Origin of the sequence: Burkholderia sp. AU30280, assembly GCF_020420125.1 — a bacterium.
GTDB lineage: Bacteria > Pseudomonadota > Gammaproteobacteria > Burkholderiales > Burkholderiaceae > Burkholderia.
On record NZ_JAIZRY010000002.1, the window covers coordinates 228,082 to 285,752 of the forward strand.

Below are 57,671 nucleotides of genomic sequence, written 5' to 3' on the forward strand. Positions count from 1 at the left end.
TTAAGCGCGATGAATTACAAGATCTCGACCGAACCGGGCGCGAAGCTGCGCATCGACAAATGGCTGTGGGCGGCGCGGTTCTTCAAGACGCGCTCGCTCGCGACCGATGCGGTCGACAAGGGGCACGTGAAGATCGGCGGCGCGGCAGTCAAGCCGGCGAAGGAAGTACGCGTGGGCGACGAAGTCGAGATTGCGATCGACGGCATCGTCTGGCACATTGCCGTGCTTGGTGTGTGCGACGTGCGCGGGCCGGCGAGCGTCGCGCAGACGCTTTACGAGGAAACGGAAGCGGGGCGGGCCGCGCGGCTCGCCGAACTGGAGCGGCGTCGCACGTATCGCGAGCCGGCAGCCGAATTGCACGGCCGGCCGACGAAGCGCGACCGGCGCATCATCGACAGATTTTCTGGTGGGAGCTGAACATCTGGTCGAACGTCGCCCGCGCGCTCCCGTATTCGGTCGTGCGGTCGGTAACGGCTCCCGACAGGCAGATGGTGGTGGTGCCGGCAATGAGTACCAGCGCGACCACCGATATCGCAAAGGTCAGTTTCACGGTACTCCCCTCGAGAAGACGGGTGAAAGCGGCGCCAGGTGAATGTCAGGCGGCGGTCAGCTAGGGGTAAACACGCTTTTCCTACGCTTGAGTGCAGTGTAATGCAGTGGGCCTGTGCCAAGCTAGTACCCGCCAGGTAAGCGTTGTTACAGCCCGTTTCGCCTGATCTGGCGGACTATGCGGGCGATGCCCCGGCGTGACGCGCGGTTGTTTCGCCGCATTGGAGAATGCCGGCGAATCACCCCCTTGAAATCGTCGTAATCACCCTTATTTGCACCAGCAATGTGCGGTGCCGCCGGATATACGGTCCGGCGGTTGCCGATTTGGCTTTAACCTCTAATCGACTTTCAGCGACATGGAAAACACGCAAGAGAACCCGGCACCCCAATCGGCCGAAGATATCGGCAGCGAGAAGCAGGCGGCGCAAGGCGCTGCCCCCGCCGCTGAAGCAGCCGACGCGGCGCTCGCGGAGGCTCAAGCCAAGGTCGCCGAGCTGCAGGAGAGCTACCTGCGGGCGAAGGCCGAAACCGAGAACGTCCGCCGCCGCGCGCAGGACGACGTCTCGAAGGCGCACAAGTTCGCGATCGAGAGCTTCGCGGAGCACCTGCTGCCCGTGCTGGACAGCCTGGAAGCGGCCGTCAACGATACGTCCGGCGACATCGCGAAGGTGCGCGAAGGCGTCGAACTGACGCTGCGCCAGCTGACGAGCGCGCTCGAGAAGGGCCGCGTCGTCGCGATCAACCCGGTCGGCGAGAAGTTCGATCCGCACCAGCACCAGGCGATTTCGATGGTGCCGGCCGAGCAGGAGCCGAACACCGTCGTCACGGTGCTGCAAAAGGGCTACACGATCGCCGACCGCGTGCTGCGTCCGGCGCTCGTCACCGTCGCGCAGCCGAAGTAAGGCCGTCGCGATGCTGCCTGCCGGCGTCGATCCGGCCGCGTTCGACGCGTTCGACATGCGGGCACTGGACGCCGGCGCGTTCGACGCGGCGATCGACGGCGCGGGCGATGCGCTCGCGGTGGTGTTCTTCTGGGGCGTCGACTGCTTCAACTGCGAGATCGCGAAGAAGGCGATGCTCGCCCAGCCCGACGCGATCCGCGCGCTGGACTTGAAGTGGTTCCATTGCAACGTGTACGAACACCACCAGCTGGGCCGCCGCTTCGGGCTGCACGGCGTGCCGACGTGGTTCTTTTTCCACCGCGGCAAGCGGCTGGGCCGCGCGACGGGCTGGCATGGCCTCGCGCAGTTCCAGGCAGCGGTGTCGGCGGCACGCGCGAAAATCGCCGCGACAGGTGGCGATCCGCTAGCCGGCAGCGATTGAAAAAATTTAATATCCGCATCGCTCGTCGGGTCTTGAAAACGGATCGGACGGACGCATTTCGGGAACAGAGTTGAATTCTGGCGCGCGAAACCGCCCCAAAACGCGGGGTTTTGCGCAGCAAACAAGCATTTCTGGAGATTAGGAAAAATGGGAAAGATCATCGGTATTGACCTCGGCACCACGAACTCGTGCGTCGCCATCATGGAAGGCAACCAGGTCAAGGTCATCGAGAACTCGGAAGGCGCGCGCACCACGCCGTCGATCATCGCCTACATGGACGACAACGAAGTGCTGGTCGGCGCGCCGGCCAAGCGTCAGTCGGTGACCAACCCGAAGAACACGCTGTTCGCGGTGAAGCGCCTGATCGGCCGCCGCTTCGAAGAGAAGGAAGTCCAGAAGGACATCGGCCTGATGCCGTACACCATCATCAAGGCCGACAACGGCGATGCATGGGTCGAGGCACACGGCGAAAAGCTCGCGCCGCCGCAGGTTTCGGCGGAAGTGCTGCGCAAGATGAAGAAGACGGCCGAAGACTACCTCGGCGAGCCGGTCACGGAAGCCGTGATCACGGTGCCGGCGTACTTCAACGACAGCCAGCGCCAGGCAACCAAGGACGCCGGCCGTATCGCGGGCCTCGAAGTCAAGCGGATCATCAACGAGCCGACCGCAGCCGCGCTCGCGTTCGGCCTCGACAAGGCCGAGAAGGGCGACCGCAAGATCGCCGTGTATGACCTCGGCGGCGGTACGTTCGACGTGTCGATCATCGAAATCGCGGACGTCGACGGCGAAATGCAGTTCGAAGTGCTGTCGACCAACGGCGACACGTTCCTCGGCGGCGAAGACTTCGACCAGCGCATCATCGATTACATCATCGGCGAGTTCAAGAAGGAGCAGGGCGTCGACCTGTCGAAGGACGTGCTCGCACTGCAGCGCCTGAAGGAAGCCGCTGAAAAGGCGAAGATCGAGCTGTCGTCGAGCCAGCAGACCGAAATCAACCTGCCGTACATCACGGCGGACGCGTCGGGCCCGAAGCACTTGAACCTGAAGATCACCCGCGCGAAGCTGGAAGCGCTGGTGGAGGATCTCGTCGAGCGCACGATCGAACCGTGCCGCATCGCGATCAAGGACGCAGGCGTCAAGGTGTCGGACATCGACGACGTGATCCTGGTTGGCGGCCAGACGCGCATGCCGAAGGTGCTGGAGAAGGTGAAGGAATTCTTCGGCAAGGATCCGCGCCGTGACGTGAACCCGGACGAAGCCGTCGCAGTCGGCGCGGCGATCCAGGGCCAGGTCCTGTCGGGCGACCGCAAGGACGTGCTGCTGCTCGACGTGACCCCGCTGTCGCTCGGCATCGAGACGCTCGGCGGCGTGATGACGAAGATGATCAGCAAGAACACGACGATCCCGACGAAGCACGCCCAGGTGTACTCGACGGCGGACGACAACCAGGGCGCCGTGACGATCAAGGTGTTCCAGGGCGAACGCGAAATGGCGGCAGGCAACAAGCTGCTCGGCGAGTTCAACCTCGAAGGCATCCCGCCGGCACCGCGCGGCGTGCCGCAGATCGAAGTGACCTTCGACATCGACGCGAACGGCATCCTGCACGTCGGCGCGAAGGACAAGGCGACCGGCAAGGAAAACAAGATCACGATCAAGGCCAACTCGGGTCTGTCCGAGGCTGAAATCGACCAGATGATCAAGGACGCGGAAGCGAACGCAGCGGAAGACCACAAGCTGCGCGAGCTGGCCGATTCGCGCAACCAGGGCGACGCGCTGGTCCACAGCACGAAGAAGGCGCTGACCGAGTACGGCGACAAGCTGGACGCGGGCGAGAAGGAAGCGATCGAAGCGTCGCTGAAGTCGCTCGAGGACGTGCTGAAGGATACGTTGGCCGACAAGGCTGCGATCGACGCGAAGGTCGAGGAGCTCGGCAAGGTTTCGCAGAAGCTCGGCGAAAAGATGTATGCCGACATGCAGGCCCAGCAGGCGGGTGCGGCCGGCGCAGCGGGTGCGGCGGAAGGCGCGGCCCACGCGGGCGGTGCGCAACAGGCTGCCGACGATGTCGTCGACGCCGAGTTCAAGGAAGTGAAGAAGGACTAAGCCGGGTTGCCCCGGTGCCGCACGCCGCGCGCGCAACACGCGCGCGGCGCGGCTGACGGGTTGGCTGACAAGCGGTCTGTCTTTCCTTCCGGATAGCCGGATCGACTCCACGCCTGGCGGGCTTCGCGGCCCTCCGGGCACATTTGTTTTTTGGCGGGTGCTGCACGCGCCGTCCGCGGACGGGCGCAGCGCCAGACGAGTCGAGAGACTTTACTGCGAGCGAAAGGAGCCGCCGCGCGCATGTGGTGCGGACGGCACAGTGAATCGATATGGCGAAACGGGATTACTACGAGGTTCTGGGCGTCGCGAAGAATGCGAGCGACGACGAAATCAAGAAGGCGTATCGCAAGCTTGCGATGAAGTATCACCCTGACCGCAATCCGGACAGCAAGGATGCGGAAGAGCATTTCAAGGAGGCGAAGGAAGCCTATGAAATGCTGTCGGACAGCCAGAAGCGGGCCGCGTACGACCAGTACGGCCACGCGGGCGTCGATCCGAACATGGGCGGTGCGGGGGCACAGGGCTTCGGCGGCTTCGCGGACGCATTCGGCGACATCTTCGGCGACATCTTCGGCCAGGCAGCAGGCGGCGCCGCGCGCGGCGGCCGCGGCGGCCCGCAGGTGTATCGCGGTGCCGACCTGCGCTACAGCATGGAAATCACGCTCGAGCAGGCCGCACACGGCTACGACACGCAGATCCGCGTGCCGAGCTGGGTGTCGTGCGAGGTGTGCCACGGGTCGGGCGCGAAACCCGGCACGAAGCCGGAAACCTGCCCGACCTGTCACGGCCAGGGCACGGTGCGCATGTCGCAGGGCTTCTTCAGCATCCAGCAGACCTGTCCGAAGTGCCATGGCACGGGCACCTACATCCCCGAGCCGTGCGTGCATTGCCACGGGTCGGGCAAGGTGAAGGAAACCAAGACGCTCGAAGTGAAGATCCCGGCCGGGATCGACGACGGGATGCGGATCCGCTCGGCCGGCAACGGCGAGCCGGGCATCAACGGCGGGCCGCCGGGCGACCTGTACGTCGAGATCCACATCAAGCCGCACGCGGTGTTCGAGCGCGACGGCGACGATCTCCACTGCCAGATGCCGATCCCGTTCACGACCGCCGCGCTCGGCGGCGAGATCGAGGTGCCGACGCTGGCCGGCCGCGCGTCGTTCCCGGTGCCGGAAGGCACGCAGTCGGGCAAGACGTTCCGACTGCGCGGCAAGGGCATCAAGGGGCTGCGTTCGAGCATCGCGGGCGATCTGTACGTCCACGTGCAGGTCGAGACGCCGGTGAAGCTGACCGACAACCAGCGCGACCTGCTCAAGCAGTTCGAGAAGTCGCTGGCCGAGGGCGGCGCGCGTCACAGCCCGCAGAGCAAGAGCTGGTTCGACCGTGTGAAGAGCTTCTTCGAGTAACTCGAGTAACAGCATGACTGAAGGCAACGAGAGCGCGTCGTTCGCGCTCTTGGACGATTGCGACTCGACCGCGCTCGCGCGGTCGAGTCGTTTGTATTCGGGGTTCGTGCGCGAACGTGTGTGCACGGATCCAGCCCGGCTCGACGAGGTCGACGCGGCCGTGGCGCAGGATCTGCGCGACGGGCTGCATGCGGTCGTCGTCGGCGATTACGAATTCGGGCGCAACCTGCAACGAGCGCAGCCGGGCCATGCCCCGCTGCGCTTTTTGCTGTATGCGCGCTGCGAGCGCCTGTCGCGCGATGAAGTCGACGCGTGGCTCGCGCAGCAGGACGGCGGCGGTACGCCGTCGATCGCGGGCGTTGCGCATGTCGAGAAGAGCGTGTCGCGCGATGCGTTCGACGCGGCGATCGCCGCGGTGCACGACGCGCTGCGCGCGGGCGATTCGTATCAGGTCAACTACACATACCGGCTGAACTTCGACGTGTTCGGCACGCCGCTCGCGCTTTACCGGCGGTTGCGTGCACGCCAGCCCGTGCGCTACGGCGCGCTGATCGCGTTGCCCGATGGCACGTGGGTCGTATCGTGCTCGCCCGAACTGTTCGTCGAGAAGCACGCGGACGTGCTGCGCGCGCGGCCGATGAAGGGCACGGCACCGCGCTCGGCCGACCCTCGCGACGATGCGGCGGCGGCCACGTTCCTCGCAAACGATCCGAAGAACCGCGCGGAAAACGTGATGATCGTCGATCTGCTGCGCAACGACGTGTCGCGGATCGCGCGCACCGGGACGGTCCGCGTGCCGGCGCTGTTCTCCGTCGAGCCGTATGCGTCGGTGTGGCAGATGACGTCGACGGTCGAGGCCGGCTGGCGCGACGGGACGACGTTCGCGCAGATGCTGCGTGCGCTGTTTCCGTGCGGATCGATCACGGGCGCGCCGAAGCACAAGACAATGCAGCTGATCGATGCGATCGAGTCGACGCCGCGCGGGCTCTATACGGGCGTGATCGGCTGGCTTGACGCTGCGAAGCAACGCGAGGATTCCGACGCGCCTGGTGATCGCCCGGCAGGTTGTGGTGATTTCTGCCTGTCGGTCGCGATTCGTACGCTGACGCTCGACGCAGCCGGCGAAGGCGTTGAACGCGAAGATATGGCCGGAGCCGATACCGAAGCACGCAATCCGGCCACGGCCATCACCGGCCGGCGCCGCGGCACGATGGGCGTCGGCGCGGGCATCGTGCTCGACAGCGTCGCGGCCGACGAATATGCGGAGTGCGAATTGAAAGCGCGATTCCTGACGGATGCCGATCCCGGCTTCCAGCTGTTCGAAACGACCGCCGCCACGCGTGCGGACGGCATCCGGCATCTCGATCGCCATCTCGCGCGGCTGCAGCGTAGCGCGGATGCGTTCGGCTTCCGCTTCGACGCCGATGCGTTGCGTCGCGACATCGACGCGCGCTGCGCGGCGCTCGACGGCGACGGCGCGTACCGGATGAAGCTCGCGCTCGCGAAGGACGGCACGGTCGAGATCGTCGCGGCGCCGCTCAAGCCGCTGCCGGCGGGGCCGGTCGGCGTGCTGCTGGCGTCCGCGCACGGCTTCGCGCCGACGCGTGCGGGCGATGCGCTGCTTTTGCACAAGACGACGCGCCGCGCCGAGTACGATCGTGCGTGGCAGGCGGCCGAGGCGCTCGGCGGCTTCGACATGCTGTTCGTCAACGAACGCGGCGAGGTGACGGAAGGCGGGCGCTCGAACCTGTTCGTGAAGCTCGACGGCCAGTGGGTGACGCCGCCGCTGGCATGCGGCGTATTGCCGGGCGTGATGCGCGGCGTGCTGCTCGACGATCGTGCATTCGGCGCGACGGAGCGAATCGTGACCCGCGACGATCTTGCGCGCGCGCAGGCGCTGCTGCTGACCAACGCGCTGCGGGGAGCGATCGACGCGGTGTTGAAGTGACGTAGCACGTGACGAAGCGACGGCTCGGACACCGCGCTCGCGCCGGTGTCGAGAAGTCGTGCGCCGATGCGGCGTGCCAACAAAAAGCGCGGCGCCCTTTGCGGGGCGCCGCGCTTTTTCGCATTCGGGGCCGGCGAACCGGCAGCCGGCGCTGCGTCAGAACGAATGTTCCGGGCCGGGGAACGTGCTGTCCTTCACCGCGCTCACGTAGGCCTCGACGGCTGCCTGGATATTCGGCTGCCCCTGCATGAAATCCTTCACGAAACGCGGCCGCTTGCCGGGGAAGATGCCGAGCATGTCGTGCAGCACCAGCACCTGGCCTGAGCAGTCGACGCCCGCGCCGATACCGATCGTCGGAATCTTCAGCATGTGCGTGACTTCGGATGCGACGAGCGTCGGCACCGCTTCGAGCACGACGAGCTGCGCGCCCGCGTCCTCGACCGCGCGCGCGTCGCGCAGCAATTGCGCGGCGCCGGCTTCGGTCTTGCCCTGCACCTTGAAGCCGCCGAACGCGTGCACCGATTGCGGCGTGAGGCCCACGTGCGCACACACGGGCACCGCGCGCTCGACGAGGAAGCGGATCGTCTCGGCGAGCCATTCGCCGCCTTCGAGTTTGACCATCTGTGCACCGGCGCGCATCAGCTTGACGCTGCTTGCGAACGCCTCGGCCGGCGTGCCGTACGTGCCGAACGGCAGATCGGCGACGACGAGCGCGCGCGGCTGCGCGCGGGCCACACAGGCGGTGTGATATGCGATGTCGTCGAGCGACACGGGCAGCGTGGTGGTGTGGCCCTGCAGCACGTTGCCGAGCGAATCGCCGATCAGCAGCACGTCGGTGCCCGCGCGATCGAGCAATGCCGAAAAGCTCGCGTCGTAGCACGTGAGCATCGCGATCTTCTCGCCGGCGTCGCGCATTGCCTGCAGCTTGGGCACCGTGACGGCAGGCCGGCTCGATTCCTGGAGATAGGTCATGGGTAAATCCGGTTCGATGAATGAGGAACGGCAGGCGCGGCGCGTCAGCGCGCCGTTTCGCCCTTGACGAAGAATTCCTTGCGGCCGCGCATCGTCTCGATGCGCTCGACCAGCAGAGCGAGATCTTCGGGGGAATCCAGCGGGTTCAGGTGTTCCGCGGCGACCGTCAGCACCGGCGTGCGGTCGTAGTGGTAGAAGAATTCGTTGTACGCGTCGACGAGCGAGCGCAGGTACGCATCGCTGATCTGCAGCTCCATCGGCAGCCCGCGCTTCTGGATGCGCGAGAACAGCACTTCCGGGCTCGCCTGCAGGTAGACGACGAGGTCGGGCGACGGCGCCTGCGGCACGTCCACGTGCGTCGCGACCGAGCGATAGAGCTGCCACTCGTCTTCCGGCAGGTTCAGCCGCGCGAAGATGTCGTTCTTCTGCGGCATGAAATCGGCGATCACCGGGCGGCCCGTTTCGAGCGCACCGATCAGCTCGCGCGCCTGTTGCGCGCGCTGCAGCGCGAACGACAGCTGCACGGGCAGCGCGTAGCGCGCGGTGTCACGATAGAAGCGTTCGAGGAACGGGTTGTCCTGCGGGCGTTCGAGCAGCGTCTGCATCGACCAGCGTTCCGCGAGCAGGCGCGCAAGCGTCGTCTTGCCGACGCCGATCGGGCCTTCGATCACGAGATAGCGGTGCGGGGCGCGCAGGTCGGGCGCGGTGACGGTGAGGGGAGTCGGGGTCATCGGCAGCGGTTCTTGTCGGCGTCTTCGCTGGCAGCGAGCGCCTTCTGCATCAGGCACTGGCAGGTCTGCACCTTCTCGACACGCTGATCCGCGACGGCGGCGAGAAAGGCGTCGGCCCGGCCGCGCGCGGGGATGTCGAGCGCCGGCTCGATCTCGACGAGCGGCACGAGCGCGAACGCACGGTCGGTGAGGCGCGGGTGCGGGACGATCAGGTCGGGCTCGTCGATCGAATCGGCGCCGAACAGCAGGATGTCGAGGTCGAGCGTGCGCGGTGCATTGCGATACGGGCGTTCGCGCCCGAAGTGATGTTCGATCTTCTGGCAGAGCGCGAGCAGTTCGCGGGCCGACAGCGTCGTGTCGAGCTTGACGACACAGTTGTAGTAGTCGTCGCCGCCCGCTTCGAAAGGCGCCGTGCGATACAGGCTCGATTTGCCGAGGATCGAGATGGTGCGCTGCTGCGCGAGGCACACCACCGCGTCCTTCAGGGTCTGGCGCGCATCGCCGAGATTCGCCCCCAGTCCGATATATGCAACCGTCATGGCATCACTTCCTACGTCGTTCGCCGGCGTGTGCGTCAGTCGTCGGAACCGCCCGAGGTGTCCGATGCCTGCTCGACGGCACCTTCACCCGGCTTGCGGTTTCGCACGCCGCCGCGGCGGCGCCGCTTGCGGGGCGATTTTTCCTTCGAGCCGCCCTGCGTGAGCAATGCCTCGCGAGCGGCCGCGTCGCCTTCGATGAAATCCGTCCACCACTGTCCGACTTCCGCATCGAGCTCGCCGGATTCGCAGCGTAACAGGAGGAAATCATACCCCGCTCTAAACCTTTGGTGTTCCAGCAGCCGCATCGCGCTGCGGCCCGAGCGTTTCTCGAGGCGCAGCTGCAGGCCCCAGATCTCGCGCATGTCGGCCGAATAGCGCTTGTGGATCGCGAGTTTCTCGGTCTGCATGTCGAGCACGTCGTCCATCGCGCGATGGAGCGCCGGCACCGGGATTTCGCCTTCGGCCGTGTATTGCTCGAAGCGCTGGCGCATGTCGTGCCACAGCAGCGTCGCGAACAGGAAGCCCGGCGAGACCGGCTTGCCGGCGCGCACGCGCGCATCGGTGTTGTTCAGCGCGAGCGTGATGAACTTCTCGCCTTGCGGCTGTTCGAGCACGACGTCGAGCAGCGGCAGCAGCCCGTGGTGCAGGCCTTCCTTGCGCAGCCGCTGCAGGCATGCGAGCGCGTGGCCCGACAGCAACAGCTTCAGCATTTCGTCGAACAGGCGCGCGGCCGGCACGTTGTTGATCAGGTCGGCGAGCGCGTTGATCGGTTCGCGAGTATGCGGCTCGATCTCGAAGCCGAGCTTTGCCGCAAAGCGCACGACGCGCAGCATTCGCACCGGATCCTCGCGGAAGCGCGTGGCCGGATCGCCGATCATCCGCAGCAGGCGGGCGCGCACGTCGGCCATCCCGTCGTGGTAGTCGAGCACCGTCTGCGTCGACGGGTCGTAGTACATCGCGTTGATCGTGAAGTCGCGGCGCGCGGCGTCTTCGTGCTGATCGCCCCACACGTTGTCGCGCAGCACGCGGCCGCTCGCGTCGACCGCGTGCGTGCGGCGATCGAGTTCGTCGCGCTTCAGGCGCCTCGGCGGCTCGGCCGACGCGGCGACCTCGGGCGGCGCATCGACCAGCGCGCGGAACGTCGACACCTCGATCAGCTCCTGGCCGAACTGCACGTGGACGATCTGGAAGCGGCGGCCGATCAGGCGCGCGCGGCGGAACAGGCGCTGCACCTCGGTCGGCGTCGCGTCGGTCGCGACGTCGAAGTCCTTCGGCGCGATGCCGAGCAGCAGGTCGCGAACCGCGCCGCCGACGATGAACGCGCGAAAGCCTGCCTGCTGCAGCGTGTCGGTCACGCGCACGGCATTCCTCGAGATCAGCGACGGATCGATCTGGTGCACGCTGGCCGGCACGACGGTCGGCTCATGGTTGCTGCGCGGTTTCTTCGCGCCGCCGCCGCGGGCGCCTTTTGCGGTGCGCGGGGCAGCAGGGGCCGCTTCGTCGGCCGTAGCCGCTTCAGTGGGCGTTTGCTGGGCTTCGTCCTGGCCGAGCAGCTTGCGAATGAATTTTTTGATCACGACGTTCAGAATAAATCGAGGATACGCCAGCCGCGGGTGCTTGCATGCGCACGCAGCGTGTCGTCAGGGTTGGTCGCGATCGGGTCGGTGACTTTCTCGAGCAGCGGGATGTCGTTGTGCGAGTCGCTGTAGAAGTAGCTGTGCGCGAAATCGTCCCAGTGCTTGCCGAGCGACGCGAGCCATGCTTCGGTCCGCACGATCTTGCCTTCCCGATAGCTCGGCGTGCCGGTCGGCCGGCCCGTGTACGGCGAATCGGGATGCCCGTCGGTCGTTTCGACCTCGCACGCGATCAGCGTATCGACGCCGAACGCGGTCGCGATCGGGCGCGTGATGAATTCGTTGGTTGCCGTCACGACGCAGCACAGGTCGCCCGCGTCGAGATGCTTGCGCACGAGTTCGAGCGCGGCGGGTGTCATGGCGGGCCGGATCACCTCGTGCATGTACTGCTCGTGCCATTGCGCGAGCTGCGCGCGTGAATACTTCGCGAGCGGCGTGAGCATCGCCGTGAGGTACGCGTGGATGTCGAGCTTGCCGGCCTTGTAGTCGGCGAAGAACTGATCGTTCTGACGCGAGAAGCTTTCCGCGTCGACGATGCCGAGTTTCACCATGAAGCGGCCCCATTCGTGGTCGCTATCGGTCGGAATCAGCGTGTGATCGAGGTCAAAGAGTGCCAGATTAGTCATGGAGGGGCATTTTACTCGAAGCGGTTCGGGCCCGTGCCCGGTGGTGTGATGTCATCGCCGGGACGCGCGAGCATCCGGCGCAGCAGCGGCAGCGTGACGGCGCGTTTCTGCTCGAGCGAAAAGCGGTCGAGCGCGTCGAGCAGCGCCATCAGGCTCGGCATGTCGCGGCGGAAATGGGTCAGCAGGTAGGCGGCGATGTCGTCGGTGAGCGCGATCCCGCGCTCCTTCGCCGCGAGCTTGAGCACGGCGATCTTGCCGGCGTCGGACGGCGGCGACAGGTGGAACACGAGCCCCCAGCCGAGGCGCGTGCGGAGATCCTCGCGCACGTCGAGCGCGAGCGGCGCCGCGGGGCCCGCCGCGACGAACGCGCTCGACGGGTGCGCGCGCACTTCGTTGAACAGGTTGAACAGCGCGACCTGCTGTGTGTCGCTCATCCTGTCGCAGTCGTCGATCGCGTAGATGCCGATGCGCGGGTCGAACGTGAACGCGCCGAGCGGGCTCTGCGGCGTCAGGTAGCGCGCATAGCCGTACGACGCGTCGCTCACGAGCGCCTGCAGCAGATGGGTGCGGCCGCAGCCGGGCTCGCCCCAGATGTAGAACGACCGATCCGGCACGGGGCCCGCCGCGAGGGCGAGGTCGAGCTTCTGCAGGCGCGAGATGAGCTCGTCGTTCTCCTCGTTCATGATGAAGTTGTCGAACGTGGCGGGCGGCGGCGTGCCGAGATCGAGCGTCAGTTGACGGGACACAACAGTCACAATGCGGGTCGGTTGAAAATACGCGTGCCGTACGCCGGGCACGCGCCGGGAACTGCGTCTTCACGGGCTTCACGCGCGATCGCACGCACGACGCCACGCCGGTTTCGGCGCGTCTCGCTCGGCGATGAAAACGGGGACGTGTTGACCAAGATGCAATCCCTGACGATTCGGTGCTGGGAATTCCGGCCAACGGGCCGGCTTCGGGTAAAATCGCATTTTACCGACCTTCTCGCATTCCCCCATGAATCCTCCGAAATCCGCTCCCGACGCTCAGGGTCTGTCCTATCGTGACGCAGGCGTCGACATCGACGCAGGCGACGCGCTCATCGACAAGATCAAGCCTTTTGCGAAGAAAACCCTGCGCGACGGCGTACTCGGCGGCATCGGCGGGTTCGGCGCGCTGTTCGAAGTGCCGAAGAAGTATAAGGAACCCGTACTCGTGTCGGGCACCGACGGCGTCGGCACCAAGCTCAAGCTGGCGTTTCATCTGAACAAACACGACACCGTCGGCCAGGATCTCGTCGCGATGAGCGTGAACGACATCCTCGTGCAGGGCGCCGAGCCGCTGTTCTTCCTCGACTACTTCGCGTGCGGCAAGCTCGACGTCGACACCGCTGCAACGGTCGTCAAGGGCATCGCGCAGGGTTGTGAACTGTCGGGCTGCGCGCTGATCGGCGGCGAAACGGCCGAAATGCCGGGCATGTACCCGGACGGCGAATACGACCTGGCCGGCTTCGCGGTTGGCGCGGTCGAGAAGAGCAAGATCATCGACGGCAGCACGATCGCCGAAGGCGACGTGGTGCTGGGCCTCGCGTCGAGCGGCATCCACTCGAACGGCTTCTCGCTCGTGCGCAAGATCATCGAGCGCGCGAACCCCGACCTGTCGGCCGATTTCCACGGCCGCTCGCTGGCCGACGCGCTGATGGCGCCGACCCGCATCTACGTGAAGCCGCTGCTCGCGCTGATGCAGAAGCTGTCGGTGAAGGGCATGGCGCACATCACGGGCGGCGGTCTCGTCGAGAACATTCCGCGCGTGCTGCGCGAAGGCCTCACCGCCGAGCTCGACCAGAACGCGTGGCCGCTGCCGCCGCTGTTCAAGTGGCTGCAGGAGCACGGCGGTGTCGCCGATGCGGAAATGCACCGCGTGTTCAACTGCGGCATCGGCATGGCCGTGATCGTTTCGGCGGCCGATGCCGACGCAGCGATCGCCGACCTGACCGCCGCCGGCGAACAGGTGTGGAAGATCGGCACCGTGCGTGCGACCCGCGAAGGCGAGGCGCAGACGGTCGTGGTCTGACGCACTGCCTGCAGCAGACGCAGCAAGGAAAGCCGCCCGGAGTCGATCCGGGCGGTTTTTTTGGTTCTTCGCCGATTTTCGTGAATGTCGCTGTCCAACCCACGCCTACCTTTCGAGTCAGCTTGGAAGCGGCGGCAGCTCCCAAATGCGCACCTGTCATGCGATGACCAGAGATGCACTTACGTCTCCGTGGAGTTGACGAGCCTCCGACGCGTGAGTTACGGTACTGACATGCAACGCGATCTGATTTCCTTCTTGACCGCCATCACAACCACGATCATCGGCAACGGTGGGTCGTCCAGGATGAGCGCGCGGTAATCTCCGCAGTTGCATACTTTCAAGGGCCCCGCCGGCAAAAGACGGGGCCTTTCGCGTTTACGGCTGATCGTCTTTCGTCGGTATCACATTAGGACGGAGTGGTCATGAGCGAAGTCAATCATTACAGCCGAAATAGCGAACTCGAGGTGATGCTTGTTATCTCGATTCAAACGCTTCCCGGGAAACGCCACGAGCAAATCGCCGCTTATGAAAAGTTGGCACCGGTTGTGCGTGCGGAACACGGCTGTCTCCAGTACGACCTTCATGCTGTTGTCGGTGACGACAATCGCTTTGTCTTGATCGAGCGCTGGGCATCGACGGAGGCGTTGGCGGCGCACGACGTGACGCGTCACATGATTGCCGCCGATGCACATAGCCCGAGCTTCAGAGCGGCACCCGCACAGGTTTTCAAACTTGCGCCCAATAGCCTGGCGTAGTCGATCTGGCAACGCGGATCGCGATCGGGGCTGGCCCAATTGACGAAGTGGCGGGGCGTCTGTCGCCGCATGGCTTTCCTGACGAACGTTCGACGCCATTGGTGGGTAGTCTGCTGGCACGCGACGCGGCCATCTTCGGTGGCGAGTGTCCGCATCGGCTGACGACTCATTCGATATTTCTCTGTCGCGAATGTCCGTTGTCGATCTTCCGCAAGGCCGCTGGCAGTTCGTGCGCGATGCGAATCTCGTGACGCTCGCGCACTGAGCGTGGCGAGGTGCGTAACGGCACTCGCCGCCGCTCAGGCGGACGGCCGCGGTGCGGCTGCCGCACGCGCACCGGCCAGCAACGGCGGCACGAGCAGATAGAGCAGTGCGGCGGCAGCCCACACGAGCCCCGGCCACGTCGCGCGTGTCGCCGCATAGGTCGCGGTGACGACCAGCGGCCCCGCGACGCCGATCAGGCTCGCCACGCTCGCGAGCGCGCCTTGCAGTTCGCCCTGGCGCGCGTCGTCGACCTGCCGCGCGAGCATCGCCTGCAGGGCCGGCAGCGTCATGCCGCCCGCCGCGAACAGCGGCAGCAGCGCGAACGGCACCCACGCGGCGGTCGCGAACGCAATCGCGGCAAGCCCGAGCGCGTCGCCCGCGAGGCCCAGCGCCAGCGCGCGGCGCTCGCCGAGCCGCGCGATCAGGGGCCCGATCGCGAATGCCTGCGCGAGCGCATGGCACGCGCCGTAGCCCGCCAGCGACAGCCCCGCGATCGGCGTCGACCAGCCGAAATGCTCCTGGCCGTACAGGATCCACAGCGTCGCGGGTGCCTGCGACACCAGCGCCACGATCACGTAAATGCCGATCAGCGGCACGAGCGCCGGTGCGCCGCTCAGCCGGCGCAGGCCGGCGAACGGGTTGAGCGCGCCGACCGCATGGCCTTCGCGGGCCGAACGTGGCCGCGATTCCGGCAGCGCGCGCCAGACGAGCGCGAGGTTGAGCGCGTTGAGCGCGGCGGCCGCGACGAACGGCGCGCGCACATGCAGCGCGCCGAGCAGGCCGCCGATCAACGGGCCCGCGATGAAGCCGATGCCCATCATCGCGCCAAGCTGGCCGAAGCGTCGTGCGCGATCGGGTTCGGCGGTGACATCGGTGACATAGGCAGTCGCGACCGCGACGTTCGCACCGGTGATGCCCGCGATCAGCCGCCCCGCGTAAAGCCAGGCGAGTGTCGGCGCGAGCGCCATCAGCAGGTAGTCGAGCGCGGCGCCCGCGAGCGATACGAGCAGGACGGGCCGGCGGCCGAAGCGGTCGCTCAGCGCACCGAGCAGCGGTGCACACAGGAACTGCGCGAACGCGTACAGCGCGAGCAATATCCCGTAATGGGTGTCGGTGCTGCCTGCATCGGCGAGCGCGCGTAGCAACCCGGGCAGGATCGGCATCACGATCCCGACGCCGATCGCGTCGAGCAGGACCGTGGCCAGGATGGCAATCAGGGACGGATTCAAGAGGGAAACTCTATCGGTGATAGAGTGACGATTATTCCACAGCTTCCCTATCGGTGATAGAGATGAAGGACACAGGGGCGCGGCTGACGCGCGACACGGTATTGCGCGCGGCGCTCGACCTGCTCGACGAAGTCGGCATCGACGGGCTGTCGACGCGGCGGCTCGCCGAGCGGCTCGGCGTGCAGTCGCCGACGCTTTACTGGCATTTCCGGAACAAGGGCGAACTGCTCGATGCGATGGCCGAGGCGATCATGCTCGAGCGTCACGACGCGTCGCTGCCGCGTCCGGGTGAAGCGTGGGATGCGTGGCTTTTGGACAACGCGCGCAGTTTCCGCCGGGCGCTGCTGGCCTATCGCGACGGCGCACGCCTGCATGCCGGTACGCGGCCGCGCGCGCTGCATTTCGGCTCGATCGAACGCAAGGTCGCGCTGCTCGGCGACGCGGGTTTCGCGCCGGACGAGGCGGTCGACGTGATGTATGCGCTGGGCCGCTTCGTGGTTGGATGGGTGCTGGAAGAACAGGCGGAGCCGGACGGCGAAGCCGATGCGCCGCTGCCGGACGCCGCCGAGTATCCGCTGCTCGCGAAGGGCTGGGCCGCGCTGCGCACGCGCGGCGGCGACGAAGCGTTCGAGCGCGGCGTCGCATTGATCGTCGATGGCGCCCGTGCGCGCCTGGCGGCGCGCGGGCGCGGCTGACGCGGTCAGCCCGGCGGGCTGCCGTCGAGCACGCGTTCGAGCGCGTCGAGTGCGCGGGCCGTCGAGTCCGGCGCGATGCAGTCGACGACGATCCGCTCCGGCATCGCGCGCAGCCAGGTGATCTGGCGCTTGCAGAGCTGGCGCGTCGCGAAGATGCCCTTGTCGCGCATCGTCCGGTAGTCGGTGTCGCCGTCGAGGAATTCCCACGCCTGCCGGTAGCCGACGCAGCGCATCGACGGCAGGTCGGGATGGAGGTCCTCGCGACGGCGCAGCCGCTCGACTTCGTCGATGAAGCCTGCGTCGAGCATCGCGTCGAAGCGCTGCGCGATCCGTTTGTGCAATACCGCGCGATCCGACGGTTCGAGCGCGACCGGCACGAAGCGGTAAGCGGCGGCCGCATCGTCCGTGCGCCGCGGCGCGGCGAGCAGCACCGACATCGGCTGCCCGCTCAGCATGAACACTTCGAGCGCACGCTGGATCCGCTGCGAATCGTTCGGCGCGAGCCGCGCTGCCGTGTCGGGATCGACTTGCGCGAGCCGCGCGTGCAGCGCCGGCCAGCCGTCGCGCTCGGCTTCGGCATCGAGTGTCGCGCGCACGTCCGGATCGGCGCCCGGCAGGTCGTTGAGCCCTTGCGTCAGCGCCTTGTAGTACAGCATCGTGCCGCCCGCGAGCAGCGGCGTGCGGCCGCGCGCGGCGATCTCGCCGATCAGGCGCAGCGTGTCCGCGCGGAAGCTCGCGGCCGAATACGCGTCGGCCGGATCGATGATGTCGATCAGGTGATGCGGCACGCTCGCGCGTTCTTCGCGCGACGGCTTCGCGGTGCCGATATCCATGTCGCGGTAGACGAGCGCCGAATCGACGCTGACGATCTCGATCGGGCGGCGCGCGGCGAGTGCCAGCGCCGCGGCCGTCTTGCCCGAGGCGGTGGGGCCGAGCAGGCAGGCGATCGTCGTCGGGCTGGCGTGCGGTGCCGCGCTCATTGGCCGCGCATGAAGAGGCGGTCGAGATCGTTCAGCGTGAGCTGATACCACGTCGGCCGGCCGTGATTGCACTGATCCGCGCGTTCGGTCGCTTCCATCTGCCGCAGCAGCGCGTTCATCTCGTCGAGCGTCAGGCGCCGGTTCGCGCGCACCGCGTGGTGACAGGCGAGCGTGCCGAGCAGTTCGTGCTGGCGCTCGGTGAGCACACGCGAGCCGCCGAATGCATGCAGGTCGGCGAGCACCGCGCGCGCGAGCGACTGCAGGTCGGCATCCTTCAGCAGCGCCGGCACCGCGCGGATCGCGAGCGTCGTCGGCGACAGTACCGCCAGGTCGAAGCCGAGCGATTCGAGCGTGTCGCGTTCCTCCTCGACCGTGCCGATCTCGACCGGCGTGGCCGTCATCGAGATCGGCAGCAGCAGCGCCTGCACGGCGACCGAGCGGTCGGCAAGCGCGTTCTTGAACTGCTCGTACAGGATCCGCTCGTGCGCCGCGTGCATGTCGACGATCACGAGCCCGTGCGCGTTCTGCGCGAGCACGTAAATGCCGTGGATCTGGCCCAGCGCGAAGCCGAGCGGCTGCTCGTCGTGCGCGGTGGCGGCGATCGGCGATACGGTGAAGCCGGGCAGCGGTGCGAGCGGCGTGTCGGCCGAATCGCGCGCGATGGTCGTCGTGCCGTCCGGTGTGCCGGCGCCCGTGTCCTTGCGGCCGAACAACGCGTCATAGAGCGCGAGCGGCTGTGCGACGGGCAGCGTGCCCTGGGTCATCCGCGCCTGGCGCATCCAGGTGTTGCCCGACGAGGAGGACGACGGCGCCGAGAAGCCGCTGCCGCCGATAGCGTTACCCGGCTGGCTCTGGCCGAGCGGTGTATCCAGGAACGATGCGGGCCCGCGCGGCGCCGGCGACAGTTGCGCGGCATGGCCGCCCGCGGTGGTTTCCGGCGACGCGCCCGCGTGGCGTGCCAGCGCGCGCTGGACCGCATGGAACACGTACTGGTGGATCGAGCGCGAATCGCGGAAGCGCACCTCGATCTTCGACGGGTGCACGTTCACGTCGACGGCTTCGGGCGGCAGGTCGAGGAACAGCACATACGACGGGTAGCGGTCGCCGTGCAACACGTCCTCGTAGGCCGCGCGCACCGCGTGCGTCAGCAGCTTGTCGCGCACGAAGCGGCCGTTGACGAAGAAGTATTGCTGGTCGGCGCGACCGCGACTCGCGGTCGGCAGGCCTGCGCAGCCGTAGACCGCAAGCGGGCCGGCCTGCTCGTCGAGCGGCAGGTGCGCGGTCGCGAAGCTGTCGCCGAGGATCTTCGCGACGCGCTGTGCGGGCTCGGTCGCATTCCAGTGCTCGACCGCCTTGCCGTTGTGCAGCACCGAGATCGCGACGTCCGGCCGCGCGAGCGCTGCGCGGCGAATCATTTCCAGGCAGTGGCCGAACTCGGTCTGCTCGCTCTTCAGGAACTTGCGCCGCGCGGGCGTGTTGAAGTACAGCTCGCGCACCTCGATCGTCGTGCCGGTCGCGCCGGCGGCGGGCGACAGCACGCCCGTCTGCGCCTCGATCTTCATCGCATGCGCGGCATCGGCCGTCCGGCTCGTGATCGACATCTCGGCAACCGACGCGATCGACGCGAGCGCTTCGCCGCGAAAACCCAGCGTGGCGACCGCCTCGAGCTCCTCGAGCGAGCGGATCTTGCTGGTGGCATGGCGCATCAGCGCGAGCGCGAGCTCGTCCGGCGGAATCCCGCAGCCGTCGTCGGTGATCGAGATGCGCTTCACGCCGCCTTCTTCCAGCACGATGCGCAGCGTGCTGGCGCCGGCGTCCATCGCGTTCTCGAGCAGTTCCTTGACGACCGACGCCGGGCGTTCGACGACCTCGCCGGCGGCGATCTGGCTGATCAGCTGGTCGGGCAGGGGTTGGATCGCGCGCAGCGGGCGCGGGGCAGGGGCGGGCGCGGCGCCCGCGGCCGTTTCGGTGATATCGGACATGGCCGAATTATAGCGAGGCGGCGAACGCATGCCGGGGCGACCGGCGGTTACGTTTTTTCACGGAGCCTTAAGGTAGTTTCGGTATCATGGGTTCGTAACACGCCCGGCCTTGACCGGCGGGCGCTTCCGCCATATTTGGCCGTTCCGGCCCTTTCGCCTTCGAGGAATCGCATTTGGATACGCTGCTTCATTTCGTCAATCTTGTCCTGCATATCGACGCATTCCTCGGCGATTTCATCCGGCAGTACGGCGCATGGGTCTATCTCGTGCTGTTCCTGATCGTGTTCTGCGAGACGGGGCTCGTCGTGTTCCCGTTCCTGCCCGGCGATTCGCTGCTGTTCATCGGCGGCGCGTTCGCGGCGACGGGCGAGATGAATGTCGGCTTGCTGATCGCGCTGCTGCTCGTCGCGGCGATTACCGGCAACACGGTCAATTACATGATCGGCCGCTGGGTCGGCCCGAAGGTGTTCAACACCCATATCCCGGTGCTCGAGCGCTTCCTCGATCGCGCCGCGCTGCAGAAGACCCACTCGTTCTACGATAGGCACGGCGGCAAGACGATCGTGCTCGCGCGCTTCATCCCGGTCGTGCGGACGTTCGCGCCGTTCGTCGCGGGGGCTTCGTCGATGAGCGTCGCGCGCTTCCAGCTCTTCAACGTGATCGGTGCGCTGGTGTGGGTGCTGCTGCTCGTGCTGCTCGGCTATTTCTTCGGCAATATCCCGTTCATCCGCCAGTACCTGAACGTGATCGTGCTGGCCGGGATCGGTGCGGCGGTCGTGCCGGTCGCGCTGGGCGCGGTGTGGAAGCTCGTGCGCGGGCGGCAGTCGGATAATGCGCAGAAGACGGGCGGGCGTTGAGCGGGAGCGCTTTCGTTACTTCCCGGTGCAATAAAAAAGCGTGGCAATTTGAATTGCCACGCTTTTTTTTCGTCCGGCGCTGTCGTTACGCGTTGCGATGCGAGATCGGGGTTTCGGGCGTCGGGTATTGGGCGTCGCGGAACGTCTCGATGATCACGCGGTTGGTGTCGCAGTACACCTGCCAGTAGTTTTCGGGTGCCGTGGACGGGCGCACGAACAGCAGCGGGCCTTCCGGCGTGAACTGCAGCACGCCGACGTCCGGCGCCGGGGTGGCCAGCACGTTCGGGATCTGCTGAATCGACGACTTCAGGCGGTTGATTGCGTCGACCGCATCGACGCCGTTCGCGATCTTCGCGGTCAGGTCGACGCGACGATGCGACGTTGCGCTGTAGTTGGCGATGTTGTCCGAGAAGATCTTGTTGTTGCCGACGATCGTCACGATGTTGTCGGGCGTGATGATCGTCGTGCCGAACAGGCCGAGCTCCTTGACCGTGCCCGTGACGCCGCCTGCGTTGATCACGTCGCCGATCTTGAACGGACGCAGCACCTGCATGAACACGCCTGCGGCGAAATGCGCGAGCAGGCCGCCCCAGGCGGTACCGATCGCGAGGCCGAGGCCGGCGAGCAGGGCAGCGAACGAGGTCGTCTGCACGCCGAAGATCTGCAGGATCGCGAGGATCAGCAGGACCGTCAGCAGCACGCTGACGACGGAGGTCAGGTAGTCGGTCAGTGTCGGGTCGACCTTGCCGCTGCGGCGCACGACCTTGCCGAGCAGGCGCGTGGCGATGCGGATTGCCCAGCGGCCGACGAACCACAACACGATCGCGGCGAGGAGGTTGAGGCCGAAGTCGAGGCCGCGGGTCATCAGGAATTGCTGGGCTGTGGCGAGATCGATCATGCGTTCTCCGAAGTCAAGAGTAGAAAGGGCGGCGCATGCACCGGGTGGGTGGCGCTTTTATAACCTGACCTGTGCGGGGCGGGCAACCTGCCTGACATTGCTTGACGTAATGAAAAACGGGCAGGACGCGTGTGCGTGCTGCCCGTGGCGGGTGCCGGTCTCGTGCAAGTGACATCTGAACCGGTTCGAATAGAAGGTGCGTGGCGATTCCGTGAGTGACCATATCGTCAGGCAGCGGATGTACCGATCGTCGTTAGCGCATCGTTCGATCGCGAAAATATTGCCGCCCCTGCCACCCGGCATAACGTATCGCGTTGCGCGTCCAGCGCATCGCCTTGACGAGTGGGCGGGCGCGGTTTCCGCGTATTTTCTCGAGCGGCCGAGCTGCATTCGGCGCGAGTTGCCGGGCGATTGCTTCGGGCGTCGTGAACAGCGAGAGCTGCCAGTCCCAATAAATGGCGTAACGGAGCAGCACCCCCGCAGTCAGCATGTCGAGCGACAGTCGGCGTTCGCGCCACGGCTGTTCCAGCGCATCGTGCGTCAGTCCCCAGCCAGCATAAAAGGGCAGGCCATAGGTATGGACTTCCTTCCCGCGCATCAAGGCGTCGAAGCCGGCGAGCGACGAGAGCGTATGCAGCTCGTCCGTCACGTCGATCAGCGAAATGAGATCCGCGTCCGCGTCGACGATGTCAGCGAGGTGTTCTGCGTCGACGAGCCCGGCGCGATTGCCGGACAGTACGTCCGGATGCGGCTTGTAAATGATGAATGCGTCCGGCCGGCGGGCACGCACTTCCTTCAACAATGCTTCCGATGTAGCTATCGTGCCTGTTCCCAGGCGGATCGACGCGTCGTCCGCAACCTGGCCGGCGACGAGTACGACACGCTTGTCCTGGGGGATGCGCCATGTCGGCGCTTGGCGGCCGAGATTGTATTTCGTGAGCCCGAGCCGCACGATTTCCTGCCTAAGTGCTGCCGCGCGCCGCAATTCCGCTTCGTCGAACGTGGTCTGGTTGAGGATGACGGTCAGGTCGCTCGGACGACTCGCGTCGAAATACAGGCCACGGCGGTCGATGACCTGGCTGCACGGCGGCGACATGTCGGAACCGAGTCCTGTCGAATGGATGAAGCCGTCTTCGATCCGGACATGGGCGACGCCGGTTGGCAGGCCGTCGGCCGATCGTCCACCCCATATCGCCGCGAGTTCTTCTGCGTGGGTGTCGCGCGGATCCGCGATCCAGCGCAACGTACCACCTCCCGCCGACAGGTAGGGCGTGGCGTAAGGCCGCTTCCACCATTGGAAGCGCACGCCGGCAACCCGACCGAGATCCCTGTATCGGTCGGCGACGGCGTGTTGCAGCTCGATGCAGTCAAGTGCGGTATCGATCGTGCCTTGTGTGCCGTGTGTCGGGTCGAGGTAGTGTGCGAGCTGCAGGAAAGCGGCATCAAATAATGCGAAAACGGAGGGGCGCGCACGGCGCTCCGGCATGGCGGTGTGGTCCCGCGTCAATCCCCAGCCTGCGTAGTAGGGGGTGCCGAATACGTGAACCGGTACGCCGGCCAGAAGCGCCGCCATCCCCTCGGAAGCTCCCACGACATGGACGGCGTCGGCATGCCGAAGTACGTCCCGCAAGGAATGCGCGACGTCGAGAATCCTTGCATTCCCATGCAGCTGGGTTTTCGTCGAAAGCCAGTTGCCAGCACCCGCATCGGCGGAGCGCAAGATCCATAGGTCTGCATCGGGGTGCACAGCACACGCCGCATCCGCCATCACAGCGAAATTCCGTTGGCGCAGCGCTGCCCGTGTGCAGATGTCGGTATGCGACGTTTCTCGTTCGTCGATCAGCACAATGCGCTTGCCACCACCGGATTCGTGCCATGTATCCGGCAATTCGGCTATCTGATGGCGAACGTGCAACGCGTCGCTGTCGAGCACGCGGTGTATCAGAGCGTGGCATCGTTCGTCCGCCTCGGTGACGTGAGAGGCCTCGAGCATGCGTCCGAGTGCGGCGACCAGCCCACCGCGCCCAACCAGATCCGTCGGAACGCAGAACCACGAAAGAGGTGGCGCTTGCGTTGCGTGCCGGACGAAGACGGGACCGGGGCATACGGGGTACACGGTGCGTCCGATCGATGCAGAAGTCCGGGCAAGCGCGACACCAAGCCACGAATCGATCCACACGCATGGCGACTTTCCGGTCAGCCAGCCGATCATGCGCTTGCCGCGTGCGATTGCACTTGCGTCGAATGACCGGAATTCGGACGTCATCGAGTGCTCAGTGGGTGCCGGAATCATTTACCGGAGCGAATCGAGGAAACCATCGATACGATCGAAGTGCTCGGCCCAGGTCGGTGCTCGAAAGCCCCCGATCCGCGTGAGCTGATTCGCACGCTCGCTGCTGTCCGGGCGAGCGTACTCGCGAATCCGTGCAAGCCATCCCGGTCCGTCGAGCGGGTCGAGATAATCGGGAATGTCCGACGCGATCTCGTGAAAGACCGGCAAGTCACTGGCGAGCACCGGCACGCCCAACATTAGTGCTTCGACGAGCGGCATGCCGTAGCCTTCGGCGAACGACGGAAAGACGAGCGCTCGTGCGTGCTGCAACCATGCATGCAGTCGTTCGTCGCTGCAATCCGATTCTTCGATGACTGCTCCGCGAATCGTTGCGCAGCGCTCCAGCATGTCGACGACGTTCTCGCATTCCCAGCCGCGCCGGCCGATGACCACGAGCTTGGGAGCGGTTTCCCCCATCTGTTCGACCAGGCGCCGCCAGACGTGCAGGATGAACCAGTGGTTCTTGCGCGGCTCGATCGTGCTGAGCATCACGAAGTAGGGGGCATCGATCGGAGCCGGGCTCGGCGGATGCGGTTCCACGGCGGGTGCGAGCGGAGCGACGACGACCGGCGGGAGCGGTAGCGAGGCCCGCCGGGCTTCGTTCGCCAGTTCGTCGTAGGTCGCCTGTGAATTGCTGATCAGGCCGCTCGCATGTCGGAGTGCTGTATGGATACGGGTACGATGCGATGCGTCCACACCAGGGCGGCAATACTCCGCGTGGGTTAGCGGAATGAGATCGTGGACCATGAAGACCGAGTGCGCGTTGCGTTGCGCCATCGCCCGATAGTAGCGGGTGAACTCCATCCCGTTGTGACTTGTATGCAACAAAATTGCACGATCGAATTTCGTCGATTGAAGCCGGTTTAGCAACGCGGAAGCAATTATTCTGCGCAGTGCCCATCGGTCGCGATCGGACGACAGCAGCAGCGAGAACATCTTCTGCGAGTCTTTTTCCGTTAAAACGACGGAAAAACCCCGTTCACTCAGGACTGCGCGTGCACGGTCCCCATATCGACGGATGTAAGCCAGTCCAACTCTGTCTACCCCGGTGGGGATCAGGCCGTCATAAAATCGGGTGGCAAGACGAGTGACGTCTAGAAGTATATTTGTCACGCAGGTGAAATTTGGTTGTGCGTGCGGAAATGAAGAATGTTTCTGTTTGCCCAAGCCTGATGGCTCATGCAACAATTCCGCCGGGTAATTCTATGGCATCTCGCATGGCGGGACAATTCGCGCGTGTGCGTCTGTTGGTCAGCACGAATGCGGGGCATGCCAAACAATTGAAGCTTGATGTCAGATTTACCGATTCGTTCGTGCCCCTGCGCGCGGCAGCAATGAACTTTTGAGATCGCCCCTGTTTGTGCTAGACCGGCTCGCTCTTTAGCGGGCTAAGGATTCGGCTGAGCGTAAGCCAGGGTAGATGGACGGCGAAAAACCGAGGGAGCTCCAAGGGCGTCTATCGGCATTTCGGATGCGCCATACCGGTAAATTCTCCGGTACATCTTACATTGTGCGGTAAAATCCGGCGGCCTTTGAATGACTGGATTGTTAAATGCAGAGCTTAAATCGCAGTGTTTGGTTGGCTGCTGCCATCGGCGGCACCATTGGGTTGGCTGCGTGTGGAGCCATTCCCACGTCGGGGCCGAGTCGTTCCGAGATTAATGCCAGCGGTGCCGGCACAAATCAGGTCAGTACGCAAGGAATCCAGGTCGTCGATGTGACGGATCAGGTGGCGCGGCAACTCTATGCCGGCCGCAAAAGTGCGGATTTTGCTGCTGCACTAGGCGACAACTCGGCATTCCAGCAACAGTTGGGCGTGGGTGACGTGGTCGAGGTGTCGATCTGGGAGGCGCCGCCTGCGACTTTGTTTGGTGGTGGCACGAGTGATGCCGCGACGCCCAGCGGTGTCCCGACTGGCGCGCGGCTGACCAAGTTGCCGACGCAAGTGATCGACGGCAACGGCAACATCCATGTACCGTTTGTTGGTGCGATCAAGGCAACGGGCCGTTCGCCAAGCCAGCTGCAAGCCTATATCGCAGCGCGTCTCAAGAATATCGCGCATGACCCGCAGGTTCTGGTGCAACTGGCGCGGAACGAAACCTCGTATGTCACCGTGGTGGGAGACGTATCGAGCAGCACGCGCATGCAACTGAGTGCGCGTGGCGAGCGCGTGCTCGACGCGCTCGCCGCAGCCGGCGGCACAAAGCAGCCGATCAACAAGACCATGATTCAGGTGACGCGTGGCGAAACCGTCGCGTTGGAGCCGCTCGAAACGGTGATCCGTGACCCGCGCCAGAATGTACCGCTGAAGGCAGGTGACGTTGTCACAGCATTGTTTCAGCCCTACAGCTTTACTGCGTTTGGTGCGACGGGCAAGAACGAGGAAATCAATTTCGAGGCGCAGGGTATTACGCTGGCGCAGGCGTTGGCGCGGGCGGGTGGTCTACAAGACTCGCGCTCAGACGCACAGGGCGTATTTATTTTCCGGCTGGAAGATCAGCAGGCGCTCAAGTGGCCCAACCAACCGGTGCGAACGACGGCAAACGGCAAAGTCCCGGTTATCTATCACATCAATTTGAAAGACCCGGATTCGTTCTTCGTGGCGCAGAGTTTCATGATGGACAACAAGGATGTCCTTTACGTATCTAATGCGCCGGTGGCAGAACTGCAAAAAGTGCTGAACCTGGTGTTCTCCGTAGCCTACCCGATCGTGTCTGGTGTACAGACGTTCAAATAATTATGAAATTCCTGAAGCGCATTAATCGTTTATTTTTGATAACGGTTGTCATACCTACCGGCATTGCGATTATCTATTTCGGAATTATTGCTAGTGATGAGTATACGTCTGTCAGTAGCTTTTTGATTCGCAGCCCGCAACAGACTAATGCTTCCGGGTTGGGTGGTTTGTTGAAGGGCGTTGGTGGGTTTTCTCAGCCGGAAGGAAGTGCGTATACGGTTCAGAAGTACATTCTCTCTCGTGATGCAATGATGGTGTTGGATCGCGAGCAGAAAATAAAATCGAAGTTTCAGAGTTCTTCGATCGATTTAATTAATAGATTTTCTGCATTTGGTTTGAATGATAGCCTCGAAGAGTTTTATCTTTATTATGGTAAGAAAATCGTTGAGGCAAAGGTTGATACTGATTCGCCGATTGTGACGCTGAATACCAATGCGTATGATGCGCATCTTGCCTGGAGTATGAATAAGCGTCTGCTGGAGTTGGGTGAGCGGATCGTCAATCAAATGAATGCCCGAGCCAGGGCGGATCTGATTAATACTGCTCAGCATGATGTCGACGTTGCGAAAGAAAACGACCGTATCGCTACATTGGCATTGGCGCGTTATCGGAATAACGCGGGTGTTATCGACCCCGAACGCCAGTCCAACATTCCATTGCAGCAGGTTGGAAAGCTTCAGGACGATCTAATTGCCACCCGTGTGCAGATTGCCCAGATGGAGAGGTTGTCGCCGGCCAACCCGGGGCTGCCGACTCTGCGCGATCGCGCCAAGTTGCTGCAACAAGCGATCGATCAGGTGAGTCAGCACGTTGCCGGTTCTCCGGGCGGCTCGTTGGCCAGCAAGGCTGCAGAGTTTCAGCGCCTGACGCTGGAGAAGGACGTTGCCGACAAGATTCTTGCGGGCGCAATAACGTTGTTGGATCAGGCACGTGTCGAGGCCGAGCGTAAGCAACTCTACCTTGAGCGCATTGCTGAACCGAGTCTGCCTGACTATGCGATGAGCCCTCGCCGTGGGCGAGCCATCCTCGCTACTTTCCTGCTTGGTTTGATTTTGTGGGGCGTATTGACCATCGTTATCGGTGGAGTGAAAGAGCACTATGACCGCTGATTACCGTCCTCCGACGTTCCGGGAGCAATTGGGCATCCAGGTCAGGGTCGTCTGGGCGCTCATCATGCGCGAGATGATCACCCGCTTTGGTCGAGAGGGGCTTGGTGTATTGTGGATAATGGCCGAGCCGGCGATGTTTGTGGTCGGAGTGATGGTCATCTTCAGTAATACGGAAACGTCGGCCAAGTATCCGGTTGCGGAATACCTGGCGGTCAGTTATCCGACTCTACTGTTTTGGCGCAATGCGACGAATCGAGTGATCAAGGCGATCGACTTCAATCGTGCGTTGTTGCACTATAAACCGATTCTCCCGATGGATATACTGTACTCGCGAATTATTCTCGAGTTCGCGGGTGCCACGGCGTCGTTTCTTGTTTTATTTGTCGTATTGATTGTAATTGGTATCTGCCAGATTCCAGCTGATCCGCTTACGATGATATTGGGATATTTCCTGGTATTATGGTTTTCGTTTGATTTTGTTTTAATTATGGCTGCATTGTCTGAGCTGAGTGAGTCGATCGAGCGGATTTCACACGTAATTCTCTATCTGATGATGCCTGTGTCGGGGGTTTTTATACCTACGTACGTTTTGCCTCCGCGGCTAGCTGAGATGATGACGTATTTTCCGCTGATTGATGCGGTCGAGTATTTCCATCATGGATATTACGGAGACCGCATGCCCACGCTCTACTACATTGATTACACGGTGTTCGCGTTGTCATTTTTCACTTTGTTTGCACTTTCACTTGTTCATTACGCCATTCGGCGAGTGCAGCTAAACTGAGGTCGAATGTGATTGAGCTTCGGAATGTATGCAAGCGCTATCCGATTCATCACGGTCGATCGCACCGGGAGATACTCAAGGGTATCAACCTGCGCGTTCGGTCGGGGGAGCGATGGGGTATCCTCGGACGCAACGGTGCGGGGAAATCGACACTGATTCGCATTATTAGTGGCGCGGACCGTCCACATTCCGGCGAGGTCATCAAGACCATGTCGGTGTCTTGGCCCCTGGCATTCGGCGGCACCTTTCAAGGCAGTCTGACCGGCAAAGACAACGTGCGTCTGGTTTCTCGCGTATACAACATCGACTATCGCAAGGCTCTCAGGCTCGTCGAAGATTTTGCGGAACTTGGGCCCTATCTCGACGAACCGGTCAAATCATATTCTTCTGGTATGACATCGCGCCTGGCATTCGCGATCTCTATGTCGATTGAATTTGATTGCTTTTTGATCGACGAAGGGATGGCTGTCGGTGATCATCGTTTTTATCAGAAGTGTAATGTCGAGTTGTTCGAGAAGAGGGGTGACCGCGCCATGATCATTGTTGCGCACCAAACGGAACTGATTCGTAATCACTGCAGCCACGCCGCAGTCCTGGAGGGGGGCGTGCTCACGGTTTGCGATACGGTCGAAGATGCGATTCGAATTTACGAATCCCTTTGAGCCGTAAATGAAATGCCTGCCTTCAATTTCCGAGGCCCAATAAATATTACAAATAAGACGGTGAATGGGCGTTTAGTAAACTTAACTACTGTGAAAAATAATGTACACGCTTTGTGATTTCATCATAGAGAAAGCTGACGTGCTTCGCCAGGAAGTCGGTACGATTCTGGTTTCGCACGCTTTGACGGGGGAAGCGCGGCAACAGGCGCATGGTTTCACGGCATTGTCGCGAGATGGGCAAGGGCGCTCGTTTCAGAAAATACAGGATCTGGCACTCGACGGGAGTTCTGAACCCGATCGACGCATTTCGTCTAATCTGGCGGCGGTTGTCGGTGCCGATTTTGAGGCTTGGGGGGAACTACGAGTCCTGATGCAGCGGCTCGGTGCCGGCGAAAGCGGTAGCGTCGTTGTTCTGGTGCCGGCAGGACAGGATGCGATGTCTCAGGCCAGCCTTTCGCAGTTTGTCGCCGAATGCGCCATCCGAACGCAGGCATTTGGCTTCTCTGGCGAAGTCCGTATCGCCTCGCAGTGCGACGGAGCAGAACTTGGCGCGGTCGCTCTGAAGCGGTTGCGTCCTTCAACATCGCTCGGCAAGGTTCTTGAAAGTCTCTCGCCTGGCGACGATGGACGGGTTGCTGTTCTGTCGTTGGACGCTCGCGCGTCAGGTATGGGTCGCAGCACGCCGCGTGAACCATTGTTCACAGTCCTTACGCGCACCCAAGGCTCGCGCATGGAGACCTTGAGCGAGGTGTTCCTGTGTCTTTCCGCACAGACTGTCGATGATTTCGAGCACCTTGTCGTCGCGCACAACGCGGTACCCGAGGCGGTAAGCGAGATTCGTGGATTGATTGATAGTCAGTCGGCATCGATGCGCGAACGTATTCGATTCGAAGAAGTGATCGGCGGCACCCGGACTACACCGCTTAATGCAGGGTTCGGGATGGCGCGAGGCAAATATGTCATCATCCTGGACGACGATGATATCGTGTTTGCGAACTGGTTGGAAACGTTCCGAGCGATCGCACGTGAAATGCCGGGTGCGCTGCTGAGGGCGACTGCCGTGCGACAGGAGTTCACGTGGGCTTATGTTGAAGGCAAGCGAGCAGCCCGGGCGATCAGTGCAATGCACCGGGATTATGCATCGCAGTTCGATTATTTTGAACATCTGGAGGAGAGCCAGACGCCTCCGGTTTCAATTGCCTTTCCGCGCAACGTGTTTGCAAACTACGGCTTGCGCTTCGACGAAATGCTCACGACGACTGAGGACTGGGACTTCATCATGCGTTGCGCTTCGCGAGTCGGCGTGGGTAGTTCCGAAGAGATCACCTGTATATATCGGTGGTGGAGCGAAGCGGAGAGTTCCCGAACCTTGCATTCCAAGTCGGAATGGGTTGATAACCATACCCGTATCCAGGACAAGATTGACGCTGAGATCAATCTTATGGAAGCCGGTAGCATGCGCAAATTCCGCGAGATCTCGGAAAAGATGGACGAGTATCTGCGCTGGGCGAACAAGATGCATCACGACTTGATCGATCTTCAACTGGCTACGAATTCGAACGATGTCGAAGAAATCAAGCAGAAGATCGCGGCCATCTCCGATAACGTCCAGCATGAGATCGGGGTTATGTCGGGCGATAGTTCGCCCGAGGTGCTGTATTCGCCGCCGCAGCAAGATCTTTTGCCGCCACCGCGGGTGCCGTTCTGGAAAAAGGTGCTCTCGGGGTCCCGTGCGATGGCGCAGATGCGTGCCAGTCAGCGTCGCAAGATCATCGAGACCTCCGGTATTTTCGACGCAAACTGGTATCTCTCGACCTATCTTGATGTTGCCGAGCAAAAGGTGGATCCGCTCGCGCATTTTATTCAGTTCGGTAGTCGGGAGTTGCGTAGTCCATCGGCACAATTCAATGCGCGTAGTTATTACGTAGAAAACGCAGACGTACGTGATCAAAAGATCGAGCCGGTTTTTCACTTCCTGCTGTTCGGTAAGCGAGAGGGACGGCGTCATCAGGAGCACGTTTGAGGTAGGGTGTTCATGCTTATTTTTTATTGCGATATACCAACAACTGATTATCTAGGGGCTCGATGGATTTATGGTGTGAAAACACGCTTGCTACGACTCTTATCGATGATCGTCGTTGTGTGGAAATCGCAATGGACGTACAGGAAGTGGTGGACTTTGCGCGATAAAAACGTGAGCACGATCTAATTTTCTTTGGCGTACAGAAATGCTCGCCTCGATATCACCTTGTAACGGAAGATGAGGGGGCTGTTCGGGATCCGGATTTTGCGCTGCTGACTCGGATCTTTTTTGGCAACTATGCTCGAGTTTCGCAGGAAGAACTCCGGCGCAAATAAATGTACGGGCAGCGCGACATCCGTGCCCGCGTGTCATTGAAGGAGCAGGAGTACATGAAAGTATTGATTACGGGTGGTGCTGGTTTTATCGGCGCGGCGCTCGCACAGGAATTGGTGGAGCGGCATAATGCGCAGGTTGTCTCGGTAGACAACCTGCTTCCCCAGGTACATGAAGACGGCGTGCTCCTGAAGCGCTATCCGGCAACTGCGAAGCTTGTGCGCGGTGATGTGCGCAACGGGGAGCTTCTGGATTGCGTGCTGCATGATTTGCAGCCCGATTATGTCGTTCACTTTGCCGCGGAGACCGGGACCGCGCAGTCGATGACGCATTCCAGCCGTCACGCGAGTGTCAACGGTGTGGGCACGACTGAATTGCTGGATTCGCTTCGCCGCGTGCAGTGCCGCCCGCGGCGCATTTTGCTGTCATCTAGCCGCGCTATTTATGGCGAAGGGGCATGGCAGACGGAAGATGGCAATCTTTTCTATCCGGGTATCCGCAGCCGTGGCCAGCTTTCGTCGGGCAACTGGGATTTCTGCGGGGCGGACGGCAAGCCGGCTGTTGCGATGCTGCACAATGCTGCCACCGTGCTGCCAAATCCCACCAGCATTTACGGTGCGACGAAGCTGGTTCAGGAGCATTTGCTTAAGGCGTGGTGCGCGGCGAATGAGATTCCGTATCATATTCTGCGCTTTCAGAATGTCTATGGCATCGGTCAGTCGCCGTCAAATCCATATACGGGCATCATCAATATTTTTCATCGAATCGCTCGACGTAAGGAAGTTATTCCTGTTTACGAGGACGGTGAGATTGGCCGCGATTTTGTGTGGATCAGTGATGTTGTCGATGCTTGCCTTGCCGCGCTGCTTGACCAGAGCGCAGGCTGCGGAACTTACGACGTGGGGAGTGGCGAGGCAACGACCGTAGCGCAGGCCGCGGCCGTCGTTGCGGCGCTTCACGGTGCTCCGAGCCCTCGTGTCACGGGTCAGTTCCGCGAAGGGGATGTTCGTTGGGCTGTTGCCGACGTCAGTGCACTCAAGGCAGATCTTGGTGTGGTGCCGAAAGTCTCGTTCGAGGAGGGGGCTGCGCGTGTCGGAGAGTGGCTTTTCGACGGAACGCAAGCCTAAAGCTATCAGTCGTTGACAGCACAAACATCAGGTAATCCGATGACCCCGATCAAAATTCAAGTCCAAAGCATTCTTTTCAATAACGAACCTACGGATATCAAGCGTGCTCTTGAGGCGATCAATAGGGCAGCGCACATTCTCCGCGCCAAGCGTGATGTCGTCGTTGATGTTGCGTATGGTGACTGTTCTCCGGGGCAGGCTTGCCTGTCCCCGGACGACATCCGGCAGATGGGGGCTATGCTTACGTGCGGCGTCTTTCACTACACGTATTTCAATGCCAATCTCGGGTCGGCGGAAGGACATAACAGACTGGCAGCAGGCGTCAAGGATGGATACCTGCTTATCCAGAACCCCGATGTGATCGGTGAGCCTAGCTATCTGATCCATTTGCTCGAGGCTTTCGACGATCCTGATTGCGGAATGTCCGAAGCTCGCCAGTTGCCGATCGAGCACCCGAAGGACTACGACTCGAAGACAGGGAGCACGTCGTGGGCAACCACGGCTTGTGCGCTGATTCCGGTTGACCTTTTTGTCAGGGTTTCCGGGTTCGATTCGAAGGTGTTTTTCCTGTATTGCGATGATGTCGATTTTTCATGGCGCGTTCGTCTGGCGGATCACAAGGTCGTCTTTCAGCCAGCTGCGGTTGTTTTCCACGACAAACGTCTAAAGAAAGACGGATCATGGAATCCGTCGAATGCCGAGCGCTATTATTCGATCGAAGCGGCTTTGCTAATGGCGCACAAATATTCTCGTCCGCAACGAGTGGAGGAAATTCTCCAGATGTGCGACCATCTTTCGTCTGATGATGTATTTTCAAAGGCGGCAGCGCGTTTTCGCGAATTGCGGCAGGATGGCAAGTTGCCGCAAGAACTCGATCGAGAGCATCGCGTTTCCGAGTTTTACGGGGATGATTACGCTCGTCACCGATTTGTTATCTGACCGCGTTCAATATTCGACCGGGACCGATCGTAGGCACAGTCAGCTCGAAGTGTCGGTTGGTCCGTCCGGTGTCGTTTGGGCGACAAGCAGTGTTGCTCCGGAATAAGGATTTGTCGATCGATGATTGAACCAGTCGAGATGTCCGACAAGAAGCGGTCTGGTGTTTGGGATCGTGTCATTCGCGTATTTTTCGATCATCTTGACGCAAGGCGCAGTTCTCCGGGAAGTTGCGCTGCAGTATGCCCTGTACTGTCGAGGGCGGGGAGAGCGGCCAACGAGGTGGTTCAATGGCTTCGCGCGATGTATTCTCCGGATTTATTTTCGCAAGGTCCTGCACGCGCTTAGTTCGGGCTGCCGATAGTCTTAACCTTATAAAGGTAGTTGCAAATGTTGCTTATTACAGGTGGAGCTGGCTTCATCGGTGGAAACTTTGTTCTCGACTGGCTTACCGGCTCCGATGAACCTGTCGTCAACCTCGACAAACTGACTTATGCGGGGAATTTGGACACGCTGAAGTCGCTGGACGGTGATTCGCGACATCATTTTGTGCGCGGTGACATCGGCGATCGTGAGCTTGTTTCGAAGTTGCTCTCGGAATACCGGCCGCGTGCGGTGGTCAATTTCGCTGCAGAGTCGCACGTCGACCGATCAATTCACGGTCCGGGTGAATTCATTCAGACGAACGTCGTCGGTACGTTCAATCTTCTCGAATCGGTCCGTGCCTACTGGTCCGCCCTCGCTGAAGAAGAGCGCCGCTCATTTCGCTTCCTGCATGTCTCCACCGACGAAGTGTTCGGCACACTTGATGTTAATGATCCGCCGTTCGCCGAAACCAGCGCATACGAGCCGAACAGTCCGTATTCGGCGAGCAAGGCGGCATCGGATCATCTTGTACGCGCTTGGCACCATACGTATGGGTTGCCGGTGGTGACCACCAATTGCTCGAACAATTATGGTCCGTATCATTTTCCCGAGAAATTGATTCCACTGATCATCCTGAACGCGCTGGCCGGCAAGCCATTGCCGATCTATGGTGACGGTCGACAAATTCGTGATTGGCTCTATGTCAAGGATCACTGCTCGGCGATCCGAACCGTCCTGGCGAATGGCGTGCTTGGCGAGACCTATAACGTTGGTGGCTGGAACGAAAAACCGAACATCGAAGTCGTGCATACGATTTGCGCGATTCTCGATGAACTTCAGCCGCGTGGCGATGGCAAGTCGTATGTGGAGCAGATCAGCTTCGTTCAGGATCGGCCGGGCCATGACCGCCGTTATGCGATCGACGCTCGCAAGCTTGAACGCGAACTTGGTTGGAAGCCCGCTGAAACATTTGACACCGGTATCCGCAAGACAGTCGAGTGGTATCTGACGAATCAAGCCTGGGTGAAGAACGTCACGAGCGGCCAGTACCGTACGTGGATCGAACGCCACTACGGAGAGTGATGATGCGGCGCATCTTGATTACGGGTTCGAACGGGCAGGTTGGCTTCGAGTTGCGACGCGCGCTTGCGCCGCTGGGAGAAGTAATCGCGTTGACCCGACGCGATATGGATCTGGGTGATCCTGCGAACATTATTGCGGTGCTGGATCGTCATCAACCGGACCTGATCGTCAATCCTGCTGCTTACACGGCAGTGGACAAGGCCGAGAGCGAGCCGGAATTGGCCCGGGCTGTCAATGCGACAGCGCCTGGCGTGATGGCCAAATGGGGCGCGGTACGCAATGTGCCGATCGTCCACTACTCGACCGATTATGTATTTGAAGGTGCTGGTGAGACACCGTACCGCGAAGACTCACCCGTTAATCCGCAATCGGTTTACGGGGCGACCAAGTGTGACGGCGAAAAGGCGGTTCGGCAGGCCTTCGCGAAGCACCTGATTCTTCGAACGAGCTGGGTCGTGGGCGCGCATGGCGGCAATTTTCTCAAGACCATCCTGCGCCTCGCCCGGGAACGGGATCAGCTTCGCATCGTGGCAGATCAGACAGGTGCACCCACGTCGGCCGCTTTGATTGCGGATGTAACTGCACATGTCGTGGCACATTATTTTGCCGATCGCGAACACTTTGCGTTCGGCACATACCACCTCGCAGCATCCGGGGAAACGAACTGGTGCGAGTATGCGCGTTACGTCGTCGCGCTTGGGGAGGCGCGAGGAATTGACCTTAAGTTGCGCCCGGCCGATATTGCGCCTATCGCGACGCATGAGTACCCGCTTCCGGCAAAGCGGCCCATGAATTCCCGCCTCGATTGCAGAAAATTGATGTCGGCGTTCGGAATAATGCTCCCCGATTGGCGAAACGGTGTTGATTACGTCTTCGATCAACTGCATGACTGATACGGAAAAAGAACAAGCATGAAGCGCAAAGGCATTATTCTCGCAGGAGGTTCGGGTACCCGTCTCTATCCGGCGACGCGGGTAGTTAGCAAGCAATTGCTGCCGATTTACGACAAACCGATGATCTACTACCCGTTGAGCACATTGATGTTGGCGGGGATTCAGGACATTCTGATCATTTCGACGCCTCACGACACGCCACGCTTCGAGCAGTTGCTGGGCGATGGATCGCAGTGGGGGATCAGTCTCCAGTACAAGGTGCAGCCCAGCCCGGACGGGCTTGCACAGGCGTTCCTGCTGGGTGAGTCGTTCATCGATGGCGACCCTTCGGCACTCATTCTTGGCGATAACATCTTCTATGGCCATGATCTCGGTGGTCTGTTGAAAGGGGCGGCTGATAGTGCTTCGGGTGCACAGGTTTTCGCTTATCACGTACAGGATCCGGAGCGATATGGCGTTGTCGAGTTCGACTCAACAGGTAAAGCGATCAGTATTGAAGAGAAGCCCGAGGTTCCGAAATCGCATTACGCGGTGACCGGGCTTTATTTCTACGACGAGCAGGTAGTGGATTTTGCGAAATCGCTGAAACCGTCGTTGCGCGGAGAGTTGGAGATCACCGATCTCAACGCGCTGTACCTGAAGGATGGCTTGCTCAACGTGCAGACCATGGGGCGAGGTTTTGCGTGGCTGGATACCGGCACGCACGATTCGATGCTGGAGGCCTCGCACTTCATCGCCACGATGGAGCACCGGCAAGGGTTGAAGATCGCTTGCGTTGAAGAGATTGCATATCGCTTCGGTTATATCGACGACGAACAACTCGAACGTCTCGCGCAACCGCTCAGCAAAAACGGCTACGGTCTGTACCTGCAGAACATTCTCAAAGAAGGAAAAGCTCGGTGAACGTAATAGCGACTACCATTCCCGACGTAAAGATTTTCGAACCGAAAGTATTCGGCGATACGCGTGGGTTCTTCTTCGAGAGTTTCAACTATCGAGTGTTCGAAGAGGCGGTTGGGCATTCTGTCGAGTTCGTGCAGGACAATCACTCGAAATCCGCGAAGAACGTCGTTCGCGGCTTGCACTACCAAATCGATCACGCACAGGGAAAACTGGTTCGCGTAGTCGCCGGCGAAGTGTTTGACGTCGCGGTCGACATTCGTCGCGCGTCGCCGACGTTCGGACAGTGGGTCGGTGTTGTGCTGTCTGCGGAGAACAAGCGCCAGCTGTGGATTCCGGAAGGTTTTGCGCACGGCTTTGTTGTTATGTCCGACGCGGCGGAGTTTTTGTATAAGACTACCGACTATTGGTATCCGGACGCCGAACGAGCGATCCGTTGGGACGACCCGACGCTCGCGATCGAGTGGCCCATTTCAGGCGAGGCGTTGGTGTCCGGCAAGGATGGAGCGGCACCTGTATTCAAGGATGCCGAGTACTTTTGAGTCGCTTCCTGCGCAAGTCCATGTTTGACTTCAATGCCCTGCGCCTGACATGGGGGATGCCTTTCCTGGTCAATCTGCCCAATGCCTCTCACCAGTCGGTAGATCGACCGGGATCACGGGTGTATCTGGTCGACGTCCAGTTGTTGCCGGGTTGGTACATGATCGAGCTTCGCGTGAGCGGCCATGCAGCGCAGATGCGAGCTCGGTTGCGGTTGCGGTTGCGAGGCGATGCATCGCATGCCCCACTCGCGATGGGCCTAAGCGCGCGGCAGGTGAGCAAGCGGCTTGTCCATTTCCCGGTGCGCGGCAAGATCGAAATCGAGATTGATTGCGACGATCAGTCGGTTGATCGAATCGAAGCCTTCCGCCTTGTCAGGGTCACGACACGATTTGCGCACTCGCGCATCATGGCCAAGCTCGGTGCGCTGCACCCCAGGTACAAACCATGCGGTGATGATTACGACCTGCCTGAGGTCGGCCACGGTCGCGTGGACATGGTGCAAGCATGGCGTGATTACTGCTGTCTGTTCGACGAGTCGGAACCCCTGGTCGGATACACGGACTGGGTCCGTCACTTCGATACGCCGAGCCTTGACACGTGTCGCGTGATGCGGGACAACCTGCGCTACTTCACTGGCGGCCCGCTGTTCGCGATCGGCATGGAGGTGTCGGGTGCAGCGTCGCCTCACTGGGAAACGGCAATCCGCTCGATCGCCGCGCAGATTTACCCGCACTGGCAACTTCTGATCGTCGATCGGCGTTCCGACTCGGATTGCACTGCACTGATTCCCCGGGACCTGAGTGCCGATACGCGTATCCGCGTCATTTTGGACCGCTCTCCAGCCGAAGCGCATTCAGCGGTTGATCAAGCGCTTGCCGAAAGCGGTCGTTGGGTCATGTTCATCGGACAGCATGATGTGCTTCCTCGACATGGCCTCTACGTCGTGGCCGACGCGATCACCCGGCATCCCGATGTCGACCTGATTTACGCGGATGAAGACAGTATCGACATCGATGGCGTTCGTCATAGCCCGCGCTTCAAGAGCGATTGGAGCGAGGATCTGATGCTCTCGTCGGATCTGTTTACCGGTCTCGGTGCTTATCGGTCGGAAGTTTTCACGTCATCCGGTGGGCGGGACCATCGCCATGGGGCTGCGTCGCGCTACGACATGACGCTTCGCTGTCTCACGCATACCAGTCGCGACAGGATCCTGCATATTCCGCGTGTTCTCTATCACGTACGTGCCCTAACCGAAGCTATTCAAGATCCGGATGCGCAACCCGATGCGCGCGATGCGGGCCGGATGGCGGTCGTACGCCACCTGTCGCGGGCGGGCATTCGAGCGCCGGTCTCGACCACTGAGCATGGCCGCCATATACGGTATCCGTTGCCGGAACGGGCTCCGCTGGTCTCGCTCGTCATTCCGACGCGTAACGGGTTTGCGCTGCTCAGTCGTTGCGTCGATTCGATTATCGAAAAGACCCGCTATCGCGCCTTCGAAATCATTATTGTCGACAATGGGTCCGACGATCCGGAAACGCTCGACTACATGGAGCGGCTTTCGGTCGATCACGGCGTATGCATCCTTCAAGACGATCGTCCGTTCAATTACTCCGCGCTCAACAACCGCGCGGTCGAATTGGCGCGGGGCGAGTTCGTCGCACTCGTCAACAACGACGTGGAAATCATCGATGGCGACTGGCTCGACGAAGTGATGGGGCACGCGCTGCGTCCGGAGGTTGGCGTCGTCGGAGTCAAATTGCTGTTTTCGAACGGAACCGTTCAGCATGCAGGTGTCATCGTCGGGCTCAGCGGCTGCGCCGATCACCTGCATCGCGGGCTGGGGCGCGACGAGCCGGGCTACCTGGCGCGCGCGGTCACCACGCAGTCCTTGTCTGCCGTAACCGGTGCATGCCTCGTCGTCAGGCGATCCCTGTATCGTCAACTGGGTGGATTGAATGAACGTGATCTCGCCGTCGCATTCAACGACGTTGATTTCTGCCTTCGCGTCCGGCAAGCGGGTTATACGGTGGTCTGGACGCCACACGCCGTGTTGTATCACCACGAATCCGCCACGCGCGGCTGCGACGATACCGAGGAGAAGATGGCCCGGGCTACACGAGAGATCGAGTACATGCGTGACCACTGGCATGACCTGATCGCGAATGATCCGGCTTATAACCCGAACCTGTCCCTCGATCGATTCGATTGCCAGCTCGCTTGGCCGCCGCGTGTCGCGTCTCTCAGGCGTCTCGCGCTTGATGCGCCCGGAGCGTCGACATCTTGAGGGCTCGAGTGCAGATCACTGGTAAGCGACTGGTCCAATGCTTGGCCTGAGCTGATTCAACTGAACGTCGGCCGCTCCTGCAAGCATGGGACATGGAACGATTGCATGACGAGGCGTGTACGCTAGCGAATGGCGCGTCCAGGCGCGCCGTGGCTCCGCTGTTCGGGGCAGCGCGCCCCGAGTCTTTACCCGCGCCTGTTTGGGTGGGTCGTCTTGCGCCTTCGTAAAAAATTTCTCTGTGGGGTGGGCCGGTTTCTCGTGTTGGCTTGTCGTGCCGTCGATCCGGATTCATCCATTTTCGATCCATATGAAAGATTTTCTCCTGTCGATAGTTCGTCGAACCATTCGATTCAAGGTCATTCCGGTCAGGGATCTGGTTTTGTCGGGGGAGGCGTTGGCTGACTGGACGTCGGTGGGAGACGATCCAGTTTTTGACCTTGAGCCGGAGGGCGAGGGTAAGTCCGTTCCACTCGGCTGGGTCTATGTCGAGTCCAGGATGATTCGACGTGGCGCGCACCTGGTGGCTCGGCTTTACGTCGATACCGGCTCGGGCTTTTCAGATGCGGAAGCCTTTGTCATTCCCGCGGCCCGCTCGGGAAATATCAAGCAGATCATCAGGATTCCGCGTAATACACGTCGTTTGCGTCTGTCGCCAATGCGGGGTGAGGGTGCAGTCAGGCTGGAATATCTGCGGATAACAGAAATATCGTGCGTGGAGAGAATTGTCAGAATGGTCGAATGGACCGTTGGGGACATTATAAAATTCAAGAATACTGATCGCGCGAAAAAATACAATATAACGTGGAGGCGTCTGTTGATTGACCTGAAGGGAGCGTATGCCGATTGCGCAAAACTGCGCTTCCATTCCGCTCCGCTGGGTTACAGAGTGTACGTGGAAAAATTCGATACGCTTCGTCCATCCGATATAGACTCGATTCGGCGGCACATGGATTCATTTGTGCGGCGACCGTTGATTTCCATTCTGGTTCCGGTGTGCGGGACGTCCGTTCGATATCTGGAGTCGACCGTCCAGTCGGTCTTGGCGCAGATTTATGAGAACTGGGAGCTGTGTATCGCTGCAGATGACGTCGCGGCATCAGAAGTTGCTTCATATTTGAGATCTGTTTCGGAAAAAGATGATCGGATAAAGGTCGTCTTTCTGAATTCGCGTGGTTATGTGTCGGCTGCGGCGAATGGTGCTCTGGAGCTGGCGACTGGGGAATTTTCTACGATTGTTGGTCAGAATGACGTTCTTTCGCCTCATTCGCTTTACCTCATTGCCTTGCAGGTCAATGAGGTCGATGATCTGAATATCATATATTCAGATAACGACGAAATCGATGATTTCGGAATTCGCGATAACGCTTTCTTCAAGAGCTCATGGAATCCGGATTTGTTCTTTTCTCACGACATGATTTCTCGCTCGGCTGTCTATAGAACGTCGCTCGTGCGCGAGACAGGTGGGTTCCGGGTCGAGTATGAGGGCGGGCACGATTGTGATCTGACGCTCAGGTGCGTGAAAGAAAGCATGCCGTCTCAGATTCGCCACATTCCTTGCGTGCTCTACCATTTGCGTCGACGCGGTGAATCCGGCTTGGCCGGTTTGGGTGTGGAAAAAGATGCGAGTAACGCAAGAGAAAGGGCGCTTTCCGAATTTTTCAAAGATCGGCCTGGGGTGCGTGTTTCGCGGGGCGAACTGGCTGGAACCTATCGGGTGCGATATCCGATACCCACTCATACGCCTAAGGTCTCTATCATCATACCGACCCGGGACGGTGGTCTGCTTCTGAAAAAATGCATCCACAGCATATTCGATGGAACTGTCTATGAGAATCTGGAAATCGTTGTCGTAGATAATCAGAGCTCGGATCGGGAGACAGTCGATTTTCTGAAATCGTTGTCGCAGAGAGGCAACGTCACTATATTACGATATGACTTTCCTTTTAATTATTCGTCGATCAATAATTTTGCAGAAAAGCATGCATCCGGTGATGTGTTGTGCTTCCTCAACGATGATGTGGAGGCAATCGAGCGGGATTGGCTGAGGGAGATGGTTTCGCACGCGCTACGTCCGGATATTGGTGCCGTAGGGGCAAAGCTTCTGTACGCCGACGGGTTCGTCCAACATGCAGGCGTCGTGATGGGGATCGGCGGTTTCGCAAGCCACGCGCACCGGCTATATCCATCAACGCACCCGGGATATGCAGGAAGAGCGGCACTTGTACAAAATTTTTCGGCGGTCACGGGAGCATGCATGGTCATGCGTCGGGAGGTATTTCGTGCGGTCGGCGGCTTTGATGAAGAAAATCTTCCGGTTGCATTTAACGACGTGGATTTGTGCCTCCGTGTACGAGAGGCAGGCTACAGGATAGTGTGGACACCATACGCAGTCCTGCATCACTTCGAATCCTACAGCAGAGGGGACGATCAAATGTCCGCTGAGAAGCGTGCCAGGTTCAATAGGGAAAAGAGTTTCATGCTTGCCCGGTGGAATACCGACCAATTGAATGATCCGTATTACAATCAGAATTTGACGCTCGATAGAGAGGATTTTGCTATTGCCGATTTTCCTAGAATGTATGTTCCATGGCGTGAAAGATTGGTATGAATCGTTTAACTCTGTCGCGCTCTCTGTTTAGGGGCGGTTTCATGGATTGTGAAGTTATTTTTGGGTTACGCTACTCTGTGACCTCTCCGAATTTTCTCGGGATGGCCGGATAAAGTAATGGAAGAAATGGTCATGGATAAAAAAAAGCGCCTGCTGCCGGGTACTCCACTGATTGAGTCACCACTTTTCGATATTGAAGTTGCACGGGCAGAGTTGACGCCTGATGAGCGTGAAATCGCGGCCGCGCTGAACCGTAACGGCTATGTGGTGATCGATTTTCCGGATCCCGAGCTCGATTCGCGAATTACACGCATCCGGGATCATCTAGCGCCGCTGTTCGCCGACACGGGTTCCGGCAATGATGGCGTGTATTATGGCGCGGGGCGTATCCAGGACGCGTGGATCAACGACCCTGATGTCAAGGCGATCGCTACCAACAGCAAAGTGCTGGATTTGCTTGGCCGCTTGTATGGCCGAACTGCCTTTCCATTTCAGACGCTCAATTTCAGGGTCGGCACGCAGCAAAAATTGCATACCGATGCAGTCCATTTTTCATCGATTCCTCAGCGTTTTATGTGCGGCGTATGGGTCGCGCTGGAAGATATCTCGCCGGAAGCAGGGCCACTTCATCTGGTTCCCGGATCGCACAATTGGCCGATGATCGATAATGCAATGGCCGGTCGGCGCGGGTTTGGGACGTCCAGCGAATCGGCGCAATTGCCGTATCAGGAAATCTGGGATGCGATGGTGGAAGCCAAGGGGGCCGAAATCAGGATTTTCGAGGCACGGAAAGGGCAAGCGTTGATATGGTGCGCCAATCTGCTGCACGGCGGGAGCCCGCAAATCAATCCTGCGTTGTCTCGTTGGTCGCAGGTGACGCACTATTTCTTCGATGATTGCGTTTACTATACGCCTGCGTTTTCCGACGAATATCTGGGGCGCCTGCAGCTTCGCGATCTGGTTAGCATCGTCGACGGCACGCGAAAACGTAATTCTTATCTGGGGGATGAGGTCGTAGCTCAGGCTTCGGGTGCACGCGAGTCGCAAACCTTGGCGGGAAGATTGCGCAAATGGGTTCGCTCGTCTTGAGCCTATTCGTATGATTGCGTAGTTGGAAACGTTACTCACAACCCGCGAAAGCCACCGATTTTTGTCGATGGCGCGGATTCCTCAAGTACTCGCACAAGGGTAGCAGATTGCGTTGATGAGACGCCATGCGTTGTGCTGTTGATTCCTAGCACGGGTAGCCTGGATGTTGGATATCAAGCGGGGGTGATTCTGATGTCGGCGCCCGATCGCCGCGTTGCTTTCTGGGCAGCGTATGGTCGGGTGAGCAAACAGGCGACTCTCGCGCCTGCCGACGGATTGTCCGCACGTACTTACCCGACCAACACACTTTCGTTCATGCCGGTGCGCGTGCCCCGCACATTTTTCGGCTCACGTGCTGAAATCCACGCGTCGGGAACACAGTGGCACTCGCTCTTGCGTTACCGCGTAGGTCGGACGCAAGCAAGCACATCCTATATAGTGCCGCCACCCTGTCGCTCCTTCTCTCCGGGCTGGGCAAGCCTACTCACCGTTCCATCCGCGTCCTCATGCGCTTGACCGGCGTGCATCGCCATTGTCGATGTCGAACAATTCGATTTCCATTTGGCCGGGTGCGTTGAAGGGCACGGTGTTTACGTACAAAGGCGAGCGTGAAGAGTTGATTCTGAACGATTCTGACGGTCGTTGCGGGACAAGGCTTTGCGCTCCAAAGGACGTTGCTGCAATCGCCGGAATCAAGCATATTTGCGCGGCAATCCTGCAAATTCCGACGAGGCTTGGATGGGTCCGAAGGCTTCAGTGAGCGAGGGATATTTGTTTCGGTATCCGTCGTTCGAGCAGATTACTCTGAAGCACCCGCCGGGGCGTCTAGCCGATTCGATCGACTGGGACCGATTGAGTGCTGCGATGAAGGGGAACTTCATGTCCAGGAGTGACCGCCCGACCACCTCGCCGCGCCTCATTGTCGAACTGCTGTACTTGCAGCACGCCTTTGATCTGCCAGACGAGGAAGTCGTCTGGCAATGGGTTGTGAATCCATACTGGCAAGTGTTCACGGGCGAGACGAACCTGCAGAACGAGTCGCCGGTCGAACACCGAACGCTGTCGCGCTGGCGCAAGCGTTTGGGAGACGCCGGCGTGGAAGAATTGATTGGCCGCGCCAAGCGGATTCTGTCGCAGCAGCCGAAGGACAAACACAAACTCTATGCAACGGTACACGTCGGAACTCGAGTGCCTGACCAAGGGAAGTGCGCTCAAGCCGTACGAGTTCGGCTTGCAGGTGTCGATCACGACCACACGCAAGGAAGGGCTGATGGCGAGTGTGCGCTCGATGCCGGGAAATCCGTACGATGGGCACACGCTGGAAGGGGCGTTGGAGCGGGCAGCGATCCTGGGCGAAGTGAAGCCGTTGGTAGATCGAGGGTACCGGGGGCATGACGTTTCCGGGAGCGAGGATTTACCACTCGGGTTTGAGGCGCGGGATCAGTCGGACATTGAGAGCGATGATCAAGCGGCGCAGCGTAATCGAGTCAGCAATCGGCCATATGACGGCGTCAGGCAACCTCGGGCGCAACCGGCTCGAGGGCCCCAACTTGGCGATGCGTTGAGCAAGGTGCTGTGTGGCGTGGGCTGCAACGTGCGGATGGTTTTGAGGAAGCTGCCGATTCTTTACGTTCAATTCAGGCTGCCGCCGTGGGCGAAAACCCAGCGCTGGCAGCGTGGGTGTAACGCGGCCCGCGAGCAAAAGGAGTTGTTTAGAACCGACTGCGTACGCCCAACGCAGTTTTGCAGTCGAAGGTGTCGGAATATCCAATTGCAAGGCTCTTGTTATGAACGAGGGATTGCCAGAGGTAGGTTAGAGGAAGGTCGCATGATATGATAATAAGCCGCTTTGTGCATATCGCCATATCTGTGTTTATATAGACACTCGAGTGAAGAGAGCATATTTATATGAAGCAATTTGCTAACGTCGATTTCAAGCATGATGGGACGGCATTTCGCTGTCCAACCGATCTATCGATATCGAGCGGATCCCCTCAGCGGGTTTTGGTTATTGGGCAATGCACTGCGGACCACATCCGCGGTTTTCTGCTGGAGAGCGGCATACATTGTGATTTTGTCCATATACAGTCCTTGATGGACCCACTGTTTCAGCCGCCGCAACCGATCGAAACCTACGATTTGCAAATTGTCTTTCTGCCGATGGATAGGATAATCCCGGATTATACCTATTTCCCTCTTTCGTACGCAGACATTGACGAAGAAGAAAAAAGGTTCGCTAACGCAGAGAAGACGACGCTTGATCTTCTCGACGTTGCCACGCGCTGGTTAAAGAGCCACAAAATTCTTACCTTTATTGGCAATTTTCTTGTGCCTCAGCAGAATCCAGTTGGGAAATTGCTGCCTCGGTATGATTTGCGCAACCCGTGCTACTTCATGGAGAAGATCAATGAGAGTCTCTCTCGCCGAGTTGGCGAAATGGACAACGCATTTGTCATTGACATGGATGGCGTGTCTTCGACGTTTGGGAAGAAATATCTAAATGATGATTCAATTTGGTCCTTGAGTCACGGTGGGTTCATTCAGAATATTGAATACGAGCATTACGAGTCAAATCGGCAGGATAGTCAAAAGCGTTTGGAGGATCTAGGTCCGGTAACCGAGTATTATTCTGTAAGGACAGATGACGGATACCGTGCCTTGCGTGATGAAATCCTGTCGATGTATCGTATCGTTCGTCAGATTGATGCGGTGAAAATCGTGATTATTGATCTCGATGATACTGCGTGGCGTGGGATCGCGGCGGAGGAGGACAATTCTCGTGATTTTATGACGATTGGTTGGCCACTTGGATTTGTCGAGGCGCTCATGTTGCTCAAGCGTCGTGGTATTCTGTTGGCGATCATCAGCAAGAATGAGCACGAGAATGCTGTGGGTACGTGGGAGCGGAACTATGGAAATGTCTTTCCGATCAGTAACTTCGTATCGGTCAAGGCAAACTGGCTTCCGAAGCACGAAAATATGCGTCAGATTCTGCAAGAGACGAACCTGCTCGCGCAGAATGCCGTCTATGTTGACGATAATCCTGCCGAGCGCGACATTATCCAATCGATGTTTCCCGATATCCGTGTTATAGGATCAAATCCTTATTATACTCGCCGTATATTGCTATGGTCGTCAGAAACCCAGGTGCCATTTATTTCCGGAGAATCTTCGTCCCGAACCGAATCGATAAAGAGTGTCATTCAGCGTGAGAGTGATCGATTGTCAATGGATCACGATGAATTTCTTCAGTCTCTAAATATTAAGATTCGGTGTAATGTTGTTGTAGATTCGTCTGATAAATATTTCAAGCGATGCCTTGAATTGATCAATAAAACAAATCAATTCAATACCACCGGAAAACGTTGGACGGTTGAAGAGGTAAATTCTGAAATAAATAATGGTTTGAAGATTTTTGCATTCGACGTTGATGATCGATTTACTCAGTATGGCATCGTTTGTGTGGCCTTTGTTAAAGAAAACTCCGTCCTCCAGTTCGTGATGAGCTGCCGGGTTATTGGCCTCGGCGTGGAGATGGCTGCACTCGGCGTCATCATGAACTCCATGCGAGAGGAGGGGCTGAACTCCGCGCTGGGGATCTCACAGGAAACCGAAAAGAATATTCTGTCTCGCGATTTGTATGCGCGAGCAGGGTTTCAGGCAGCGGACAAAGGCATGTGGAACTGCGACCTGAATGTTGGATTCGCTTTTCCGAAGCACATGCAGCTTGACATGAGCTGCTAATTGTTGCTAATTAGGGGGCGCTCCTTCTGACTCTCTCCGGTTTTCACCTCTCGCCAGAATGAGAGATTCAGTGTTTCATCGGCCGGGCGTAGGCCCGGCCGCATCCCCCAAGGTCAGTTCAGGGACTAAATCAACAAGGCGGTATTCCCTGCCGCAAGCCTCGGCACACACCTTCAACCTGCGCTAAGGCCATGCCCAAGGAAATGCAGTCGACGGTTGGAAAGCCGCTGATCTAGTACGCGGTTGAAGAAGAACTCGCCGCAGGCATCACCGAGATGAAGCAACCTGTCATGCCGATGTGCCAGCCTCAAGCATCTTTCGGTTCGCATATCCACATCTGCGCGTCCAGCAACGCCCAATGGCACTTGCTCGGACTCTGCGGCGTCTAGTAGCTCCGTGCTGGTGTTCTAAGGCAGTAACCCAGAGAGGTCCAAATCCAGTATCTCGCGACCATTGGACGCCAGTTCAGTGGTGTCTTGCGGGCACATGTGGTGGGCCTTGTCACCATGGTCTCGCTCCAACTCCGCCAAGTTTTGACTGGTCAGTTATCCCTCGCTGAGGCCCTCGCTCGCGTGTGCGGTTGTACGTAGCCAAGGTCAGGTGTTCCGCATTTTGTCTTTGCCCCGCGGTCAGCTTTTGGGGGGCAAAGCGTTCGCGCAAAAAAGGAGAACAAACACAATCCACTGAGAGTTCGCTAACGTAGCGCCATGTAATTGAAGGTAATAAAAGGGCGTTCCCTTGATCACCGCAGCGCGGGCGGAGATGTGTATAAGTTGATGAGTTGGGCAGGGTCGACCGTGAAAATCGGCACACTCAACTAGCAATCGAGCCAGCTGAGGTATGTCAAGGGGTGTGGAAAGTGTGTGTCGTTTTGTGGCCAGTTTGCAACAAGCGAGCAGATATTTGCTCCGGGTTATTTCCTATTCGTCAATAAATATCTACTTCCTGTGTCAGTATGTGCGGATTGTAAGGTTTTCTGTATGGGAGGCATAAGCCTGTAGAAAGCCCGGCTCGTCGGACGATCGGGGTGCTACAGCGGCTGAACAGGGACGAGACGCAGCACGTAGCTCGCTGCTCCAGTCGGCGTGATGGTGGTAATCAAGAAATCATGAGCATCAGCGAAATTTTTCAAGTAATCAGGACGGACATCACCGAAGGCGAGCGGGCTCCAGTCTCGGTCCTGCAAAAGCCAAAAATATTGAGCATCGGGGGATGTGTTACCGAAATTCTCGCTGGGAGAATGAATCGGTTGGCAGATGTTACGCATCTGTGGCGCGTAAGTGTGCCTTGCATGATGTCCAAGAAAGTAGATGGGCGTACTTACTTTGAGTCGCATGACAATCAATTGTCAGATCGGATAAATTTTGAGTTGACAAAGCAGGCGCTGCGCAAACTCAAAGCGGGTGGCTATGCGTTTTTGCTTTTTGATCCGACCAGTGATTTTACCAACGATTATTATGAGAAGGACGGTTGCATTATTTCCGATATGGAGTCGGCGATGTTGGCACCAAATTGGAAATGGCCGGATGGATTTATAGAAAATGGATGGATAAAAATTTCACCACGAAGTCATCATTATTTGGAGATTTATTTTCACTATCTTAAAGAATTAATTAAATTGTCAGAGGAGATTGGCGTTCCGCTTGTTGCTATGAAAAGGCGGGCGTGTGCTAACAAGGTAACTCATGACGGGGTCGTGGGGCTAGGGGATTCTGATTCGCCTGAAATAAATTGGTGGGTTGACCTGCTTTGGGCGAAGATTGATGGCCTGTTGGGCAAGTTGAATGTTCTTGATTTGAATGGTCGCTTCTCGATTACGTCTTTTGATGCCCCATACGGTGAGGCAAAATTCCATCCGATCGAAGAATTTTATGACTATGCTTCGTACAAGTTAATGGGGTTGATGCGGTTCAGTGATGATCTCATCTCGGAAGTCACGTTTAATGTGTACCGGGAAAGAGCAAGCCGTCGTTTGGCCATTCGCTCCGAGCGAGACGGGTTGATTAACGAGCGAGACGGGTTGATTAACGAGCGAGACGGGTTGATTAACGAGCGGGACGGGCTGATTCACGAACGAAATGGGCTGACTCAAGAACGAGAGAGTCTAATTAACGAGCGAGATGGATTGGCGCAAGAACGAGAAGGCTTGATTCATGAGCGAGACGGGTTGGTTCGCGAACGAGAGGAGTTGGTTGGCGAGCGCAATGGCCTGATTCAAGCGCGAGATGGATTGGTGCAAGAACGAGAAGGCTTGATTCATGAGCGAAACGGGCTGATCCACGAGCGAGATAGTCTGATTCAAGCACGAGATGGGTTGACTCAAGAGCGAGACGAACTAGTTCATGAACGAGATGAATTGGCTCAAGAGCGGGAGAGTCTGATTTACGAGCGAGACAGGCTGGTTCGCGATAGAGAGGTCCTAATTCAAGAGCGGAATAGCTTAATACAGGACCGAGATGCTCTTCGTTTATCTTTTGATAACCTTGCGGCGGAGCAAGAATTCCTGCGGACTCGCGAGATCGAGAAAGCAAACATCGCAAGCGAGTGCCATAGGCAGGAACTGGCGGTGATCTCGGAAGCTCGAGAAACGGCTCTCGCGGAAAACGCTGCTAACCTCCTGGCGCTAAGAAATTTGGAGGAAGGTTATGGGGATCTGGCGCGTAGACATGAGGAGCTGAGTGCTCAACAGAGCCGTCTCTTTAACGAGTTGCGGTTGGAGGGGGGGCCAATGGCTTTGCGCGACGTGCTTCCGCTTGCAAGGGCATGGCGGCCGATAATCAGGGTAATCGGGAGGGCCAAACGATTCTTCCGTGGATCGATTGAGGGGCAGACAACGGATCGCAGCGGCCTCCATGGTAAGTGAGGCGTCAAACGGAATGCGCGATGCCATTGCTAGCTGGGTCAGATGAAAGCACACGCGCACCTCGTTGGAAGAGGGGGGGCGCAACCGATGAGATGTCTCGGATTTGACGACGAGGCCGCGGCGAACGGTCGGCGCGTGAAGCTATCCCCGCTCAGCTTCAATGGATAACCTTGTGACGTATTGGATTGTGTTTCCGCGTGTATGAGTTGTGCTGGCGGGGTGCGCTTCGGCGCGCCGTGGTCTGCCGACTTTTGGCCTGGATCGATGAAACATGGCCGACGACGTCTTGAGGCACGCTGGATTCGCCAGAACGTGAGGGGCGCAGGTGCGCGGCCCCCGGACGCGTGAGATGGTGAAACGGGATGACAGTACGATTGGCGTAGATGCCGCCCCGGCGTCGAGCGGACTCATCTGCAAGAATGTGACGCACATACGAATTCGTTTTTGACGGGGGAGAGATGTCGTTTTTTTGACGACGACAGAGATTTCTCGTTTGTAATGCAATGCGGTATCCTCCACACCTCCGGCGGTCACTGTCGCCTCATTCAGCCACAGAGTCTGGCGCGAAAGGTTGCGTTCATTACATATATCTTTCTGTCGCATTACGTAAATATTTCGTGCTTCTTCTGGCTTCCATTCAATAACCTAGATGCCGCGCTCGTTTCTCGTGCTGCAAGGCACTGCCTCGCTTTTTTTCTATCGACTCTCGCGTGCGCTACGGAGCAGGGGATTTGCCGTCTACCGCGTTAATTTTTGCGGTGGCGACATGCTGTATGGTGGAGTCGGGACTGTTTTAAATTATAGCGGCGGGCTCGAGCGTTTGCCGCAATGGTATGACGATATCGTGCGGCAAGAAGGAATCACCGACGTCATCATGTTCGGTGACTGCCGCGACATCCATCGCGAGATGCTGGCAGTCTCGGCGACGCACGGCCTGCGAGTCCACGTGTTCGAGGAAGGCTACGTTCGACCGCACTGGATCACGCTTGAGCGTCACGGTGTCAATGGGCGCTCATTGCTGCCGCGTGACCCTGCATGGTATCTGCAGCAGCGCAGCGTGACGCCGCCCGCCAAGCAATGGCAAGCCACCGGCTACAACCTGTACGAGCGTGCCTTCCACGACATCACGTATCGTTTTGCGAACACGGTATGCTGGCCCCGGTTTCCGAGGTATCGCAGCCACCGGCCAAAAAACGGCTTCTTCGAATATTCGGGGCTTGCCGTTCGGATGCTTCTGCAGCGTAAACATCGACGCGAAGCAGAGACTGTTACGCGCGAATTGCTCGATAGCGGCCGGACTTACTACCTGTTTCCTTTGCAATTGAATTCGGATGCACAAATCGTCGTGCATTCGTCTTTCGATGGAATTCGCGCGGCGATCCGCCACGTCGTGGAATCATTCGCGCGACATGCGCCGCAAGATGCGTTGCTGGTGATCAAAAATCACCCCCTGGATACAGGGCTGATCGAGTATCGCAATTTTTCGCTTAAAATTGCGCGTGCCGCAGGGATGGAGAATCGGATTCGTTTCATCGATGCCGGCCATCTTCCGACATTGCTCGAACACGCTCGCGGAGTTGTGGTTATCAACAGCACGGTCGGTTTGTCTGCGCTGCATCACAAGCGGCCGCTGGTTGCGCTCGGCTCCGCCATCTACAACTTCAGCGGCCTGACCTGGCAGGGCGATCTCGATGATTTTTGGCTCGGAGGCGTGCCGCCAGATATGGATCTCTATCACGCGTTCCTCGACTATGTGATGCATCACACACAGATCAACGGCGATTTCTACACCCGGACTGGCATCTCGATGGCGATTGCAGGTGCGGTTGCTCGACTAGAGCATGCGGATGACTAATCCGTCGGTTCGGCACGTTGTCGTCACCGGTGCAAGCGCGGGCATTGGCCGGGCGCTTGCGCTCGCATACGCACAGCCCGATACCGTGCTCGGCATCGTCGGCCGGAACGAAGCGCAGCTCGAATCCACCGCAGCAGTGTGCAGGGCGCGCGGCGCAAAGGTGATCGTCGGCATCGTCGACGTGCGGGAGCCCGATCCGGTTCGCTCGTGGCTGCATCGTTTCGACGACCAGTATCCGATCGATCTGCTCATCGCCAACGCAGGTGTGGCAAGCACGCTGTCCTCTGCATCCGACTGGGAGGATCTCGACCGTATCACCACCGTCGTCGATACGAATTTCTACGGTGCGATGCACACGGTCCTCCCGGTTGTAGAGCGTATGCGCGCCCGGAAGCATGGCCGCATCGCCGCGGTCAGTTCCCTGGCCGCCCTTCGCGGCATGGCCATCTCGCCCGCGTATTGCGCGAGTAAATCGGCGATCAAGGCTTACGCCGATTCCGTCCGCCCACTGTTGAAGCGCGACGGTATCGGTGTCTCGGTCATTCTCCCCGGCTTCGTCAAGACGTCGATGAGCGACGCTTTCCCCGGCGACAAGCCGTTCATGTGGACTGCCGATCAGGCCGCCGTATACATTCGCAAGAAGCTCGATGCGGGGCGCGTGGAAATCGCATTCCCGGGCCTTCTTGCGTTCGGTATGCGGATCCTGACCGTGCTTCCCATCAATTTGGCAGATGCGATCCTCGACAAGCTTTCGTATCTGCCTGGCAAGGAAGACGTAAATTGACGGGCGCAATCTGGCTCGCGTTCGCCATTGCGGCCGGCGTGTCGTTTCTGCCGGACCAGATCGCAGTGCCGCGTGCCTCATTGCGGCGTCGCGTAGATGCACTGCTTTTGCACGTGCTTTCCGTCGTGTTCCTTGCGTCGCTGATATTGCTTGTTACCGCACGTCCGATCTTCTCGTCGTCCGTCGCGGTCGCGCTGATCGGGCTCGTTGCCGTCGTCAGCAATGCCAAGTACGAATCCCTGCGCGAGCCGTTCGTTTTTACCGATCTCAGTCTCTTCAGCCAATTGTTCTCGCATCCACGGCTCTATCTGCCGTTCCTGAGCGTCGGCAAGGTTGTAGCAATCGGAGCAGGGATCGTACTAGTCATCGTCGGCTATCTCGCCGAAGCGCCCGTTACCCCGCGTCCCGTGCTCGTGCTGGTGGCCGTTGTTGCCTTCACATTCTTACTGGCGCGATACATTGCAGTTCATCTGCCATTGGCGCTTGACGCCAAGGAAGATCAGCGCCGTCACGGTTTTTTCGCGGTCTTCATCGCATACTTGCTGAACGGCATGCGTCCGGCGACGTTCGAAGCATTTCGACGCGTGGTCGAAACAGGGCCTTTCGTCACCGGTACGTCGGCGCAGCGCCCCAACGTCATCATGATCCAGAGCGAATCGCTGTTCGACGTGCGACGTATTTCACCGGCGATTGCGCCTACCGTGCTCTCCCATTTTGATAGGGCAAGACGCGAAGCGGTTTGTTTCGGCGAGCTATCGGTACCGGCTTGGGGCGCAAACACGATGCGCACGGAATTCTCGATGCTGACCGGCCTGCCGTTCGAGCGCCTCGGCTACGCACGCTTTTATCCGTATGCGTTCGTGCGCCGTGCGTGCGCGTCGATCGCAAGCTGGTTCGGCCGTGGCGGTTACGACACGCTGGCGATACATCCTTACTACGCCGACTTCTTCGGTCGCAATCGGATCTTTCCGTTGCTCGGATTCAACACATTTCTCGACATCGAATACTTTGCCGATGCGCCGCGTGCCGGCCCGTATGTCTCCGATGCAGCAGTGCTGGATGCAGTGATCGCCGCGCTGGAAAGCGAGTGCGAGAAGCCGCGCTTCATCTTCGCGATGACGATGGAAAATCACGGCCCCCTGCATCTTGAGCAAGTTTTGCCCGGCGAATCGTCTTCGAGGCATACTCTTGGCGAAGACGCCTCCTGGCGCGACCTGACTGCATACCTGCGGCATATTGAAAATGCAGACGCAATGATCGGGCGCTTGATCGATTATTTGCGCACCAGTCGTCGTGAAACAGTCGTTTGCTTTTACGGCGACCACGTTCCCGCATTGCCTCATGTTTTCGAGAAGCTGGGCGTCATTCCGCAACACAGCGACTACTTCATTTGGCGGAATTACGGCGCAAATGCTCCCGAATGCCGGAATCTGGCAGCCGAGGAACTCGGTTCGGTACTTTTGCGTGTGGTACAAGATCACGGAAATCGCACGGAAGAGCCGTGCGCATCCGAGAAAGCGACATAAAAGATGAACAGTAAGATTGCAATAATTGGGATAGCGTGTCGGTTTCCCGGGGGCGCAAACAACCCTGGCGACTTCTGGCAACTGCTCCGCGACGAACGCGACGCAGTCACCGAAATCCCCGCCGACCGTTTCGGCACCGACTTCTACCAGCACCCGTCCAAACGCGAACCGGGCAAGAGCTACACGTTCTCGGCCGGCGTGCTCGACAACGTCGCCGGCTTCGACGCCGCCTTCTTCGGCATTTCGCCGCGCGAAGCGGCCCAGATGGACCCCCAGCAGCGCCTGCTGCTCGAACTCGCATGGGAAGCCTTCGAGGACGCCGGCGTGCGCCCGGCCGACATGCGAGGCAGCAACTGCGGCGTCTACGTCGGCGTCGCCAGCACCGACTACGGTAACCGCAACATGGACGATCTGAACGTGATCGATCCGTATTCGGCGACCGGCAACACCTTGAGCATCGCGTCGAACCGTGTGTCCTACCTGTTCGATCTGCGCGGCCCGAGCATGTCCGTCGACACGGCCTGCTCGTCGTCGCTCGTCGCGCTCCACCAGGCCGTCAAGGCGTTGCAGTCCGGCGAAGCCGACGTGGCGCTCGCCGGCGGCGTCAACCTGCTGCTGCACCCGTTCGGCTTCGTCAGTTTCTCCAAGGCGTCGATGCTGTCGCCGCGTGGCCGTTGCCGCGCGTTCGACGCGACCGGCGACGGTTACGTCCGCTCCGAAGGCGGCGCATTCGTGCTGCTCAAGCCGCTCGATCGCGCGCTCGCCGACGGCGACACGATCCATGCGGTGATCGCCGGCTCCGGCGTGAACTCGGTCGGCCATTCGCCGGGCGGCATCAGCGTGCCGGGCGCGGCCGCGCAAGCATCGCTGCTGCGCAGCGTATACGCGCGCGCGGGCATCGACCCGCAGTCGCTTGCTTATCTCGAAGCGCACGGCACGGGCACCGCGGTCGGCGATCCGATCGAGGCGCGTGCGCTGATCGACGTCGTGTCGGGCGAGCGCCCGGCGGATCGTCCGCTGCTCGTCGGTTCGGTCAAGACCAACATCGGCCATCTCGAGACGGCATCCGGCATGGCCGGGCTGCTGAAGGCCGTGCTGTGCCTGAAGCATCGCGCGGTACCGCGCTCGCTGCACTTCGTTACGCCCAATCCCGGGATCGATTTCGACGGCGGGCGTCTGCGCGTCGTCGATCGCTACATGCCGCTCGACGCGGGCGACGCGCCGCTGACGGTCGGCGTCAACTCGTTCGGCTTCGGTGGAACGAACGCACACGTCGTGCTGACGGAGGCGCCGGGTGCAAACGAGGCGTCGACGGCCGCGCCCGAACCGACACACGCGCAACTGTCTCCGCTCGTCCTGACCGCGCGCAGCGCGAACGCGCTCGGCGCGCTCGCGGGCCGCTATCTGGCGATGCTCGATAACGGCGGCGACTGGCAGGCGCTTGCCGCCGCGGCCGCACGTCGCCGCCAATGGCTCGAGCATCGCGCGATCGTCTCGCCGGCCGAGGTGGCCGAAGGGCGCGCTGCGCTCGCGGCGCTGGCCCAGCCGGCGTCGGAAGGGCTGCCGGCGTGCGTGGCGACCGGCCAGGCTCCGGGCGACGCGGTGCGCACCGCGCTCGTCTTCTCGGGCAACGGTTGCCAGTGGGTCGGGATGGGCAACGAACTCTATGCGGAGAACGCCGTCTTTCGCGCGGCGCTCGACGAAGTCGACGCGCTGTGGTGCACCGACGGCAGCCCGTCGCTCGTCGACGTGATGCGCGGTGGCCCGAGCGCGGAATGGCTGGCCGGTGCGGGCGCGGAATGGCTGGCCGCGACGGAGAACGCGCAGCCGCTGCTGTTCGCGATCCAGGTCGGCATGATCCGCGTGATCGACGCGCGCGGGATGCGTTACGACGCGGCAATCGGCCATAGCGTCGGCGAGATTGCCGCGGCGTGGGTGACCGGCGCGCTGTCGCTCGCCGACGCGGTGCGCGTGATCAAGATCCGCAGCCGCGCGCAGGCGATGACGCGCGGCAGCGGCCGGATGGCGGCCGTCGGCATCGGCGATGCAGCGGCGCGCGAACTGATCGCGCGCCACGGGCTGGCGCGGCGCGTCGAGGTCGCGGGCATCAACAGCCCCGATGCGGTGACGCTCGCGGGCGAGCTGCAGGGCTTGCAGGCGCTGGAAGCCGCACTGCGCGGCAGCGGCAAGTTCTTCCAGATGCTGGATCTCGACTACGCGTTCCACAGCAGCCACATGGACCGCATCGAACCGGTCGTGCTGGCCGAACTGGCGAGCCTGCGGCCGCAGCCGGGCAACGGCACGTTCGTGTCGACCGTGACCGGCGGCGCGCTGGCCGGCACCGAACTCGATGCCCGCTACTGGTGGCGCAACATTCGCGAGCCGGTGCGCTTCGGCGACGGTATCGCGCATCTGATCGAGCAGGGTGTCCGGCTGTTCGTCGAGGTCTCGCCGCATTCGATCCTGCGCACGTACGTGAAGCAGGCATTCGCGGCGGCCGGCGCGACCGGCGTGGTGCTGCCGACGCTCAAACGCGATCACGGCAGCGCGGCAATGCTGCGGCAAGCGATTCTCGCGGCGATTGCGCACGGCGCGAGCGTCGATCCCGACCGCTTCGCGCCGGGCCAATCGCGCACTGCATTGCCGTCCTATCCGTGGCAGCGCGAGCGCTTCTGGCTGACGCCGACCGTCGAAGGCTACGGTCTCGTCAATCGCCGTCGCGAGCATCCGCTGCTCGGCTATCGCCTGCACGAGCACGCATTCGCGTGGGAAAACCAGCTCGATCCGGCGAAGCTGCCGATGCTGGCCGATCACGTCGTCGACGGCGGCGTGGCGTTCCCGGGGGCCGGGTACGTGGAAATGGCGCTCGCCGCGGCACGCACCTTCTTCGATACGCCGGATGCGGCGCTCGAAAACGTCGAGATCCGCACGCCGGTGGTATTCCAGCCGCAGCAGGCGAAGCTGTTCCGGCTCGTGATCGAGTCGCGCACGGCGACCTTCACGATCGAGACGCGCGACCGGATGTCCGGCGGTGCCTGGACGCTGAACGTGACGGGGCGGATGCTGGAAAGCGGCAACGCGCTCGGCGATGCGAGCGTCGTGCCGTCCGGCGCGCTCGATCGTCTGCTCGCGCTGCCTGCAGCCGACGGCGACACGCTGTACGCAAACACGGCAGCGATCGGCCTCAGCTACGGACCGGCGTTCCGCTGGGTCCGCACCGTGCGGATTGCCGCGGACGACGGCGCGGCGCTGGCCGACATCGCCGCGCCGGCCGCATGCGGCGACGCGCGGGCATTGTCCGCCTATCTGCTGCATCCGGCGCTGATGGACAGCGGGTTTCATCCGCTGTTCGCACTGCTTGCGGCGCATGCGCGCGAAGGCGAGCATCCCGCTTACGTGCCGGTGCAGATCGGTCGGGTCGACTATCTGCGCGGCGACACGGTCGAGCGGGTGCTCGTGCGGATCGACCGGCACAGCCCGCATTCGATCGTTGCGCATTTCGAATTCCTCGACGCGCGCGGTGCGATCGTCGCGCGGCTCGGTGCAT

Annotated in this window: 45 protein-coding genes and 1 pseudogene (2 of these 46 only partly in view); 33 read left to right on the forward strand and 13 right to left on the reverse strand. The window is 60.4% G+C overall.

Going from position 1 to position 57,671, the window contains the following annotated elements; genetic code table 11:
- Nucleotides 1–4 carry the end of a ferrochelatase gene (gene hemH / locus LGN17_RS05130; RefSeq protein ID WP_226195407.1) on the forward strand. The gene continues 1,061 nt to the left of window position 1, outside the view, so 4 of the gene's 1,065 nt are visible here — the last part of the coding sequence; its start codon lies off the left edge, out of view; the stop codon is at nucleotides 2–4.
- A 5-nt stretch (nucleotides 5–9) separates the two neighbouring features.
- Nucleotides 10–417 (forward strand): RNA-binding S4 domain-containing protein, encoded by a 408-nt coding sequence (locus LGN17_RS05135; RefSeq protein WP_021162216.1) that lies wholly within the window; start codon nucleotides 10–12, stop codon nucleotides 415–417.
- Here the strand turns inward: LGN17_RS05135 and LGN17_RS05140 are convergent.
- Nucleotides 389–550, reverse strand: a complete 162-nt coding sequence (locus LGN17_RS05140; protein ID WP_006476841.1) for a hypothetical protein — start codon at nucleotides 548–550, stop codon at nucleotides 389–391. The two genes, LGN17_RS05135 and LGN17_RS05140, sit on opposite strands and share 29 nt — an antisense overlap.
- A 355-nt stretch (nucleotides 551–905) precedes the next feature.
- Between LGN17_RS05140 and grpE the strand changes: the two genes are divergently transcribed.
- From grpE to LGN17_RS05165, 5 genes are all read left to right on the forward strand, one after another.
- Nucleotides 906–1,451 carry a nucleotide exchange factor GrpE gene (gene grpE / locus LGN17_RS05145; RefSeq protein ID WP_226195408.1) on the forward strand — a complete coding sequence of 182 codons (546 nt, stop codon included), beginning with the start codon at nucleotides 906–908 and terminating at the stop codon, nucleotides 1,449–1,451.
- 10 nt (nucleotides 1,452–1,461) lie between these two features.
- A complete protein-coding gene (locus LGN17_RS05150) occupies nucleotides 1,462–1,872 on the forward strand; it encodes a thioredoxin family protein (RefSeq protein ID WP_226195409.1) in 411 nt (136 codons plus the stop codon).
- A 147-nt stretch (nucleotides 1,873–2,019) separates the two neighbouring features.
- Nucleotides 2,020–3,972: a molecular chaperone DnaK gene (gene dnaK / locus LGN17_RS05155; protein WP_226195410.1), complete on the forward strand. Its 1,953-nt coding sequence runs from the start codon at nucleotides 2,020–2,022 to the stop codon at nucleotides 3,970–3,972.
- Nucleotides 3,973–4,241: 269 nt separating this feature from the next.
- Nucleotides 4,242–5,378, forward strand: a complete 1,137-nt coding sequence (gene dnaJ / locus LGN17_RS05160; RefSeq protein WP_175958225.1) for a molecular chaperone DnaJ — start codon at nucleotides 4,242–4,244, stop codon at nucleotides 5,376–5,378.
- A 13-nt stretch (nucleotides 5,379–5,391) separates the two neighbouring features.
- Entirely contained in the window at nucleotides 5,392–7,326 is a 1,935-nt protein-coding gene (locus LGN17_RS05165; protein ID WP_226195411.1) for a chorismate-binding protein, read from the forward strand.
- A 156-nt stretch (nucleotides 7,327–7,482) separates the two neighbouring features.
- On the opposite strand, the gene panB is transcribed toward LGN17_RS05165, so the two are convergent.
- From panB to hda, 6 genes are read right to left on the reverse strand one after another with little or no spacing between them, the layout of a single operon-like run.
- Complete coding sequence (gene panB / locus LGN17_RS05170) at nucleotides 7,483–8,298, reverse strand: 3-methyl-2-oxobutanoate hydroxymethyltransferase (RefSeq protein ID WP_226195412.1); 816 nt, start codon at nucleotides 8,296–8,298, stop codon at nucleotides 7,483–7,485.
- Between the two features lie 44 nt (nucleotides 8,299–8,342).
- Nucleotides 8,343–9,029: a deoxynucleoside kinase gene (locus LGN17_RS05175; RefSeq protein WP_226195413.1), complete on the reverse strand. Its 687-nt coding sequence runs from the start codon at nucleotides 9,027–9,029 to the stop codon at nucleotides 8,343–8,345.
- Nucleotides 9,026–9,568 carry a 2-amino-4-hydroxy-6-hydroxymethyldihydropteridine diphosphokinase gene (gene folK, locus LGN17_RS05180; RefSeq protein WP_043189526.1) on the reverse strand — a complete coding sequence of 181 codons (543 nt, stop codon included), beginning with the start codon at nucleotides 9,566–9,568 and terminating at the stop codon, nucleotides 9,026–9,028. The genes LGN17_RS05175 and folK overlap by 4 nt, the downstream gene beginning before the upstream one ends.
- 35 nt (nucleotides 9,569–9,603) lie before the next feature.
- On the reverse strand, nucleotides 9,604–11,145 hold the full coding sequence (gene pcnB / locus LGN17_RS05185; protein ID WP_226195414.1) for a polynucleotide adenylyltransferase PcnB: 1,542 nt from the start codon (nucleotides 11,143–11,145) through the stop codon (nucleotides 9,604–9,606).
- 5 nt (nucleotides 11,146–11,150) lie between these two features.
- On the reverse strand, nucleotides 11,151–11,828 hold the full coding sequence (locus tag LGN17_RS05190; RefSeq protein ID WP_049028593.1) for an HAD family hydrolase: 678 nt from the start codon (nucleotides 11,826–11,828) through the stop codon (nucleotides 11,151–11,153).
- 11 nt (nucleotides 11,829–11,839) lie between these two features.
- On the reverse strand, nucleotides 11,840–12,574 hold the full coding sequence (gene hda, locus LGN17_RS05195) for a DnaA regulatory inactivator Hda (RefSeq protein WP_006484992.1): 735 nt from the start codon (nucleotides 12,572–12,574) through the stop codon (nucleotides 11,840–11,842).
- A 250-nt stretch (nucleotides 12,575–12,824) separates the two neighbouring features.
- On the opposite strand from hda, the gene purM reads away from it, so the two are divergent.
- Together purM and LGN17_RS05205 are read left to right on the forward strand one after the other, a co-directional pair.
- Nucleotides 12,825–13,880, forward strand: a complete 1,056-nt coding sequence (gene purM, locus LGN17_RS05200; protein WP_006484927.1) for a phosphoribosylformylglycinamidine cyclo-ligase — start codon at nucleotides 12,825–12,827, stop codon at nucleotides 13,878–13,880.
- Nucleotides 13,881–14,302: 422 nt separating this feature from the next.
- Complete coding sequence (locus LGN17_RS05205) at nucleotides 14,303–14,635, forward strand: putative quinol monooxygenase (protein WP_226195415.1); 333 nt, start codon at nucleotides 14,303–14,305, stop codon at nucleotides 14,633–14,635.
- Nucleotides 14,636–14,934: 299 nt separating this feature from the next.
- Here the strand turns inward: LGN17_RS05205 and tet are convergent, their stop codons facing one another.
- On the reverse strand, nucleotides 14,935–16,128 hold the full coding sequence (gene tet / locus LGN17_RS05210) for a Tet(A)/Tet(B)/Tet(C) family tetracycline efflux MFS transporter (RefSeq protein ID WP_226195416.1): 1,194 nt from the start codon (nucleotides 16,126–16,128) through the stop codon (nucleotides 14,935–14,937).
- Nucleotides 16,129–16,190: 62 nt separating this feature from the next.
- On the opposite strand from tet, the gene tetR reads away from it, so the two are divergent.
- Nucleotides 16,191–16,823 carry a tetracycline resistance transcriptional repressor TetR gene (tetR, locus tag LGN17_RS05215; RefSeq protein ID WP_226195417.1) on the forward strand — a complete coding sequence of 211 codons (633 nt, stop codon included), beginning with the start codon at nucleotides 16,191–16,193 and terminating at the stop codon, nucleotides 16,821–16,823.
- 5 nt (nucleotides 16,824–16,828) lie between these two features.
- Here the strand turns inward: tetR and miaA are convergent, their stop codons facing one another.
- Nucleotides 16,829–17,803 (reverse strand): tRNA (adenosine(37)-N6)-dimethylallyltransferase MiaA, encoded by a 975-nt coding sequence (miaA, locus tag LGN17_RS05220; protein ID WP_226195418.1) that lies wholly within the window; start codon nucleotides 17,801–17,803, stop codon nucleotides 16,829–16,831.
- Complete coding sequence (gene mutL, locus LGN17_RS05225; protein WP_226195419.1) at nucleotides 17,800–19,785, reverse strand: DNA mismatch repair endonuclease MutL; 1,986 nt, start codon at nucleotides 19,783–19,785, stop codon at nucleotides 17,800–17,802. Before mutL ends, miaA begins: the two co-directional genes overlap by 4 nt.
- Before the next feature lie 173 nt (nucleotides 19,786–19,958).
- Between mutL and LGN17_RS05230 the strand changes: the two genes are divergently transcribed.
- Nucleotides 19,959–20,642: a DedA family protein gene (locus tag LGN17_RS05230; protein WP_226195420.1), complete on the forward strand. Its 684-nt coding sequence runs from the start codon at nucleotides 19,959–19,961 to the stop codon at nucleotides 20,640–20,642.
- Nucleotides 20,643–20,727: 85 nt separating this feature from the next.
- Here LGN17_RS05230 and LGN17_RS05235 read toward each other — a convergent pair whose 3' ends face one another.
- From LGN17_RS05235 to LGN17_RS05245, 3 genes are all read right to left on the reverse strand, one after another.
- The gene (locus tag LGN17_RS05235; protein WP_226195421.1) at nucleotides 20,728–21,540 is read right to left on the reverse strand and encodes a mechanosensitive ion channel family protein; all 813 of its coding nucleotides are present in this window, start codon (nucleotides 21,538–21,540) and stop codon (nucleotides 20,728–20,730) included.
- A gap of 253 nt (nucleotides 21,541–21,793) precedes the next feature.
- Nucleotides 21,794–23,806, reverse strand: a complete 2,013-nt coding sequence (locus LGN17_RS05240) for a capsular polysaccharide biosynthesis protein (protein WP_226195422.1) — start codon at nucleotides 23,804–23,806, stop codon at nucleotides 21,794–21,796.
- A gap of 27 nt (nucleotides 23,807–23,833) precedes the next feature.
- A complete protein-coding gene (locus LGN17_RS05245) occupies nucleotides 23,834–24,985 on the reverse strand; it encodes a glycosyltransferase family 4 protein (RefSeq protein WP_226195717.1) in 1,152 nt (383 codons plus the stop codon).
- Nucleotides 24,986–25,014: 29 nt separating this feature from the next.
- Here LGN17_RS05245 and LGN17_RS05250 point away from each other — a divergent pair, with 29 nt between their 5' ends.
- The 22 genes and pseudogenes from LGN17_RS05250 to LGN17_RS05355 form a co-directional block, all read left to right on the forward strand.
- Complete coding sequence (locus LGN17_RS05250) at nucleotides 25,015–25,218, forward strand: hypothetical protein (RefSeq protein ID WP_226195727.1); 204 nt, start codon at nucleotides 25,015–25,017, stop codon at nucleotides 25,216–25,218.
- 206 nt (nucleotides 25,219–25,424) lie between these two features.
- Complete coding sequence (locus LGN17_RS05255) at nucleotides 25,425–26,609, forward strand: polysaccharide biosynthesis/export family protein (protein ID WP_226195423.1); 1,185 nt, start codon at nucleotides 25,425–25,427, stop codon at nucleotides 26,607–26,609.
- 2 nt (nucleotides 26,610–26,611) lie between these two features.
- Entirely contained in the window at nucleotides 26,612–27,718 is a 1,107-nt protein-coding gene (locus LGN17_RS05260) for a hypothetical protein (protein WP_226195424.1), read from the forward strand.
- Nucleotides 27,708–28,502, forward strand: coding sequence for an ABC transporter permease (locus LGN17_RS05265; protein ID WP_226195425.1), 795 nt, complete (start codon nucleotides 27,708–27,710; stop codon nucleotides 28,500–28,502). The genes LGN17_RS05260 and LGN17_RS05265 overlap by 11 nt, the downstream gene beginning before the upstream one ends.
- Before the next feature lie 8 nt (nucleotides 28,503–28,510).
- On the forward strand, nucleotides 28,511–29,164 hold the full coding sequence (locus tag LGN17_RS05270; protein WP_226195426.1) for an ABC transporter ATP-binding protein: 654 nt from the start codon (nucleotides 28,511–28,513) through the stop codon (nucleotides 29,162–29,164).
- A gap of 100 nt (nucleotides 29,165–29,264) precedes the next feature.
- A complete protein-coding gene (locus LGN17_RS05275) occupies nucleotides 29,265–31,187 on the forward strand; it encodes a glycosyltransferase family 2 protein (RefSeq protein WP_226195427.1) in 1,923 nt (640 codons plus the stop codon).
- 389 nt (nucleotides 31,188–31,576) lie between these two features.
- Nucleotides 31,577–32,647 carry an NAD-dependent epimerase/dehydratase family protein gene (locus LGN17_RS05280; protein WP_226195428.1) on the forward strand — a complete coding sequence of 357 codons (1,071 nt, stop codon included), beginning with the start codon at nucleotides 31,577–31,579 and terminating at the stop codon, nucleotides 32,645–32,647.
- 39 nt (nucleotides 32,648–32,686) lie between these two features.
- Nucleotides 32,687–33,586: a glycosyltransferase family 2 protein gene (locus LGN17_RS05285; RefSeq protein ID WP_226195429.1), complete on the forward strand. Its 900-nt coding sequence runs from the start codon at nucleotides 32,687–32,689 to the stop codon at nucleotides 33,584–33,586.
- A gap of 387 nt (nucleotides 33,587–33,973) precedes the next feature.
- Nucleotides 33,974–35,032 carry a dTDP-glucose 4,6-dehydratase gene (rfbB, locus tag LGN17_RS05290; protein ID WP_226195430.1) on the forward strand — a complete coding sequence of 353 codons (1,059 nt, stop codon included), beginning with the start codon at nucleotides 33,974–33,976 and terminating at the stop codon, nucleotides 35,030–35,032.
- A 2-nt stretch (nucleotides 35,033–35,034) separates the two neighbouring features.
- Nucleotides 35,035–35,925 (forward strand): dTDP-4-dehydrorhamnose reductase, encoded by an 891-nt coding sequence (gene rfbD, locus LGN17_RS05295; RefSeq protein WP_226195431.1) that lies wholly within the window; start codon nucleotides 35,035–35,037, stop codon nucleotides 35,923–35,925.
- Nucleotides 35,926–35,943: 18 nt separating this feature from the next.
- A complete protein-coding gene (gene rfbA / locus LGN17_RS05300) occupies nucleotides 35,944–36,828 on the forward strand; it encodes a glucose-1-phosphate thymidylyltransferase RfbA (protein ID WP_226195432.1) in 885 nt (294 codons plus the stop codon).
- A complete protein-coding gene (gene rfbC, locus LGN17_RS05305) occupies nucleotides 36,825–37,367 on the forward strand; it encodes a dTDP-4-dehydrorhamnose 3,5-epimerase (RefSeq protein WP_226195433.1) in 543 nt (180 codons plus the stop codon). The genes rfbA and rfbC overlap by 4 nt, the downstream gene beginning before the upstream one ends.
- Nucleotides 37,364–39,655, forward strand: a complete 2,292-nt coding sequence (locus tag LGN17_RS05310) for a glycosyltransferase family 2 protein (protein WP_226195434.1) — start codon at nucleotides 37,364–37,366, stop codon at nucleotides 39,653–39,655. Before rfbC ends, LGN17_RS05310 begins: the two co-directional genes overlap by 4 nt.
- A gap of 307 nt (nucleotides 39,656–39,962) precedes the next feature.
- The gene (locus LGN17_RS05315) at nucleotides 39,963–42,263 is read left to right on the forward strand and encodes a glycosyltransferase family 2 protein (RefSeq protein WP_226195435.1); all 2,301 of its coding nucleotides are present in this window, start codon (nucleotides 39,963–39,965) and stop codon (nucleotides 42,261–42,263) included.
- Between the two features lie 117 nt (nucleotides 42,264–42,380).
- On the forward strand, nucleotides 42,381–43,352 hold the full coding sequence (locus tag LGN17_RS05320; RefSeq protein WP_226195436.1) for a phytanoyl-CoA dioxygenase family protein: 972 nt from the start codon (nucleotides 42,381–42,383) through the stop codon (nucleotides 43,350–43,352).
- Between the two features lie 738 nt (nucleotides 43,353–44,090).
- Nucleotides 44,091–44,982: pseudogene (locus LGN17_RS05325) on the forward strand (transposase); the annotation flags it as partial.
- A 278-nt stretch (nucleotides 44,983–45,260) separates the two neighbouring features.
- Nucleotides 45,261–47,096 (forward strand): HAD-IIIC family phosphatase, encoded by a 1,836-nt coding sequence (locus LGN17_RS05330; protein ID WP_226195437.1) that lies wholly within the window; start codon nucleotides 45,261–45,263, stop codon nucleotides 47,094–47,096.
- A gap of 1,108 nt (nucleotides 47,097–48,204) precedes the next feature.
- Nucleotides 48,205–49,959 (forward strand): hypothetical protein, encoded by a 1,755-nt coding sequence (locus LGN17_RS05335; protein ID WP_226195438.1) that lies wholly within the window; start codon nucleotides 48,205–48,207, stop codon nucleotides 49,957–49,959.
- 649 nt (nucleotides 49,960–50,608) lie between these two features.
- Nucleotides 50,609–51,814, forward strand: a complete 1,206-nt coding sequence (locus LGN17_RS05340) for a capsule biosynthesis protein (RefSeq protein ID WP_226195439.1) — start codon at nucleotides 50,609–50,611, stop codon at nucleotides 51,812–51,814.
- The gene (locus LGN17_RS05345) at nucleotides 51,807–52,598 is read left to right on the forward strand and encodes an SDR family NAD(P)-dependent oxidoreductase (RefSeq protein WP_226195440.1); all 792 of its coding nucleotides are present in this window, start codon (nucleotides 51,807–51,809) and stop codon (nucleotides 52,596–52,598) included. The genes LGN17_RS05340 and LGN17_RS05345 overlap by 8 nt, the downstream gene beginning before the upstream one ends.
- Entirely contained in the window at nucleotides 52,595–54,124 is a 1,530-nt protein-coding gene (locus tag LGN17_RS05350) for an LTA synthase family protein (protein ID WP_226195441.1), read from the forward strand. The genes LGN17_RS05345 and LGN17_RS05350 overlap by 4 nt, the downstream gene beginning before the upstream one ends.
- Before the next feature lie 3 nt (nucleotides 54,125–54,127).
- Nucleotides 54,128–57,671, forward strand: partial view of a type I polyketide synthase gene (locus LGN17_RS05355; RefSeq protein WP_226195442.1) — the 5' end (the start) only. It continues 4,094 nt past the right edge of the window; only the first 3,544 of its 7,638 coding nucleotides appear in the window; it begins with the start codon at nucleotides 54,128–54,130; the stop codon falls past the right edge of the window.

Coding starts and splice junctions, on each gene's coding strand:
- LGN17_RS05275 (WP_226195427.1), top strand. CDS start 29,265: ATGTACACGCTTTGTGATTTCATCATAGAGAAAGCTGACGTGCTTCGC.
- dnaJ (WP_175958225.1), top strand. CDS start 4,242: ATGGCGAAACGGGATTACTACGAGGTTCTGGGCGTCGCGAAGAATGCG.
- LGN17_RS05135 (WP_021162216.1), top strand. CDS start 10: ATGAATTACAAGATCTCGACCGAACCGGGCGCGAAGCTGCGCATCGAC.
- LGN17_RS05240 (WP_226195422.1), bottom strand. CDS start 23,806: ATGACGTCCGAATTCCGGTCATTCGACGCAAGTGCAATCGCACGCGGC.
- LGN17_RS05335 (WP_226195438.1), top strand. CDS start 48,205: ATGAGCATCAGCGAAATTTTTCAAGTAATCAGGACGGACATCACCGAA.
- LGN17_RS05150 (WP_226195409.1), top strand. CDS start 1,462: ATGCTGCCTGCCGGCGTCGATCCGGCCGCGTTCGACGCGTTCGACATG.
- rfbB (WP_226195430.1), top strand. CDS start 33,974: ATGTTGCTTATTACAGGTGGAGCTGGCTTCATCGGTGGAAACTTTGTT.
- grpE (WP_226195408.1), top strand. CDS start 906: ATGGAAAACACGCAAGAGAACCCGGCACCCCAATCGGCCGAAGATATC.
- LGN17_RS05315 (WP_226195435.1), top strand. CDS start 39,963: ATGAAAGATTTTCTCCTGTCGATAGTTCGTCGAACCATTCGATTCAAG.
- LGN17_RS05255 (WP_226195423.1), top strand. CDS start 25,425: ATGCAGAGCTTAAATCGCAGTGTTTGGTTGGCTGCTGCCATCGGCGGC.
- panB (WP_226195412.1), bottom strand. CDS start 8,298: ATGACCTATCTCCAGGAATCGAGCCGGCCTGCCGTCACGGTGCCCAAG.
- LGN17_RS05175 (WP_226195413.1), bottom strand. CDS start 9,029: ATGACCCCGACTCCCCTCACCGTCACCGCGCCCGACCTGCGCGCCCCG.
- LGN17_RS05345 (WP_226195440.1), top strand. CDS start 51,807: ATGACTAATCCGTCGGTTCGGCACGTTGTCGTCACCGGTGCAAGCGCG.
- LGN17_RS05340 (WP_226195439.1), top strand. CDS start 50,609: ATGCCGCGCTCGTTTCTCGTGCTGCAAGGCACTGCCTCGCTTTTTTTC.
- LGN17_RS05235 (WP_226195421.1), bottom strand. CDS start 21,540: ATGATCGATCTCGCCACAGCCCAGCAATTCCTGATGACCCGCGGCCTC.
- LGN17_RS05250 (WP_226195727.1), top strand. CDS start 25,015: ATGAAGAATGTTTCTGTTTGCCCAAGCCTGATGGCTCATGCAACAATT.
- dnaK (WP_226195410.1), top strand. CDS start 2,020: ATGGGAAAGATCATCGGTATTGACCTCGGCACCACGAACTCGTGCGTC.
- LGN17_RS05330 (WP_226195437.1), top strand. CDS start 45,261: ATGAAGCAATTTGCTAACGTCGATTTCAAGCATGATGGGACGGCATTT.
- LGN17_RS05320 (WP_226195436.1), top strand. CDS start 42,381: ATGGAAGAAATGGTCATGGATAAAAAAAAGCGCCTGCTGCCGGGTACT.
- LGN17_RS05260 (WP_226195424.1), top strand. CDS start 26,612: ATGAAATTCCTGAAGCGCATTAATCGTTTATTTTTGATAACGGTTGTC.
- miaA (WP_226195418.1), bottom strand. CDS start 17,803: ATGAGCGCGGCACCGCACGCCAGCCCGACGACGATCGCCTGCCTGCTC.
- folK (WP_043189526.1), bottom strand. CDS start 9,568: ATGACGGTTGCATATATCGGACTGGGGGCGAATCTCGGCGATGCGCGC.
- purM (WP_006484927.1), top strand. CDS start 12,825: ATGAATCCTCCGAAATCCGCTCCCGACGCTCAGGGTCTGTCCTATCGT.
- rfbA (WP_226195432.1), top strand. CDS start 35,944: ATGAAGCGCAAAGGCATTATTCTCGCAGGAGGTTCGGGTACCCGTCTC.
- LGN17_RS05280 (WP_226195428.1), top strand. CDS start 31,577: ATGAAAGTATTGATTACGGGTGGTGCTGGTTTTATCGGCGCGGCGCTC.
- rfbD (WP_226195431.1), top strand. CDS start 35,035: ATGCGGCGCATCTTGATTACGGGTTCGAACGGGCAGGTTGGCTTCGAG.
- LGN17_RS05205 (WP_226195415.1), top strand. CDS start 14,303: ATGAGCGAAGTCAATCATTACAGCCGAAATAGCGAACTCGAGGTGATG.
- LGN17_RS05165 (WP_226195411.1), top strand. CDS start 5,392: ATGACTGAAGGCAACGAGAGCGCGTCGTTCGCGCTCTTGGACGATTGC.
- mutL (WP_226195419.1), bottom strand. CDS start 19,785: ATGTCCGATATCACCGAAACGGCCGCGGGCGCCGCGCCCGCCCCTGCC.
- LGN17_RS05265 (WP_226195425.1), top strand. CDS start 27,708: ATGACCGCTGATTACCGTCCTCCGACGTTCCGGGAGCAATTGGGCATC.
- LGN17_RS05190 (WP_049028593.1), bottom strand. CDS start 11,828: ATGACTAATCTGGCACTCTTTGACCTCGATCACACGCTGATTCCGACC.
- LGN17_RS05285 (WP_226195429.1), top strand. CDS start 32,687: ATGACCCCGATCAAAATTCAAGTCCAAAGCATTCTTTTCAATAACGAA.
- tetR (WP_226195417.1), top strand. CDS start 16,191: ATGAAGGACACAGGGGCGCGGCTGACGCGCGACACGGTATTGCGCGCG.